Below are 57671 nucleotides of genomic sequence, written 5' to 3' on the forward strand. Positions count from 1 at the left end.
GCTTCCAGAAAATTGATGTAAATGAGCCAAGTGTTGATGATACTTATCAAATTCTGAAAGGCATCATTGGTGCATTTGAAGAGCATCATAAGGTTAAGTACGAAGAGCCAGCCTTATTGGCAGCAGCCGAGCTTGCTCAGCGCTATGTGACAGATCGTCATATGCCTGATAAAGCGATTGATGTTGTGGATGAAGCTGGTGCTTATCAGCGGCTACAGCCAGAAGACAAGCGTAAAGGGGTTATCACGGTTGCTGATATTGAAGATATCGTCTCTAAGATCGCCAGAGTGCCTGTGAGAGCAGTTAACTCTGATGATAGACAAGTCTTGTCTAACCTTGAACGCAACCTGAAAATGGTGGTCTTCGGGCAAGACAACGCCATTGATTCTTTATCCGCTGCGATTAAGTTATCTCGTGCAGGTTTGAAGGCTGAACAAAAGCCTATTGGTTCTTTCTTGATGGCTGGTCCGACGGGCGTCGGTAAAACAGAAGTTACCAAACAGCTAGCCAAACAATTAGGGCTTGAGCTCATTCGTTTCGATATGTCGGAATACATGGAACGCCATGCGGTATCTCGTTTGATTGGTGCCCCGCCGGGCTATGTTGGTTTTGATCAAGGCGGCTTGCTAACAGAAGCAGTGACGAAGAATCCACACAGTGTCGTGCTATTGGATGAGATTGAGAAGGCTCACCCAGAGGTCTTTAACTTGCTTCTGCAAGTAATGGATCACGGTACCTTGACGGATAACAACGGACGCAAGGCGGATTTCCGTAATGTCATTTTAGTGATGACTTCGAATGCGGGGGCTGAAGAGTTGGCTCGTCGTTCGATTGGTTTCTCTAGTCAAGACAACTCAACTGACGGCATGGAGGTGATTAATCGCACTTTCACGCCAGAATTTAGAAACCGTCTTGATGCTGTTATTCAGTTTCAGCAGCTTGATGAGCGTATCATCTTTAATGTGGTTGATAAGTTCTTGGTGGAGTTGCAGGCTCAGCTGGATCCGAAAGGTGTCTTGTTGGAGGTCTCAGACACTGCCAGAGGCTGGTTGGCGAATAAAGGCTACGATCGTCAGATGGGTGCGCGCCCAATGGCGAGGGTGATTCAGGAGCATCTGAAGAAGCCTCTGGCTGATCATATCCTCTTTGGGGATTTGCACGATGGTGGTCATGTCAAAGTTGCTTTGAATGAAAAAAGCGATGAGCTTCAGTTTGAAGTGATAAAAGAGGCGGTTGTTCATTAAACTGTTACAAAACGAACTCCGTCGATCTTGTAGGTCGTGCTTTAGCGCGTCAAGGTTTTTGGTTCAGTGTTATCGGGTTTTTGACGGCCTAGAGGCCGACCTACAGGTATTAGCGACATAAAAAAACCGGACAATGTCCGGTTTTTTTATGTCGTTTATTTCAAGGTGCTTTTTGAGGGCAGCTTAAATTAACGTGCGCGGTATACGATACGGCCTTTAGATAGGTCGTAAGGAGTTAATTCCACTTTTACTTTGTCACCAGTCAAAATACGAATGTAGTTTTTGCGCATTTTACCAGAGATATGTGCGATTACGATGTGTCCGTTTTCTAATTCAACACGGAACATGGTATTAGGCAACGTATCAATGATAGTGCCCTCCATTTCTAAGCCTTCTTCTTTTGCCACAATATGTGTCCTATAGTGTTAACTTACTATTTGTTTAGTAGACGCCGACCTTGTGACCCGCCAAGGTCTGCAGACGAAGAAAAAAGATGTTTCTCTTGGTCGGTTGAGCGCTAAATATCTAAATCATGATTGCGTATTTAGCGACGTCTGAATTTTGATCGAGCGTATTTTGCCTAAAAATGCAGCGTAAGGCAAACCTAGTTGCATTCGGATAGCGTCTATTTTTGTATTACAGAGAGCATTTCTTCGAATTTTTTCCGATGTTAATGAGTTTTGAATTCTTTTCTATCTTGGGTATGAGTTTAGTAAGTACTGCGCAAAAATCGTTGCGAGGTAATTGTTTCGCCCCTAGCGAAAGTAAATGCGCTGATTCAACTTGGCAATCTATGAGTTCAATTTGGCAATCTTTAGCGACATCACAAAATGATTTTAATGCGACTTTTGATGCATTGGGGTGCAGAGAAAACATGGATTCGCCAAAAAATATCTTGCCCATAGCCACGCCATAAAACCCACCAACCAACTTATCATCAAGCCAAATTTCAATTGAATGTGCGTAGCCTAGTTTATGCAGTTCTGTGTAGGCTGCTTTGATGTCATTGGATATCCAAGTGCCTTCTTTGTCCGCCCGTAAGGCTGAGCAGTAACCAATAACTGATGCAAAATCTTGATTGACCGAGTACATCCAGTTTTCTTTTCTAGAGGCCTTTATGAGGGATTTTGATGTATGGAAATGCTCGGGGACTAATACGCATCTCTGTTCTGGATGCCACCACAAGATAGGGTCGGGGTCGCTAAACCATGGAAAGAATCCTTTGCTGTACAGATGAAGTAAGCGCGTCGTGGTTAAGTCTCCACCAATTGCAGAGAGGCCTTCAGGGTCTTGTAATGCCTTATTTGGGTTTGGGGTGTCGTATGGAGACTCTGAAAGTAATATAAGTTCGTGTTTATCATTATGGTTATGTGACGCTGACATTAGTCTCTCATTGTCCTAGTGTTGATGGCATGTTTAGCTGATTCTAGGCTATTCTTGAATATTTTGATTAAAAAAGCTAAAGAAAAGAAAGTAGGTACCGATATTTTCGAAGTAAGGAAGAAAGGGTGTGTTTTTTGCTTTTTTCTGACACAAAGAAGTGTTTTTTTTTGTAAAATGTGTATTAATAGATCATTGATTTTGCTTTATATGTCTCTTTTTGCGTGTTTTTTTGCACAGAGAGAGGGTGAAAAAGCAAAAAAAAAGAAAAAAAGTGCAAGGAGTGCTTGACCTGAAAGGGAAAACTTAGTTTTAATCAATGCAGTGCTAAACAGTAATTCGAAATCATAATCGGATGCGGTATTAGGGACTAAAAGGATATTTCGTTTTTTTGGCTGATGTCACAAAAGTGAAACTGATAGGTTTTAGAATGCTTGAATCGTTGATTTGACAACGTTTTTGGTTTGAAAAGAAAATCGATCGATAGGTCTGCAAGACCATATTATATAATATAAAGGGGAATCTTGAATGAAAGCGATTAAACTTGCTTCTGTGTTTGCGGTATCTGCTGTAGCGGCTGCTGTTTCTACTACTACTTTTGCTGCTGAGCCAGTTTTTAAGGGTACAGCTGGTCTTGAGTATAAATCTCAAGAATCAGGTAAAGACGGCACCACTGCTAACCGTGGTGAAGTGAATATCATCGGTGATACAGGCCTTGTTTACTTTGATCTAGACATGGAAGCTGATGACGGTAATGGCGGATTCAACTTAGATGAAATCTATGTTAAGCAAGGCGCTGTTCAGTTTGGTGACTTTGATGGCACCATTCTAGACTCTGTTGCTTACAGTGCTGGCGTAGAAGAAGATAATGACAATGCCAAAGAAGATTTTGGTGATGTTCTGGCTATCCGTTATATGTTGGCTGAAGGTCTAACAGTAGCGCTTGAAGGTGGAACAAACGACAATGTTGGCTCACTAGCTGTTGCTTACTCAACAGATCTTAGCGGTTTGACTTTGGGTGTATCTGCGGGCTACAAAATGTCTGACGACGTTGATAACCAACTTTTAACTGTTGGTGTTAAAGTGCCTCTTGGTATGGCAACATTGTCTTCATTCGTTCGCGTAGGTTCAATCGATGATGCAGATGTAATGAACACTGGTGTTGGTATTGAGTTACCAGTTAGTGAACAGCTGACTCTTGCTGCTCAATATTTCACACGTGGTGGCGAAGCAAATTCTACAAACTCTGATGATACTGATGCTGGTTTGACTGTTGGTTCTGATTTAGAAGATCAAGGTCGTACTGAATTTACAGCTTACTATACTCCAGGTGACGTAACATTCTACGCTTCTTACCTATCTTATGAAGCTGATGATTCTGATTACTCTGTAGTTGGTGCTAAAGTTTCTTTCTAAGCGTTTCCCCTAAAGGTCTTCTCTGAAAAATGAGAACACCTTTACGAGTTAAAGCGAAAGCCAACCCTTTGGGTTGGCTTTTTTTATGGTAAGCTTAGCGAACTTGTTGCTCCTTTGAATGGAGCTTATTTTGTTTTGGTTAGCATGAAATAGGAAGGCGCGTTTTGTCAGAAAAAATGAGTGAGTCGGTACGATCACCAATTTGGGAATTGTTTGCCAAGCAGTCAGCGTTTATTGCTGCTTTATTATGTTTGTTCTTTTTTGGTTTGGCGACTTATACCTATAACCCAGACGATGCTGGTTGGTTTTATTCCGGCAGTGGGGTCGCTATCCAGAACTCTATGGGACCTATTGGTGCCATTATTGCCGATTTGGCGTCAGGCTTTTTCGGTTCTTTATTCTACTCTTTACCGCCTTTGTTCTTTTGGGTAGCTATCATTTTATGGCGTAACCCGCACTCCTTATTACCTCTTAATAACACTTTGCTTTGCACCATTGGGAGTATCTTGTATTTGTGTTTTGGCTCCGTGCTGTGCTTTTTGCATTCGGTCGGAGAACCTTCCCTGCAATATGGTACGGGTGGCATTTTAGGGCGCGGCCTTGGCATTTTGATGTATGGCTTCATTGGTTATGATGGTTCGACTTTAGTTAGTCTTGCTTTAGTGATTTTGTCATTTACTCTGCTTTCTCAAGTACATTGGTTGAGTTTGATGGACCGCTTAGGTGAAAAAGCCTACAACTTTGCCATGTTTATTCGTCAGAAGTGGATTAGTAATCGAGAGCAGAAAGCCAATAAGAAAAATGAGCTTATTGACCTAGACAGCGTTTCTGATGAGGTTGAAGAGCCTGCAATAGTTAGAAAAAGAAGAAAGGCGCAGAAAGAACAGAATGAGCGACCTACAGCAGATATTTTGTTCGAAGATTCTGTATCGGTAGATGAAGAGTCACATTCGGCTGATACCAAAAAATCTAAATTTAGCTTATCAGCTTTGTTTTCAAAAGCTCGATCTTCGTCTTCAAAAGAGAAAAATGAGGGGCCTGATAAAGAGCCCTCTATTCATACGGAGCCAGAGTTCGGTGGCTTTGATGATTTAGCGTCGGATGGATTATCTTTTGATGATAAAGACGTTAACTTTGGTGACACCCTTTATATAGAAGAGTCCTGGTCAGCAAATAGTGATGACGCTGCAAAAGATGCGAACATGCAACAATATAAGCAGCCAGTGAAAGAGCAATCAGTTCAAGCCGAGCCAGAGCTTGTCTCATCGGGTATTTCCAAAGAACAAGCTGATGCGATGCTGTTTAATCCAGACAAATCTGCTCCTGCAGACATTTCGCCAGCCCATAAACCCGCTTTTCGTACTTTGTCTGAGGCTAAGCAGTTAGATTCTCTAGGCGGTCCTTATTCTGATGAGGCGGATAGCAATAAAAAAATAGAGGCTTATTCATTACCTGATCGTTCCGTGCTGACCAAGCCAAAACCTAAGCAGGGTGGTTACTCTGAAGATGAGTTGTTAGCTTTGTCTGAATTGTTAGAGCAGCGCCTGCAGGATTTCGGTGTAAAAGCGGAAGTGGTTGAAGTGAACCCAGGGCCTGTTATTACACGCTTCGAGATTCAGCCAGCACCAGGAGTGAAGGTTTCTCGAATTACCAATTTAGCAAAAGACCTCGCGCGTTCTTTGAGTGTTATGAGTGTTCGCGTGGTCGAAGTTATTGCTGGCAAGTCGACGATCGGGATTGAGATTCCTAACCAGGTTCGCGATACCGTTTACTTTTCTGAAGTGATCAATTGCGATGCTTATGACAGATCTTCCTCGCCACTCACCTTGTCACTAGGTCATGATATTTCTGGTGAACCCGTTGTTGTCGATCTAGCTAAAATGCCTCATGTGTTGGTGGCAGGTACGACAGGCTCAGGTAAATCTGTGGGCGTTAACGCTATGATCTTAAGTATGTTGCTGAAGTCGACTCCAGACGAAGTGCGTATGATCATGGTTGACCCGAAAATGCTTGAATTGTCGATTTATGAAGGTATTCCGCATTTATTAACCCCTGTTATTACTGACATGAAAGACGCTGCCAATGGCTTGCGTTGGTCGGTAGATGAAATGGAGCGTCGCTACAAGCTCATGTCGAAACTTGGTGTACGAAATATTGCGGGTTATAACAAAAAGGTTCGTGATGCCATTGAAGCTGGTAAGCCAATTGAAGATCCATTGTGGCAGCCAGAAATGGCGATGTTCTCGGAAGATGGTGTGGCTCGTACAGTGCCATATTTAGAGCCTTTGCCGTATATCGTTATCATAGTCGATGAGTTTGCCGACATGATGATGATCGTGGGTAAAAAAGTAGAAGAACTGATTGCTCGTATTGCTCAGAAGGCAAGGGCAGCAGGTATTCACCTAATCTTGGCGACGCAACGTCCATCGGTAGATGTCATTACTGGTTTGATCAAAGCGAATATACCGACGCGAATGGCGTTTCAGGTGTCGTCGAAAATTGACTCACGAACCATACTTGACCAAGGTGGGGCGGATCAGCTTTTGGGTATGGGGGACATGCTGTATCTTCCGGCCGGATTGCCAACGCCAATTCGTGTGCATGGTGCTTTTGTGTCAGATGAAGAAGTTCATGCGGTGGTAGAAGAGTGGAAACAGCGTGGTGAGCCTGAGTACATTGAAGATGTTGTTGTGAATCCAGAGGATTTAATGACTGATGGTGGCGGTGAAGATAAAGATGCACTTTATGATGAAGCTGTGAAAATTGTCATTGAAACGCGTAAAGCTTCGATCTCTTCTATTCAACGTCGATTGAAAATAGGTTACAACAGAGCGGCTAATTTGGTTGAATCAATGGAAGCCGCTGGTTTAGTTGGCCCAATGGGAACCAATGGACAAAGAGATATCTTAATTCCAGAGTAATAGTCGATGGCCCTAATTTCGTTTTAGGGCTTTATGTATATATGAGTGGAGATACATTTTGGTAAATAAATTAGTCACCTTCGCGCTGTTTGGCTTTTTAGCTATTTTTCAATCGACGTTAGTGCAAGCGGATGACAATGCGACAGCTTCTATAGAAAGCTTGCTGGAGATGAATCGAAACATCGAAGGTGAGTTTCGGCAAGTTACGTACGATGAAAAAGGTAAGCAGTTACAAGTAAGCGAAGGTGTTTTTCTTCTTGCGAAGCCTAATCAATTTGTTTGGGATAGTGTGACGCCTTTTGCACAACGTATTATCTCTGATGGTAAAAACATTACCGTCTGGGATGTGGATTTAGAACAAGCGACTAAGAAGCCATTGTCTGGTGCGGTTGGTAATTCTCCAGCAGCTCTTTTAGGGCAGCCTGCAGCCGATGTACTTCCTCATTATGACGTGAGTACATTGGGTGCTGAGAAATTTCGTTTAGCACCAAAAGACGACCAAGACCTCTTTCAGGCATTGACCCTGTCTTTTAGAGATAAAGTGATCAGTGCTATGAGTATTTTAGATACGCTTGGGCAAACCACGGTTATCGAATTTAAAAATGTTGAGACACATGAAGGTGTTGCAAAAGAAAACTTTGTTTTGGATTTGCCAGCTAATGTGGACGTCATTGTAGAAGGCCAGTAATGAAAGATCTTTTTTCGGATGTGCCGCCAGAGGCGTATCAGCCTTTGGCAGCTAGAATGCGACCAGCGAATCTGGATGATTATATTGGCCAGTCGCATTTGGTAGGTCCGGGAAAGCCATTACGCAGAATGGTAGAAACAGGTCATTGTCATTCTTTTATTCTTTGGGGTCCTCCCGGAGTAGGTAAAACCACATTTGCTCAGCTTTTATCCCACGCCCTTGATGCGCAGTTTATTGAAATATCGGCTGTCATGTCGGGTGTTAAAGAAATCCGAGCTGCGGTAGATCAAGCGAAACAATTACGCATGATGAACGGCACACAGACGGTCTTATTTGTCGATGAAGTACACCGGTTTAATAAATCACAGCAAGATGCCTTTTTGCCTTTTATTGAAGATGGTACCTTTTTGTTTATTGGTGCTACCACGGAAAACCCAGCCTTTGAACTTAACTCCGCCTTGCTGTCTCGTGCTCGTGTGTATCGTTTAAAAACGCCGAGCGTCGATGAAGTGGGGCTTGTACTGTCTCGTGCTTTGAAAAGTCTCGAAAATGACTTTCAGATAGATGACTATTTTTTATCGGTATTGGCTCAAGCCGCAGATGGTGACATTCGACGAGGTCTTAACTTTTTAGAAATTTTATCTGACCTTGTTGAGCCAGGCTGTAAAGTGACTCAAGAGCAGCTTGAAGATGTTCTGGGAGGAAGTCTTCGTCGCTTTGACCGTAAGGGCGATGTGTTTTACGACCAGATTTCCGCCTTTCATAAATCCGTTCGCGGATCTTCTCCTGATGGTGCCTTGTATTGGATGGCACGAATGTTGGATGGCGGTTGTGATCCTTTGTATATTGCACGTCGTTTGTTGGCTATTGCATCAGAAGACATTGGTAATGCCGACCCGCGAGCGTTGCAAATTGGTTTAAATGCTTGGGATGTATTTGAACGTGTTGGTCCAGGTGAGGGCAATCGTGCGATTGCGCAAGCTGCTGTCTATATGGCATGTGCACCCAAAAGTAATGCTGTTTATAAAGCGTTTGGGCAGGCAATGTCGGATGTTGCAGCGCAACCAAGTTATGAGGTGCCAGTGCATTTGCGTAATGCGCCAACGTCTTTGGCAAAAAGCATGGGACACGGTGATGAATACCGTTACGCGCATAATGAAGAGCATGCTTACGCTGCTGGTGAAAACTATATGCCAGAAGAGATAGCTGATATGCGTTATTATCAGCCGACGGATCGAGGCTTAGAGAAAAAGATCAATGATAAACTGGCTTGGTTGTCAGATTTAGATGATCAAAGCCCGTTACAGCGTTACAACTCTTTTTACCGAACTAAAGGCTTGTCTGAAGAGGACAATCTATGATGTATCTAATGATCGCCGTTGGTGGTGCGCTTGGCGCATTGAGTCGGTATGGTATGTCTAAGTGGGTTAATGCGCACTGGCAGTACCATTTTCCCTTTGCCACTATAGTAGTGAATGTTTTGGGTTGTGTGTTGATGGGCGTTGCATTTGTGCTGATTAGTGAGCGCATGCCGTCACTTGAACCATACCGTCCTTTGGTTATGGTCGGTTTTTTAGGAGCATTTACTACTTTTTCCACTTTTTCACTGGAAATTGTCTCCCTTATTAACATGCAGGCTTGGCTAACTGCGGTAAGCTATTTATTATTAAGCTGCATTTTAGGTATTGTTGGTTTGGCGATTGGAATGACGCTAGCGCGTTTGTTCTGATTCCTTAGACTATTTGAAAGTACCTTAATTTATTTTTATACACTGTTTGAAGGATATTGTTGCAGAGATGTTAGACATTAAAGCATTACGCGCTGACCCAGAAGCCATTGCGGCTCAACTTAAAAAGAAAGGCTATGAGTTGGATGTGGCGACTTTTTCTTCCTTAGAAGAGCGTCGTAAAGCCATTCAAGTAGAAACGGAGCAGCTGCAACAAGCCCGAAATTCAGTATCCAAAGAAATTGGTCAGGCGATGAAGTCTGGCGATAAAGACAAAGCGGCTGAGCTAAAAGCACAAACAGCAACGCTAGGTGATGACCTTGAAGCGGCAAAAACACAGCTGACACAAGTTCAAGACGAAATGGAAAACTTGTTGGAAGGCATTCCAAATCTTCCGCATGAATCAGTTCCAGAAGGTAAAACTGAAGACGATAACGTTGAAGTTCGTCGTTGGGGAACGCCTAAGCAATTCGACTTTGAGCCAAAAGATCACGTTGATCTTGGTGAAGCGATGGAAATGCTGGATTTCGAAGCGGCAGTTAAAATTACTGGCTCTCGCTTTGCCGTTATGCATTCTGACTTAGCACGCCTACATCGTGCTCTAACGCAATTCATGATCAATACTCATGCAGACTTGCATGGTTATACTGAAGTGTATGTGCCTTACTTAGTAAACTCTCATTCCTTAAAAGGAACAGGACAGCTACCTAAGTTCGAAGCGGATTTGTTTAAAGTGCCAGTGGACAAAGACAGTGGTAATAATGACCTGTATTTGATCCCAACAGCAGAAGTGCCTGTGACAAACTTGGTACGTGATGAAATTTTAAATGACGCAGATTTGCACAAGAAGTTTGTCGCTCATACGCCTTGCTTCCGCAGCGAAGCAGGCAGCTATGGTCGTGATACTCGCGGCATGATTCGTCAGCATCAGTTTGAAAAAGTTGAGTTGGTTCATGTTTGCCGTCCAGATATTTCAGAACAAGTACTGGAAGAGTTGGTAGGGCACGCAGAAGTGATCCTACAAAAACTAGAGCTTCCTTATCGTACAGTGATCCTGTGTGGTGGTGATCTTGGTTTCTCTGCGCACAAAACGTATGACATTGAAGTATGGTTGCCTGGTCAGGGTAAATACCGTGAGATCTCTTCTTGCTCTAACATGTGGGACTTCCAAGCCCGTCGTATGCAAGCACGCTGGCGCAATCCAGAAACAGGTCGTCCAGAATTGGCACATACCTTGAATGGTTCTGGTTTGGCTGTGGGTCGTACATTGGTTGCTGTCCTTGAAAACTATCAAGATGCAGAGGGTAATGTACGTGTTCCTGATGTGTTAGTGCCTTATATGGGCGGTAAGACGGTATTGAAAAAAGCGTAAGCTAAATTTTCTAATAAAAAAGCCTCAACGGAGGCTTTTTTTGTATGAGTGGATATTGGAAATTATGACGGGCAAGGTCTATTTGATTGGTGCGGGTCCAGGTGATCCAGAGTTATTGACGTTAAAAGCACATCGATTGCTAAAAATGGCGGATGTGGTTTTGTACGACCGCTTGGTTGGCAAAGAAATTATTGAGCTAATTCCTGAGTCAGCAGAGAAAATGTACGTGGGCAAAGCCAAGTCTTTGCATAGTCTTCCACAAGAAGAGATTAATAGTTTGCTTGCTGCCAAAGCAAAAGAAGGCCACATGGTGGTGCGTCTAAAAGGTGGAGATCCTTTTATCTTTGGTCGTGGTGGTGAAGAGCTTGAAGAATTAATTGAAGAAGGTGTGCCTTTTGAAGTGGTTCCAGGTGTCACGGCAGCAGCAGGCTGTGCTGCGTATGCGGGGATTCCTTTAACCCACCGTGATTATGCCCAGTCGGTTCGTTTCCTAACGGGCCATTTAAAAGACGGCACAACAGAGTTACCTTGGGAAGAATTAGTTCATCCAGCGCAAACCTTGGTTATTTATATGGGCTTAACGGGTCTAAAAGATATCACTCAATCGTTGATCCGTTTTGGTATGAGTCCATCTATGCCAGTGGCAATCGTCGAGAAAGGTACCACTCGTGAGCAGCGCGTTTTCACGTCAACTATTCAAGATGTCTATGAAGTGTCTGTGGTGAACGAGGCTAAATCGCCAGCGTTACTGATTATTGGTGAGGTTGTGACCTTGCAGAAGAAATTAGAATGGTATGGTAAGTATTAGTAGTGGTAGATGCCATTTGGTCGGTCTTCAGGCCGACAAAAAAGCACTCGATATTTAATCTGAAACCTTGTCGCGCTAAAGCACGACCTACAAAAATCAATCACCTGTAGGTCGGTCTTCAGGCCGACAAAAAAGCACTCGATATTTAATCTGAAACCTTGTCGCGCTAAAGCACGATCTACAAAAATCAGTCATCTGTAGGTCGGTCTTCAGGCCGACAAAAAAGCACTCGATATTTAATCTGAAACCTTGTCGCGCTAAAGCACGACCTACAAAAATCAATCATCTGTAGGTCGGTCTTTAGGCCGACAAAAACATTTACAAGTGACTCACAGGCAGTTCGCAGGTTTTGGAAGGCCAGCAATTTTAGCGGCTAGCTTAGGTGGGCTACCAGGAAATAGGGTCATTAAATAAATGCTACGGCCTTTGTCCGCGCCTAGTTTTTTTGATACCGCTTTTACTAGTGGGCGCATAGCGGGAGACACTTCAAATTCTTGATAAAAATCTCGCAACAAGTGAATAATTTCCCAGTGTGCCTCCGTAAGCTCGACTTCAACCTCTTGCGCCAGTTGATTGGCAAGTTCTGGTGTCCAGTCTTGCAGGTTTAGCAAATAACCTTCTTCATCTAGAACTATAGTTTTGTTTGTCATTGTAATTACCAACTAATGTTTGCTTCAGCAGCAAAGGTTAACTCTACCCATTCTTCGTCTGTAAGTGCGATTCCGAATGTTGGCGATAAACCATAGGCAGCAGCATCACTTTGCAAATAATAAAGTGTGATCTCTTTCTCTTTTGTAAGAGTTTGCATCTTCTCAGCGTACTGAATGCTTTTTAGAAAACCGTCTTCAATCAGTAGGACTTGGTCACCTGCTTGCAGGCTATTTTGCCAAGTCGTTTCTAGTGAGGCAGGGTAATCGAGTTGATTTATTTGGTGGAGTCGCATAATTAAAACCGAAAAACCTGTTGGTATTGTGAAAACATTGTCTGCCACTCGGTACTATCCAGTGGTGTGACGCCTTGCCATGAAGTGGTGCTATCCAGCCATGAATGGTTTTTTTCTATATAGACGTTTTCAATGTCATAAAACTCGAGTCCAGCGAGCAGCTTGTGTAGGTTTTTGCCATGTTCCGCTGTGGGTTGTTGAGTGTCGGATAAAAGCGCTAAAGCTGCGCCAGATAAGCATAAATCAACAGGTTGCTCGAATGTGGCCAATACGAGAGCTAGGTCTAGTCCTTCTTTACAAGCCAAGCTCGAATAGGGGCTGGTATTTAGGTGGATCAAAGTGTGTTTCATGAGGCTACCTAAACTGAATAATTTTGTTGGTTGTGTTCATTAGATCAACAAGAGTCCCCAAGCCTTCAAGCTGAAAATGTTCTGCAAGGGTATGTTGTTCTAGCTCATAGCGACGGCTTTCACCTTCATTGATAATGCCACGTCTTACCGCCGCGGCAATGCATAAATGCAGCGGAATGTTGTTTTGTTCTGCTATTTCTTGCCATGCTTGGGTGAGGTTAATTTCATCCCTAGGCGGCTGTGCCACTTGGTTGCCAATTAATACAGCATCTTCATAAAAGAAGACACCTTTGATGCTATCGGGGGATTTATTAAGTGCCGCTCGTATGAAGCGCAGTGCAGTGTGGCAGGCTTTGCTGTGATAAGGCGAACCCGTAATGAGCAGAGTGTATTGCATTAAAAATAACCTTGGCATGAGATACGGTAAATTTTACACACAAAAAAGGCCGCAGTCAGCGGCCTTTTTACAGTGCTAAGTAGGATTAATCGTCGTTAGCCATACCAAGCAACGACAATACGCTAAGGAACATGTTGTATAGAGAAACATACAAGTTCACTGTCGCCATGATGTAGTTGGTTTCACCACCGCGTACGATTTGGCTTGTCTGCAGTAAAATAACCGCTGCAGAGAACAAAGCAAAACCAGCAGAAATGAAGATTTGCAATGCCGGCATTTGAACGAAAAATCCGGCGATTACAGCAAACAGCAAGACAAAGAAACCGACAGTGATGAATCCATTAAGGAAGCTAAAGTCTTTCTTTGAAACAAGTGCGTAAGCTGACAAGCCTAGAAATGATAGGCCAGTTATACCTAATGCACTCATGATCAAGCTAGAGCCATTAGACAAGCTCATATAAGCCGTTAGAATTGGTCCAAGGGTCAAACCCATGAAACCAGTTAGAGCAAATACACACAAAATACCTGCAGAGCTATTTTTAAACTTGTGTGTTAGGAAAAGTAAGCCATAAAAGCCTACCAGAGTAATAATTAGTCCCGGATGTGGGAGATTTAATGCCATGCTCATGCCCGCAGTGAAGGCGCTGAACAAAAGGGTAAGCGACAACAGCCCGTATGTATTGCGGAGCGTTTTGTTGGCCGCTTGTGACGTATGTGTCGAAAGGGCTTCTGTGTAACGCATGAGATTACTCCTTTAAGGTTTAAGACAATCAATAGACTTAATATGCGGCTGAAAGTTCCAAACTTCAAGCTAGATTATTTATTCTGTTCCAAATACTAAAAAAGCACCGATGATATCGATGCTTTTTTAGTATTCTGCTGTGTTACTGTTTGTTTAGCAACCTATGATTAAGACGCTAATGACTTGGTTGCACAGGCTTGTTTGGTTTTATGTTTGTCTATTTGTCGGGTTAACTTATCCACCATTTCATCTATGGCGTAAAATAGTCTGTCTTCGGAAGACGCCGCGGCAAAAATTTCTTTGCCTGGTAGATGTATGCAGGCTTCTGCTTTTTGAGACTTGTTATCCTTAAGAAGTGTGACTTGAACAGAAGTAATTTGATCGGTCAGTTTTGATACCTTCTCAAGTTTTTCATTGATGTGATCTTTAATGGCTGGGGTGACGTCGATATGGTGTCCAGAAATTTTGGTAGTGTGCATACTACTTTCCTCCAGAATAACGTTCGCGAAGCAGGCAACGGATAAAAAAATCAAACGACTTGATGCATTAAGATTTGATGTTCATGTTGCTGTCATTTCAGCATAGGTGTGTTTTTTTGTGCTGTCAAAGGCGGGTGGATTTTATTAAAAGAAGTACTGTTTGCATGTAAGGTTGTCGTGCTAATGGCAAAGGCTTTTGATAGACTGTTGTGCTAATTATGCGAAGCGAGATTTATGTTGGATAACGACTATTCATTACCGATATCATTTTCAATGGCCGCCCAGATTGGTCTAGAAGAGACAGTATTGCTGACCTTTCTAAAGCAGCATACTTACCTTTCTGGCGCAAACGTATTACGAATTGAAATGAATCGACTTAGTGCACAGCTGCCTTTCTGGACTGTGCCTATGCTCATGCGTTTATTAACAAATTTGCAGATTAGTCAGCTGTTAAGTTTTCAGCGCCAAGAAGAAGTGTTAGAAATTCAATTGGCGTCATCTCAAAAAGTGGCTCAAGCGGTTAAGCCAGCTACAGAAAGAGCATCGAAAGAAGACCCATTGATGGATAAAATGGATCGATTGCATCGGGCTTCTCGGGAAAAGCCGGAAGAATTTACGCCACAGCCAAAAAGCTACCCTGCAAAACAACCTGTTCGACAATACGAAGCACCATCTCCGCCAGTGGTCAATGACCGCCGCGGTGTCACGGATTTCGACTTGTACTTAGAGCAAAAAGAACGTGCTCGACAACCGGATCAGTGGCAACCTGAAGAGGCGACGTTAGAACAAATTGGTCAGGCTGGCATCGCCCGTGATTTTGCTCTGTCTTTACAGGCTGAGTTTTTGCTGAGAATCAAAGAGCAACGGAAAAATGTCAGAACTTGGAATAGCGAATTTTTTAAATACGTAAAACGTCAGTGGCAATACAAACAATCGGATAGGTCTTCATATGAAGGAACCTCAGGCAGTACAAAATTTACTAAAACCTCTAGAGAACAAGTTAGCGACGCCCTCAACAACATCCACGACACAGACTGGTGAGTATAGTTCGGCTGGCGCGACTCGTGACTCAGGTCCGACAGAAGCGGAACAACAGACTCGTGTACTAGTAAATATGTTGTTTGCACGTTTCAAGGCTATTTATACCCATAAATTTGCGTCAGCTTACAGCACCACAGATGAAGTGAAGCTTGCTAAACGTGAATGGGCAATTGCCTTAAAAGGTTTTCAAGAGCCTCTGTTGGCCTACGCTGTAGAGCGGACTAAAGAAGTTCATGCTTGGCCTCCAACCATTGCGGATTTCTTGAAACTGATTAATACCGCCTACAAAGCTTATGGTTTGTCCGATCCTCGTTCTGCGTACCTTGAAGCTTGTGCTTGTCGTACGGATCCTTTGCGTTATAAATGGAGTCATCCAGCAGTATTTTTTGCGGGTTCCGAAGCAGGTTGGTACAAATTGAAATCTGAAGAGGAGCGTGTGAGCTGGCCTCTGTTTGAACAGAGCTATCTGAAAATCGTCGATCGTGTGATTGCAGGCGAGCGCCTAGTCATCCCAAAAGTGGTCATGATTGAAAATAAGCAAACCCTCAGTGTGAAAGACTTGGCAAATAAGATCGCCAAAGAATTATCCCTTGATGAAGAGCAAATTACGCCATTGCTTTATTACACTCAAAAAACCAATGGAACGGGTGTACGTGCAAGGTATAGAGAAATTTGTCAGCAAAAACTGAAAGAAATGGGTTATAAAGGCAATCTTCCTGAATAAATGTTTTTTCGGAAAAATTGTTATCAACATAATTGGTTATTGGCAGGATGCTATGTGTTGGTTTCTTCTTTGAAGAAGCGCTGGTATAGGACAGTTTGGTGAGGTTGTTATGCTAAAAGTATTGATTGTTGACGACCATGATGTGGTTAGCCAAGGTATTAGTCGTGTATTGCAGGATGTTAAAGGTGTTGATGTTGTTGGAGTTGTGCATTCTGGAGAAGAAGCCATTGCGCACAGTAAAGCGCTTCAACCAGATATTATCCTCATGGATATTCACATGCCTGGTATTGGTGGATTGGGTGCCACGAAAGAAATTAAGCGCATTATGCCGAGAATTAAAATTATCGGCTTGTCTGCGTTAGACGACAATCTTTATCCAGTGAAATTGCTTGAAGCTGGCGCGTCAGGGTATTTGACGAAAGGCACGAAAACCTCCGAAATATTAGAGGCGATCGAAATGGTGTCCAAGGGCGAGCATTACATATCTAAAAATGTCGCCCAAAAAATGGCACTCTCTAAGTTCTCGATCGATGACCAAGGCTCGCCTTTGGGGCAATTGTCAGATCGAGAGTTACAAGTGGCTCAGATGATCATTGATTGTAAAAAATCCAATGAAATAGCTGATCTGCTCAATGTTAGCCCCAAAACAGTAAGTACTTATCGCACTCGTATTTTTACCAAATTAAACATAGACAGCGATGTGGAACTGATACATTTGGCGATACGTTACAGTGTGCTTGGTATGGGCTAGGCGAAAAACGAGGTTTGTTTGAGCCATTCAGAATTTGATCCAAAGCATTTTGTAAGCAACTTAACCACACGTCCGGGCGTTTATCGCATGTACGATGTAAAGGGTGAGTTGCTATATGTTGGAAAAGCCAAAAATTTAAAAAATCGCGTTGCCAGCTATTTTCGTGTAACAGGACTAACGACCAAAACCATGGCCTTGGTTAGTCGTATTCACACCATTGAAATTGCTGTAACCAAAAGCGAAACAGAAGCCTTGCTTCTGGAGCAAACGCTTATCAAGCAGCATCGTCCGCCGTACAATATTTTGCTGCGAGATGATAAATCTTACCCATATATTCTGTTGTCGAATCACCATCATCCGGCGTTGTTGTTTCGTCGAGGCGATAAAACCGACAAAGGTACCTTATTCGGCCCGTTTCCAAGTGGTAGCGCCGTAAAAGAAAGCCTGAACACCATGCAAAAGGTCTTTAAAGTGCGTCAGTGTGAAGACAGCACCTATTCGAATAGATCTCGGCCTTGTTTGCAGTATCAAATCAAACGCTGTTCAGGGCCATGTGTGAACCTGATAAGTGACGAAGAATACGAAAACGATGTGCGTCACGCGCGCATGTTTTTACAAGGCAAAGACCAAGAACTGACAGCTGAAATCACCACGCAAATGAGCGCTGCTGCTGCGGATATGGAGTTTGAACGAGCTGCCGAGTTACGCGATCAAATCATTCAGCTCAAACACATCCAAGAACAGCAGCATGTTTATGGGCAAACAGGCGATGCTGACGTTATTGCGGCTATTATTCAGCCGGGTGGTTTGTGTGTTCACGTGATGATGGTTCGCAAAGGCAAAGTCGTCGGTAGCAAAAGCTACTACCCAAAAATGCCGATCGAAATCACAGAAGGCGAATTATTATCGTCTTTTATCGCTCAATTTTATCTCGGTGGTATTCAAGAGTTACCTAAGACGCTTATCATTAGTCATAAGCTTGAAGATGCTGACGCTCTGGTAGAAGGGATTTTTGAAACCACACAGAAGAAGATCGAAGTGCTGGACAGTGTGAGAGGTCAGCGTGCACGTTGGTTAGAGCTAGCAAAACTTAATGCAGAGCAAGGCTTACAAGCACGACTTTCAGATAAACGTAATCATTTTAGTCGCATAACAGCGCTGCAAAAGCTATTAGGCTTTTCTGAAGCGCCGATGCACATGGAATGTTTTGATATCAGTCATTCCAGTGGTGAAGCCACAGTGGCGTCTTGTGTGGTGTTTGGACCAGATGGACCTGATAAAAAGCGCTATCGATCTTTTAACATCGAAGGCGTTGAGCCAGGCGATGATTATGGTGCCATGAAACAAGCTTTAACTCGTCGTTATAAGCGAGTGAAAAGCGGCGAATTAGACGCGCCAGATGTTTTGCTGATTGACGGTGGTAAAGGGCAATTAACTCAGGCTGAAGCTGTGTTAAAAGAACTGGGTCTGGTCAACATCTTTCTATTGGGCGTAGCAAAAGGCGATACGCGCAAACCGGGTCTTGAAACCTTGTATATTGGCTCCAAAGAAGATGAAGTTGTACTGCCGCCAGATTCGGCTGCCTTACACCTGATTCAGCATATACGAGATGAAGCACATAGGTTTGCGGTTAAAAGTCATCGTCGTAGACGTGACAAGAAGCGACGTCACTCGGTCTTGGAAGATATTCCAGGTATTGGGCCAAATCGTCGTAAAGAGCTACTGACGGCCTTTGGTGGCTATCAAGAATTACTGTCAGCGAGTCAGGAAAATATCGCAAAGGTGAAAGGGATTAGCGCCAAAAAAGCAGAAGAAATTTATCTCTACCTCCATAAGAGTTAAGCTTGGCTAAGTGTTGGTGCATTTAGCGTAATAAATAGGAATGCTTTAAAGACTGGGAATAACATGAACATACCGAATATTTTAACTTCCGTGCGGATCTTTATGATTCCGGTTTTGGTAGTGATCTACTATTTGCCATGGGAAGGGCGTTATTACACTTGTGCGATTATATTTGCCTTGGCCGCTTTTACTGATTGGCTAGATGGATACTTGGCCAGAAAGCTAGACCAATCTACCGCCTTTGGTGCCTTCTTCGACCCTGTGGCTGATAAGCTAATGGTATCAATCGCTTTGGTGCTTTTGGTGGCGAGCTACTCAAATCCATTACTTACTTTAGCCAGTGCCGTTATTGTTGGGCGAGAGATCGTTATCTCGGCACTGCGTGAATGGATGGCAGAAATGGGCAAACGCGCCAGCGTCGCCGTGTCTTACATTGGCAAGTTAAAAACCACCATGCAGATGTTGGCGATTTTCATTTTGTTGGGCAGCCGACCAGACACGTTTGCCGCGCATGTCGGAGAAGCCGTTTTGATCGCAGCGGCCTTGTTAACGCTTTGGTCTATGTATATTTATCTAAAAGCAGCATGGCCTGCGCTAATGCCTAAAGAGTCGAACAAAAACTAAACAGATTTAAAAAAAGTGCCTAAGTTAGTTATTTATTTGGATTTTTTCCTTGACGTGAAAGCTCAAATACATAGAATAGGCACCGTCTTTTGAGACGCGGGAATAGCTCAGTGGTAGAGCACAACCTTGCCAAGGTTGGGGTCGCGAGTTCGAGCCTCGTTTCCCGCTCCAATCAAAAGATAATCTGATAGAAGGCCGGATGGCAGAGTGGTCATGCAGCGGACTGCAACTCCGTGAACGCCGGTTCGATTCCGACTCCGGCCTCCAAAATCAGATATGCCCGGGTGGTGAAATTGGTAGACACACAAGACTTAAAATCTTGCGCTTTAACGAGCGTACCGGTTCGATTCCGGTCCCGGGCACCATTTATGGTGCCTTTTTTTATGCCTGAAATTTATCAAAGCCCCTAATCCTTTTCTGAAATGCCTTTCCAGTTCAAACTCTCTTAATCATTCTCTTTTTAGTTTTTTAGCACCTCTAACCTCATCCAATCATTTTCGTGTTTTCTATGACTCGCGGCTGGTAGCTCTGCTCGTTTTTGCTAGCGAAAATGAGCGAAACGCTTTATCGTGAAGAAGTTGTAGAATTGCACCAGCTAAAGTTAATGGAAATAAACTAACTCTCCAGATTAGAAGTACCAGCTTTGGCCGCAAGATACAAAAGGCGATTGAAATAGGGTAAAGGGCAGGGCTAGAAGTTAATTTTACTCTGACCCCATTTGTTTCAATTACGGGACGTTTTTCTACTATAAGAATAAATTGCTTAATATTTCATGAAATACAATTGATAGATAAGCGCATGTTGCTAGGAGTATAGGAGCTAGTATATCTAGGTTCTCTCTATGGTAAATATAAGCTGAAAATCGATAAGAAAATTCAATATTTAAGACTTTAAGAAATTTTCTCTTTCCAAGATGGCTAAGTAATGGGAAATAAGTGCCACTTTCTTTCTGATTTTGTACTACTGCCCATGTTTCCGCATAAACTCGATTCAAGGGGTTGATGTGAGTTATATAATTGCTAGAGGCTTCGGTTGTTTTTCCTTGTCTCTCCTCATCTTGAAGATGATGATCCCTAGATGTACTTATTATGCTTCCAAATAGACCTCCTACCTCACCAGATTCGTGATCATAGTATTTTATGCGGTAGTCATCTAGAAATCGTTCTTTCCAGAATTGTGATAAAGATTTTAAGTATTTCTGTGCATAGTTCAGATAGCGAATTATGCAAAAGGCCAATGTAATTGATAAAAGTAGTATTATTCCTTTGGGGTTCGAAAAGTCTATTTTAAAGAGAAACGTATTTGCCTCTTTTATAATTGCACCTGAGAAATTGACAGCCAAAATGACAAAAGATATATAAGTAATGAGGTTTCTTTGGGTTTTGAAGCCTTTGTCTTCATCAATAGCTTTGTGGAATTCTTCTAATCGTTTCTGTTTGTTCATCAAGAATGTCCTTATCGCGAGTAAATAGTTTATGAGTTTGTAGTCGTAGGGCAGGTGGAGGGTGGAAGAAAAAGGAGGCTGATTCCTCCTTTGCAATAGCCTAAAAACTCAATGTTAAGCTGATGTCACTAATGGTGATTTGGCTTCCTGCAGGGGAGGCCAACACCATCAAGAAGACACACAAGAAAGTAAACTTACTAATCTTCATGCTAAATTTCTCTTAGGGAAATGTGTAAATTACACAAGAACTCTTGAAGATTTGAAAGTTAATATCTATCCTAGTGACACCACATCGCAGTTTAGATATTGATTTTTCAGTCTTCTATTCTTGCACCAGAAGGCTTCCTCGGAAGCCTTTTTTATGATCAAAGGTTTCCTTGTAAGCACGTTTTGAACGATAATGCTCATTCAAATTAAAATCAAGGTGCTAAAAGGACACTAAATTGATAAAGGGATAAAGGCGAAGTGGTCACTTACTTCACTTGCCTGAAAAAGCGTAAAGTTAGCAATTGGCAAGGCCATAAAATCTATTTTTATCTATTTTTTGATGAAAAAAACTCACCTAACGGCAAATATATAAAGCCTAAGTAGTCACTTACTAATATTGCTATACAGCGCGTAAACTCTAGGATTAGCAATGCCTTAAAGACTCTTTTTATCTGTTTTATTAAATTAAAAAACTAGCCTGTTAAATTGAATCTAAATCATCCAGACCAGAATCACTAGCCTGCACAGCGCTAAGTTCTGGTCATGATAATCTCATTAAAAAAGGCCTAACATATGGGTCATCTAGTCATCTAGTCATCTATAAGCGCGGAATCCTTTAATTCCTTCCAATCAATACGTCTCATTTTCTGAGTGAACCGACACCGAGGTTGAGCCATCAAAGGCAGTGTCGATGTTAAAGGTTATCGGGCGGCAGCAGACTTGGCAGTCTTCTATGTATTCTTGGCTTTCATCCAGCACTTCTATCACGACTTCGATGCTTTCGCCGCAGTAGGGGCAGGAGATGTCTTGTTCGATTAATTCGCTCATAAGTGCCTCTTTATTTCATTGCTACATTGTGAGTGTGGCGTTCTGCTGATATTTTTATCATAGATAAGAATGTGTTTTTTGGCTTGCTGGTGATTGGTTTTTCCTATCTTTTGCACGAGAATTCACACTTTTATCGATCTGCTTTCGTAGTCTTTGTGTAACACTGTTAGGATCTGATATTCAAAATGAGGTGCGATGATGAGTGCTATTAAATATCTATCTGTTGTAGCGTTACCTGCTTTGCTGTTTGGTTGTTCTTCTGGGTCTCACGTTGTGACTGGACAACAGTTGCCAGAGATCGAAGTGGAAGAGGTGACTGTGTTTCAAGAGGCGCCAGCATTTGACTATACCGTTATTGGTACAGTAAAGGCGTCCAGTGATAGTGGTTTTACAGAAGATTCTAGAAAAGCAAAAGCCACGGAAGAGCTAAAAGAGCAAGCCGCTAAAATAGGTGCTAATGGGGTGATTTTAGATGAAGTTACTCAGTTGTCTTTTAGACGTCTGGGTACGGGTATTGGCTTGAGTGGCAGTAGTAATGGTGGAATAGGAACGTCTATTGGTTCGAGTTTTTCCTTCCCAACGACAGAAGCAAAAGGTACGGCCATTTCTTATGATGTTCTGATGACTGAATAGTCTTGCGTTGTGGTGGGGCTTGGTGAGTATTTTTGACTGCCTGTGATATTATTTTGCTGCTGGATTCCACAGCAAATTTTTTGAGAGAGTGTTATGTCAGGGTTAGAAGAAAAGGCAAAAGGTCGTCTTACGACTAGGACGGTCGCAATGCCAGGGGATACTAACCCTGCGGGCGATATTTTTGGTGGTTGGGTGGTTTCGCAAATGGACATCGCGGCCGGAATATGTGCTGGGCAGCGTGCGCAATCTCGCGTGGTGACGGTTGCTCTGGATGGAATGAGTTTTATCCGTCCCGTAAAAGTCGGCGACATTTTAGGTGTTTATACTAGAGTTGAATCTGTTGGTCGTACGTCTATGAATATTCTTGTGGAGGCTTGGGTTCGTCGCGGTCGGATTGGACAGCGTGAGAAAGTAACAGAAGGTATGTTCAAGTTTGTTGCGATTGACGATACTGGCGCATCGACACCGATTCCGAAAGAAGAAGATTTGCCAGATTATGTAATGAATGGCTTTGACGATCATTAATGGTTATTTGATTGTCTGATGAGAAGTTGAGAGTAAAAAAAAGCGCTTACCGAAGTAAGCGCTTTTTTTATGTTGGTACCAGTAGGCGGACTCGAACCGCCACACCCGAAGGCAACGGATTTTGAATCCGTCGTGTCTACCAATTCCACCACACTGGCCTTGAAAAAGGTGAAACGCATTCTATATTTTTTTGTATGGGAGTCAATCGTTTAACGTAAAAAAGTGCATTTTATTTAGTTTATTGATTGCATGACCTCTTCCGACCACAACATAGCGTCTAAAAACGCTCTGTTTAGCATGGCTCTTTCTGCTGGGCTCATGGATTGTATGTTGTCCCAATGTTGCTCTTCGCAATCGAGAGTCAAAGATAGGTAGCTTCCTAGTTCACCTGTTTGGTTCATTAGCGCGGCACGGGACAGGTCATCTAATGCAATTTGCTCTAGAGCAACGGATTTTTGAACATTGAAAACGGCGTCTATGCCAGACATTAAGCCCACCATGAATGCTGAATCGGGAATGGCGGATTGTTTATTTTGCGCCAGTAGCTGGCAACAACGCCCGCGAGTCAGCAGAACTTTAAATAATGCTTTCGGTTGGGTCGATGATGAGGTTAGGGTGATGAGCAGAGCCCATTTTTTCAGCTGGACAAGCCCCAAGAAAATAACCGCTTCTTTAATCGATACCACGGTTTTGGACAGGCCACATACGGGGCTGTTGAGAATACGTAATAGCTGATATGAAAGCTTTGGGTTCTTGGTGACTAAGTCAGATACTGTTTCGATGCTAATGTCTTTGTCTTGCAGGGCGTTAACTAATTCAATTGCGGCGTGCGTTGCGGAATCGATTTTTTTGCCTTTGATGATTTCAGGTCGCTGTAGAAAGTAGCCTTGAAACAAATCAAAGCCGATCTTTTTGCAATACTCAAACATTTCCTCGTTCTCGACTTTCTCAGCCAGCAATATCAGGCCTCGAGCTTTTAGCTCATTAATTTCCTTAATGAAATTTTCTGGCGGTGTTGAAAGTATGTCTATTTTGACGATCGAAACCCAAGGCAGCAAAGCTTCATAGTCGGCATCGAATTGGTAATCGTCCAGTGCAAACCGATAGCCTGCAGCGCGCCATTTTTTCAATGCTTCAAAAAACTCTGGTGTGAGTTTTTGGCTTTCGAGTATTTCTATGTAAACCGTGTCTGGGTCGATAGGGAAAAAAGCATCAGACAGCATTAACTCTGTTGTCATATTGATGAAGAAGGGTTTTCGTAACTGAGATTCTAACTTGGTAATGCCAATGCATAAGTTTACCAATACTTGGCTAGTAGCAGATTCACCATCTGAAACATTGGCGTTTAAGGCGTCCTTTCCACGGAATAGCAGCTCATAACCAAATATGTCTTTAGACTTTTTCAATATCGGTTGCTGGGCCATCATTAGATCATCTAAGACCGTTGGAAATTCGATCATATATTTCTCTTACTCATTGCTTTGGGGGAAGTGGTTCAAATTCAGTAAAACAATGACTTATAAAAACACATATTTCTTGATTTAGGCAATCAGGATTATGTAGTAATAAGTATATTTATGGATCGATAAAGCTGGTATGAAGTAAACCAAAAAGGTTGACATGGTCTAAAAGCATCCATAAAATCCTCCGCTGTCAAAACATCTTTGATTTCTCAGGACATTCTGTCTACATACGCTTTAGCGTTTTGTGGGGCCTTAGCTCAGCTGGGAGAGCGGTTCGCTGGCAGCGAACAGGTCAGCGGTTCGATCCCGCTAGGCTCCACCACTAATCTTTTTTATTCTCACTTTATTTAAAGCATTCAGTCCTTCTTTTTTAGCGCCTCCAAGGTTAGGCTTATTAGTATTTTATTAAGTTCCTTTCTAACGCGTAGGATTCTTGCATGTTTCAACTTTACACAGGTAACCGTCTAGAAGATTTAGCCGTGTTGCTTGCGAAGATTCTGGCTGTTTCTCCACCAGAAAATCCGTTTGATGATGAATCCATTTTGGTGCAAAACCCCGGTATGGCGCAATGGCTGAAGATGTTCTTAGCCGAGTCGCATTCTATCGCTGCGGGTTTGGTGTTTCCTTTGCCTTCTACTTTTGTTTGGCAAACTTTTTCGCAAACCTTAGACGATATTCCCGCGCAGAGTGAATTTAATAAACCTTTCTTAGTGTGGCGCTTGATGCGCTTGCTGGATACTCGCCTTAACGAACCAGAATTTCAGGCGCTAAGTTGGTACCTCGAAGAAGACGACACACAAATTCGCCGCTTTCAGTTATGCAGCAGCATTGCCGATATTTACGATCAATATTTGGTTTACCGTCCGGATTGGATTAAATCTTGGGAAGGTGGCGAAGCACAAGACCCCAGGCTGAAAGCCATCTTTGAGCAGCAACCTTGGCAGGCTATTTTGTGGCGCGATCTGGTTGCCGATGTGAGCCAGCAAGGAACCTCGCTTTATCACCGCGGTAATCTGATTGAAGCTTTGCATGACGCCACACAATCCTTTTCCCGACCTGTTGGCGTGCCAGAGCGAATCTTTATTTTTGGTGTGTCTTCTTTGTCGCCGAATACATTGGAATCCCTTCGCGTGCTGGCTGCTTCAGGTTGGATCGATGTGCATTTGTTTTTACAGAACCCTTGCCGTTTTTACTGGGGCGATGTGGTTGATAAACATTACTTAGGTCGAGAAATAAAACGCCAAACCCTCAAGCCTGGGTTGAGTACCGATACTTTGCATTTGGACGCCAATCCTTTGTTAGCCAGTTGGGGGCGCTTGGGCCGAGACTACATTGCGCAGCTACAAGAAATGGCTGATAGCGAACTAGAAGTATTCGAAGATTATCGTACTGAGCAATCGACAGGGTTACTACAGTGGCTTCAGCAAGATGTGCTGACCCTAGAAAACCACGGCTCGCAACAAGAGCGAGACGCTAGCATTACCAATGCCGAGTATCGCCATTCGATTACTGCTGATGATCAAAGCATCCGTGTGCATCTTTGTCACAGTCCGTTACGGGAAGTGGAAGTCTTGCATGATCAGCTGTTGCAAATGTTTGAGAGTGATCCGAGCCTGACGCCAAAAGACGTCATCGTTATGTTGCCCGACGTCAACACTTACAGCCCCTTTGTAAAAGCCGTCTTTGGTGGTGTAAAAGGTAGCGCGCAAGTTAGGAAACACATTCCCTTTGCCTTGATAGATCAATCTGGCGGTATGGAAAACCCGATTGTTGACGCCTATTTGTATTTGCTTGGTTTGGGCGAAAGTCGTTTCACCTTGTCCGAATTGATCAGCGTATTAGAAGTGCCTGCGGTGTTGGCGCGTTTTGAATTGACCGCTGATGAGTTAGAGCGCATTCGTCAATGGTCGACGGAGGTGGGTATTCGCTGGGGATTGGATGGCAAAACCGCGCAGCAACATGATCTGCCAATACAAGAATCTCATACTTGGCTTAATGGCGTGCGTCGCATGTTGTTGGGTTACGCCATGGGTCACGACCATATTTGGGAGGGCACCTTAAGTTACGGCGATGTGGAAGGTTTAGAAGCGTCGGTGGCGGGTAAACTGGCGGAGTTCTTGGTCGCCATTAATGATGCTCAAGCGAAATTGATGGAATCTCTCGCGCCGAAAGAATGGATTTCGACTCTGTATTATTTGGCAGAGCGTTTCTTTTTATTGGAAGAAGACGATGCTTTTCAGGTCCTACTGACTAAGCAGCTTGATGCCTTGACCCTGCAATGGCAGCAAGCGCATTTTGATTCCCCATTAGATCAGCAAGTGATACGCCAGCTGTTATCTCCTTTGTTACAAGAATCTCAAGGCGGTCAGCGCTTCTTAGCAGGTCGAGTGAACTTTTGTACCTTGATGCCCATGCGTTCTGTGCCCTTTAAGGTTATCTGTGTTTTGGGTTTAAACGAAGGGGATTATCCTCGTAGTGTTGCGCCGATGGGATTTGACCTGATGGTTGGGCAATATCGCAGTGGCGACCGAAGCCGACGGGAAGACGATAAATACTTGTTCCTTGAAGCACTGATGTCAGCACGAGATTGTTTCTATATCAGTTATGTGGGGCGCAGTATTCAAGACAACAGTGAGAAAAATCCGTCTATCTTGGTGAGTGAGCTGTTGGAATACATAGGTCAAAGCTGTGTGTTTGAAGGCGATCAGGCATTAGCGCCAGACGAGTCGCAGAAAACTTTGTTAGAAAAACTGATTCTCGAACATCCGCTGCAGCCATTTAATGCCGCCTACTATGCGACTCAGTCGTCTGTAGAAGTCAATTCGCAGTCATCTGATAAGCGCTTATACAGCTATGACGAACAATGGTTGCCAGCTCTGCTTAGCGTTCCTATGGATGATGAATATTCCGAGTTTGCACCGCTGGGTGGTTTAGAGCAACCAAGGTTAGAGCTTGCTCTTGATGAATTGTCGCGTTTTATTGGCCATCCGACGCGTTACTTTACCCAGCGTCGATTAAAAGCTTATTTGAGTCTGCAAGAAGAGGAAGAGAAAGAAGACGAGCCGTTCGCACTGGATGGCTTGGCGGGTTATCAGCTGCGCGAAGGTTTGTTGCAAGCAATGCTAAAAGGCGATGAAGATCAGTTTATTGAACGTTTGTCTCTTATGGGCGCTTTGCCTTATGGCGCGCTGGGTCGATTGTCTTTGGAGCAGAGTCGTGGTCAATGTCAGCAGCTTTTCTCTGTTTTGCAAGGTTATGCATTGGAAGAGTGCGAACCGATTGAAGTGAACTTGGCCCTTGGCAGTATTGTTCTGCAAGCTTGGTTGGATTTGCCAACGGCGACCACGCGTTTGTCTTATCGCATTGGTGACTTATCTGCCCATCAAAAAATGCAGGCGTGGATCGAGCATTTAGCTTTGTGTGCGCAAGGTACGCCAAAGCAGCATCATCTTATTAATCTGAGCAAAACCGGCAAGTTACTACAGCATAGTTTTATCCTTATCCCGCCGAAGGATGCTCAAGAATATCTAAACACTATGTTGGCGTTATTGCAGCAAGGCTTGTGTCAGCCGATTGCCTTACCGGCCAAAAGTGCGGATGCATGGTGTAAGAGCTATTGTTCGAGCAAAGCGCAAGAAGACTTGGATACAGCTTGGGAGCAAGCATTGAAGCTTTACCAAGACAACAGCAGCGCCTTTACTCGTAGTGAGGTGGACGATGCTTATTGGCAGCGTTATTTCCCCGATTTAAATCGCCAAAAAGAACAGTTTGTCGCCTTGTGTGAGCAAATCTGGTTGCCCATGCATCGTCATTTGGAGGTGATGGAATGAGTTTTTCTAACGAGCCCGTTTCTGTTGATCAGCTTGCCGTTAATGCAGAAGCCTTGAATATGATTCCTGAGCCGCTCAACGCCTTAACCTTCCCTTTGTTTGGCAAACGCTTAATTGAAGCCAGCGCGGGTACTGGGAAAACCTACACCATTGCCAACTTGTATTTGCGCTTGCTGGTGCCAACAGGGCCGTCTTTATCTGAGGATGGCGGAGATTTAGATAAACCGCTGACAGTTGACCAAATCTTGGTGGTGACTTTTACCGAAGCCGCCACCGCCGAGCTAAAAGCCCGTATTCGTGGACGCATACGAGCGGCGCGAAAAGCCTTATTACAAGGCGAAAGCAGCGATGTCTTTCTGGCGGATTGGATGGCGCAAATGTCAGCCGAGCAACGTGCTGGCGCCATCGAAAAATTGCTGTATGCCGAAAAGCAAATGGACGAAGCGGCGGTGTTCACTATCCATGGCTTTTGTCAGCGCATGCTGAGCCAGAATGCGTTTGAAAGCCGCATGTTGTTCCAACAAACCATTGAGACCGATGAGCTGGCGCCATTGTCTATGGCAGTGAAAGACGTTTGGCGTAGTGTGTTTTATCCGATGGACGACACCAAAGCGGCTTTGATTCAGCCAATTTGGTCGAATCCAGACGCCTTGTTGAAAGACTTATATTTACTGAATAATCAGCCTGACGCCAAAATCGCTGTACCAGATTACGACTGGGAAAGTGCGTTAAGCCAGGCACAAGAAACCATGGCGGCGGTGCGCGCCATGTGGTTGAGTCAGTCGCAAGATATTATTGATGCCCTTGAGCGTAGCGGTATTAAGCGCACTTTTTGGCGCAAAGACCCCTCGAAAGATATTGAGGCTATGACGCAATGGGCGCGTTCCTCGCGTTTTGAATTAGACAAAAGCCTCGAAAAATTTGATACCAATGAGCACGCTAGCCGATTGAGCAAAGGCGGCGATTTGCCTGCGCACGAATTTTTTGGCTTGGTGCAGTCTTTGCGGGAAAGCTTTCCTGATGCGGGGCGATTAAAAGCGGTATTGCTAACTCAACTTTGGCAACAAACTCAAGAGCGCATGAAACGCTGGAAGCGCAGCACACAATCGCTGACGTTCACAGACTTGCTTACCTCTCTCGATGTGGCGCTCACGCAAGATGAAGCGGGGAAGTTAGCGGAGCGAATTCGACATCTGTATCCGATTGCTCTGATCGATGAATTCCAAGACACGGATGCGGTGCAATATCGGATATTCTCGACGATTTATGCGCCAGCGCAAGTGGATCAAAATACGCTTGGCTTGATCATGATCGGCGATCCTAAACAGGCAATTTATGCCTTTCGTGGCGCGGATATTTATACCTATCTGGCAGCAAAAAAACGTGTCGACGCTGTGTACTCTTTGGCAACCAATTATCGTTCTTCCGCGGCCATGATTCAGTCAGTGAACGGACTTTTTACCACGCAAGCGGAACCCTTTCGTGTCACTGGGATTCCTTTCGTTGAAGTGCAAGATCGTGGCGTTGCCAGTGGTTTTTCTCGACAAGGCCAAACCCAAGCCGCGCTGCAGTTTTTGTATCAACGCAACGATGAGCCTGTTTCCGCCAAAGAGTATCGTCAAACCATGGCGGAATCTTGCGCAGCGCATCTTCATGAACTTTTACTGGAAGGTCAGCAAGGACTATCTTTGCTTGATGGCAAAGGCGTGCGACCAAAAGACATCGCCTTGTTGGTAACCAACTTTAGTCAAGCCAATGCACTAAAAGACGCATTGCGTCAGCGTGGCATTGCCAGTGTGTATTTGAGCGACAAAGGTTCGGTATTCGAAACCGTCGAATCGCGAGAGCTATTGATCGTGCTGACGGCGATTTTATCCAATGGGCAGGAAAGCAAGCTGCGCTCCGCCTTGGCAACCAGTTTGGTCGATTGGTCGTTGGAAGACTTGGATACGCTGAATCACGACGACGTGGTGTACGAAAAGTGGGGACAAGCTTTCCGTGATTATCTAGAAATCTGGGACAAGCAAGGCTTGTTGCCAATGTTGCGTGAGTTTATGCAGGACGTGGCGTTGTCTGCGAACATGCTAAGCCATACCGGTGGCGAACGTCGTTTAACCGACTTTTTGCATTTAACCGAAAAGTTACAGCAAAAATCCCTTGAGTTAGATTCTAAAGAAGGCGTTTTACGCTATCTCAGATTGGCGATTCAAAATCCGAATGGCAACAGTGACGAGCAAAAGATCCGCCTTGAAACGGATGCGGAATTGGTACGAATTGTCACCATTCACAAAAGTAAGGGCTTGGAATACCCAATCGTGTATTTGCCATTTGCTTTTACGCCGTATCGAGATCAAGAAAAATCGGCTTTGTATCACGATGCGCAACAGCAATTATGGATTGCTATTGATCCCGATGAAACGCAAACCGAGCTTCATAAAGAAGAATTGTACGCCGCAGAAATTCGTTTGGCTTATGTGGCGTTAACTCGTTCCAAAGAGGCGTGTTTTATTGGCTCGATGGAAGTGGGCAAAAGCTCAAATAAGTCTCGTGGCGCAGTGTCAGATGTTCACCTTAGCGGTGTTGGGGCCTTGATCGGCGAAGGCGAGGCGCTTGAGGCAGGGGATTTGTACCCAAGTATCGAACGTCTTTGTGAGCGTTATCAAGATGGGCAAATGGGCTTGCTGGAATTACCCGAGGAGCCACCGCGTTTGCCGCGATTCAAAATGGATCAGGCGCAATTGACCGAGCCTCATGCAAGAACCTTTACTGGGCGTGTGGAACGAGATTGGTGGGTAGGAAGTTATTCCTCGCTGGTGGTGGAAGACAAAGAGCAACACGACGAAAGTGTGCCTGGCTTGGATGAAACCACACGCTTGCTTGATCCTTTAGTGGAAGATATTGATGTAAAAGACAGTCAAGAAGTGCCAGAGCAAAATCGCTTCACTTTCCCCAAAGGCGCCAAGCCTGGGACTTTTCTGCATGACACATTAGAAGGCAAAGCGCTACATGATGTGTCGAGCAATCCGAGCTTTAACGATTTATTAAAAACCAGTCACCATAAGTTAATGGCTGATTTTTACGAACGTCAGGGGTTTGATGAATGGCAAGGTGTATTGAGCGAATGGCTGCCAGACATAGTGAACACAGAGCTAATGGCGGGAATGAGTTTAGGAAGTTTGGCACCATCAGCTTGTCGTAAGGAAATGGAGTTTTTTATTCCGGTGACGGGCATGAATGCTTTGCAATTGGATCGTATTTCTCGCGAACACGATGAGGTGTCTCGTGTTGCGCCCATGATTCAGGATCGTCCGTTAAAAGGCATGCTAAAAGGCTTTATCGATTTGTTGTTTGAGTACCAAGGTCGCTATTACGTGTTGGATTATAAGTCGAACTATTTGGGCGACGACTTTGCTGATTATGAGCCAGAAAAATTGGTTCATGCCATTGCTGAGCACAGGTACGATTTGCAATATCAGCTTTATACCTTGGCGTTGCATCGTCTGTTAAAGCAGCGCTTGCCAAATTACGATTACGAAAAACATGTTGGTGGTGTGGTGTATTTGTTTCTCCGTGGTATGCAGCCAGAACAACAAACCGGTGTATTCCATAGCCGCTTAACCTTTGAACATGTTACCGCTTTAGACAAATTGTTTAGCGGCGAAAGTGATAAGCCAGAAAATCACGAGGCGGTACAATATGGACTTTTCTAATCAGCTAGGTTTGCTTGACTCTCTTAATGAAACAAGGCTCGAGGAAAACTCCCCTGTATCCACGCCATTCAGTTTGTCTACTTGGCAAGCCAAGGGCGTGTTAAGAGCGATTGATTGCCAGTGGGTTGAGCAGCTGGCGCAACATGCCAAAGAGGGCAGGCCAGATGAAAAAAATAGCGCGGTTCATATCGCTGGCGCTTTGTGCAGTGCGTATCTTGGCGCAGGGCATATTTGTATCGATCTAGCGACCATTTGGCAAAGTCCGCCAGAAGGTGTGGAGTTAGACGAGTTACGAACGGCATTACATCATAGCGGCGTAAACAGTGTTTCTGCTTGGTGCGAATCTCTGCAAGCAAGTCGTCTGGTGTCTTCTGCGACAAATTTATCTGAACGGCCAATGGTGTTGGCAGGCACGCGTTTGTATTTGTATCGTTATTTTCAATATGAACAACAGGTGCTGAATTATCTTAAAGGTCAATTTTCTGTTGCGCCTTTTGCTGTCGACGCCGGTTTGTTAGCACAACTTTTCCCCAACCAATCCGATACGGTGGATTGGCAAAAAGTCGCGGTCGCCAATGCGGCAAGCTTGCCTTTCTCCGTAATCAGCGGTGGCCCCGGAACAGGCAAGACAACCACTGTGACTCGCTTGTTGGCTTTGCTGGTGGCTCAGTCACTCGCTGAAGGAAAGTTGTTACGTATCGAGCTGGCCGCACCAACCGGTAAAGCGGCGGCGCGATTGACAGAGTCCATTTCAAAAGCCAAGACGGATTTGCCATTAAGCGATGACATTAAACTTGCTATTCCAGAACAAGCCAGCACTTTGCATCGCTTATTAGGCAGTGACTTTGGGCGCAGTCGATTTAAGCACAATAAAGAAAATCCTTTGCATTTGGATGTGTTGCTGGTGGACGAAGTGTCCATGGTGGATTTGCCCATGATGGCAAAGTTGATTGATGCCATGCCACCACACGCTCGACTCATTTTATTAGGCGATAAAGATCAACTCGCTTCGGTGGAAGCGGGTAGTGTGTTAGGGGATTTATCTTATGGTATCGAAGAGGTGTACTTTCAACCAGAATGGGCAGGTCGCCTCGCTCATCTAACCGGAGAAAATCTGGCGCCGTATGGTAATCCGTCGGCACCGCCAATGAGTCGCGCGTTAACCTTATTGCGTACCAGTTATCGCTTTGATGCGAATAGCGGCATCGGACACTTAGCAAAAGCCATGAACGCTGGTGACAGCTCTGCCGTGTTGCGTTGCCTTGAGTCTAATTACACCGATGTAGAGTGGCGAGTACCGGAAGATGGACAGAGCAAAGCCGATATTGCGACCTTGGCAAAAGGCTATGATGACTACTGGGACGCAGTACGTCAGAATTTAGACATCGCTAAGCTGTATGAGATGTTTTCGCGCTACCAAATTTTGACCGCGGTTCGTCAAGGCGAGTTTGGTGTCGAGAAAGTGAACGCTCAACTCGAACAGTATTTCTACCAACGAGGACGAGTGAAAGACCCCCATGTTTGGTATCCGGGAAAAGCGGTGATGCTGACGAGAAATGATGCGGCATTAGGCTTGTTTAACGGCGATATTGGTCTTTGTATGCCTGATGAGTTTCAGCGTCTTCGTGTCTGGTTCATGCAACCTGATGGCACATTCACGGGGCTGCTGCCGAGTCGTTTGAGTGAATTTGAAGTGGTGTTTGCCATGACGGTACATAAATCCCAAGGCTCTGAGTTCGATCAAGTCGCTTTGTTGTTGCCTTTAAAACCTTCTCCAGTTTTGACCAAAGAGCTGCTTTATACAGGGATTACTCGGGCGAAAAAGTCTTTTAGTTTATGGGGCTCAAGTGGATTAATTCGGGCGGCAAGCAGTGCGCGTATTCAGCGGGATTCTGGTCTTATCGGAGAGCTTTGGCATTGATATTTCATTATTCGCATCCATTATGGATAAGATATTGAATATAGGAATAAATAATCTTGTTGTGCGATTCTTGATGTGATTTTTTTATGTTAGGGTAAGCGGCATTTCAACACTATAAAATTTCAAATTTCGACATTATGTAAAGTAGGAAAGAGTAGCAGCAATGGCAAAAGAAATTGTTTTAACCGGTGTTACCACCACAGGCACTCCACACCTAGGAAACTATGTGGGGGCAATTCGTCCTGCGATCGAAGCAAGCCGTCAAGAAAATACGGAATCTTACTTCTTTCTTGCGGACTATCATGCGTTGATCAAGTGTCAGGATCCAGAGCGTGTGAAACAGTCTCGTTTAGAAATTGCGGCGACTTGGCTAGCGTGTGGTTTAGATACCGACAAAGCAACTTTTTACCGTCAGTCTGATATTCCTGAAATTGCCGAACTAAATTGGCTACTGACTTGCGTAACCGCAAAAGGTTTGATGAACCGTGCTCACGCTTATAAAGGCGCAGTGGATGAAAACCTTGCCAATGAGCAAGACCCAGACTTTGGTATTACCATGGGCTTGTTTTGCTATCCAGTATTAATGGCGGCTGATATTTTGGCGTTTAATGCGCATAAAGTACCAGTCGGCCGTGACCAAATTCAGCATATCGAAATGGCCCGTGATATTGCGGGTCGTTTTAACCATTTATTTGGTGAGCACTTCGTATTACCTGAAGCGGTTGTTGGCGAAGAGGGCTCTATTTTGAAAGGCTTAGACGGCCGTAAGATGAGTAAGAGTTACAATAATACGATTCCATTATTTGATACCGAGAAAAAACTGCAAAAAGGTATTAATAAGATCAAAACAAACTTGTTAGAACCAGGTGAAGCGAAAGACCCTGAGGATTCGACTGTGTTTGATATTTATAAAGCGTTCGCTACTCCAGAGCAAACAGCGCAAATGCGTCAGAATTTTGTAGATGGCATTGCGTGGGGAGAGGCAAAGAAGGAACTTTTTGCTTTGGTTAATGGTCAACTATCTGAACCACGTGAAAAGTACTTGGAGTTAATTGCTAATCCAACTCATGTAGAAGAAATTTTACAGGCCGGGGCGGAGAAGGCACGAGCTCGTGCACGTGGACTGATTTCAGACCTACGCAATGCCGTTGGTTTGGTCAATTTTAAATAAAGGAGAGTTTTGTGAAAACAACAGTATTTGCCATGTTAATGGCGTTTGTTTTGGCAATCGGCGCTGGCGGTTATAGTGCAGATGTTCATGCGAAGAAGTTTGGTGGTGGTAAAAGTTTTGGTAAAAGCTTTTCTATTTCTAAACCTAAAAGCACAACAAATAGCACAGCTGGTACAACAAATGCGGCGGCTGGCGCTAAAAAACCTGGATTCTTAGGTGGAATGGGCGGCGGTTTGTTAGGCGGGTTATTGGCTGGTGGTATTTTTGCCGCCTTACTAGGAAGCGGTGCTTTTGACGGCATTTCTTTCGGTGATATTCTGCTATTTGCCTTGATTGGTTTCTTGGTTTACAAGTTCTTCATCGCGCCAAAACGTCGCGCAGCTCAAGCTGATGCTGCAGGTACTAATGGTATGTTCCGCGAGATGCCAAACTCAACTCGTGATGGCGTACAGCCTTCTCCAATGTCTGGTATTAGTGGCTTTGGTTCACAGCCAGAAATTAAGCTTCCGCCAGGTTTTAATGAGCAAGCGTTTGTTGCTGAAGCGAAAAACCATTACATCACTTTGCAAAAAGCCTGGGATGACAATAATTTTGATGAAATTCTAGATTATGTGAGCCCTGAGCTTTACAACCTTTTGGTGACTGAACGTGCTTCATACGGCAATGATAAGCCTCGTACTGAAGTGGTTTCCTTGATGGTTGAAATTGTTCGCGGTGAGTATGTAGGCTCTATCGCTTCTATTTCTTTGCAGTTTTCAGGCTGGATCAAAGAAGGTGATCAGACTTCCGAAACCAATGAAATTTGGCATTTGGAAAAGAACATGTCTGATGCAAATGGAAATTGGACAATAGTTGGGATACAACAAGACAACTAATTGTTACTTAACTTTGCTCGTAGGCTCATCACATTTTGTTTACACTAGACAAAGCTTGTGATGAGTTCTACATTACTCTTATTAAACTGAATATGGATGTGAGCCATGTCTGAATTAGCGCCTATTAAAGAAAATGGGAAAGCCTTATCTGAATCGAATAAAGGTGAGTTGTTACAGTATCTAACTTTTAAGCTGATTGACGAGACCTATGGTATTAACGTCATGCAGATTAAAGAAGTGCTACGTTATAGCGAAATCGCTCCAGTTCCAGGTGCGCCTTCTTATGTTTTAGGTATCGTTAATTTACGTGGTAATGTCGTGACTGTTGTAGACACTCGAGTTCGCTTTAGCCTGCCTGAGTGTACAATTTCTGACGATACTCGCATCATTATTATTGAGCACGATGGTGAGCAAGTTGGCTTGCTGGTTGATGCTGTTCAAGAAGTATTCTATTTGTACCAAGGCGAGATTGAGCAAAGCCCTAGCGTTGGTAATGATGAAGCATTGAAGTTCATTCAAGGTGTTTATCAGAAAGAAGAAGAGTTGGTTATTTTGCTTGAGCTTAATCGAATGTTTGAGCGTAATGAAGCACTTGGCATCGAAGCGATGAGTTAAGCGAACTGCTTCTTTACTTAGAGCAATTCTCTTTAATAAGAATATAAAAAACCATGCATTGCATGGTTTTTTTATGTCTGTAAGAAACTGAGTGTGGTGTTATCTTTCCCAATAAGCTTCTTCTAAGCTGTCTTCTCGTTCAGGTAACCCTTTGGATAAACGTGATGCATTTTGAGCAAGTATTTCGTAACTCACACGGTTTGAATATTTGCAGATTTGCGCGAAAGATGAGTAAGCTAAAAACGGTGCTAAATGCTTGCTAGAGTTTGGAATCACTTCTTTGTGAAAGTGATTGGCTGAAATGTCATGCAGCAAAGCGGATAAAGCGCCATCTCCAGCGCCATTGGTATTGCGAATTTTTTCAGGTCCACCCATATAAGGGTCAATGTGAGAAAAGACTTTTACAGGCTGTTTACAGGCTTCTTGTAACATTGGGCGGCTGAATTCCCAACGATTGAAATCGGCTAAGCTGCCAGATTTAATCGGGTTGGTAGTCTCGCGTTTTAGCTCATCATCAGTGTGGCCACATAAATACATGCCATCTGGGCCAGCTGTCAGCAATACAATATCGACATAATCTAGAATTGCACTGGCGGCTTGCAAAGGATCAGATAAGCCTGTTAATGCTTCGGCTTCCAGTTCGTTCATTGCTAAAACATTGACGTGTTTCTTGATGATATCAAGTAGTTCGTCTCTGTTTTCTTCTACTAGGTGCTTGGTGCCTAATGTCAGAACTGTTGGGACCTGATTATTGTGCGCGTATTCCAAAGCTTTTAGCATGGCTTTTTTGATGGGTTTGCCTTGATGACGTAATGGGTACGCACAAGTTACCAATGCTGCACCACTTGCGATGATGTGCTCTGGAATATGTTCTACATTCAGTTCGTCCATGTCTCCTGGCGCGATAGCAAAAGTACGCTCGCCATCTGGTGTGATTAGCGTAATACCGCGGCCAATGTCTCCTGGTACACCTTGCAGGTGATTCATGTCTACTTTACTGCTGGTATGGCAGATATAATGGTAAGCTGGTGACCCTAAAGTGATGTTGGCTGACATAACGCCAAGTAGAACGGATTTATCATCGGCCAACACTGAATAGTTGTGTATGGTGTTGCCAATAGTGCCACCGGCAAAATGATCTGAGATACTGTTTTGTGCCGTTAACTCGCTGTAAATAGCAGAGGCAGTCTCAGCGTCGACAAGATTTGATAAGCCTTTTTGGATATTAAACGTTTCTAGGAATTGATCAGAAACATTGGCGACCACATCGACGATGGTTTCGTCCAAGCCAACAATGTAAGTGTCTTTGTCGGGTCTAACTTCTGACGTAGGCAGAACTGGCTTTGGTTGTGAAACGGGAAAGTAATGTTTAAGTTTGCGTCTGCCTGGAAACTTCATATCGGTGCTCGTGGGTAAGATAGTAAAGCGAGTTTAGCAAAGAATTGACCAGTCGGGCAGGATGAGTAACAAGAAAGTAAGGTGAAAATGAACGAATTAGAGTTAGATCGTTATAGTCGTCAGTTATTATTGCCCAATTTTGATATTCAGGGGCAGCTTAATCTTGTCCAAGCAAAAGTGTTGGTTATTGGTTTAGGTGGGCTTGGCAATATTGCAGCGACTTATTTGGCAACGTCTGGTGTTGGTCATCTGACTTTGGCGGATGGCGATCAACTAGAAAGTAGTAATCTGCCACGCCAAGTGCTTTATGATGAGAGTCAGATTGGCCTGAATAAGGTGGAAGCTGCTGCGAAGCAAATTGCTCTCAAAAATTCGGCGGTCAAAGTAGAGGTGATCACGCATAAATTAGCGGATGCTTCTTTACTAAAAGCAGTCGAGCAAGCGGATGTGGTGTTAGATTGCACGGATAATTTTACTGCTAGGCAAGCTATCAATCGCGCGTGTTTGTCTCTTAAAAAACCATTAGTCAGTGCGGCTGCGATTCGTTGGGAAGGGCAGTTGGTAAGCTTTTTATACGATCAACAATCTACACCTTGTTACGAGTGTTTATACCCGTCATTGTCTGATCAGCAGCTAAGCTGCAACGAAAGTGGCATTGTCGCTCCTGTTGTGGGTTTGTTAGGTGTGTATCAGGCCCTTGAGGCGTTGAAATTGGCAAGTGGTTGTGGAAAGGTTAAGCATGGCGTGTTGAGGCTGTTTGATGGTTTTGAGGGAAGCTGGCGTGAAATGCGTTTAACTCAGGACCCTGAATGTTCTGCGTGTGCAATTGAAAACAGCGAGACGCTTGAAAAGTCATAGATAGTCCCTATTTTAGTAATTAATATTTTTCTCTAAGAATTTCAGCAGATTTTCGTTAGAATTCATCACAGTCTTTTTAGCCGACCATCTTTGAGTCTGGCAAGCATTCATTTACAGGAGCAATAACATGAGCGATGTGAAACACGCTAAATTAATGATTTTAGGTTCTGGACCAGCTGGCTACACAGCCGCTGTATACGCAGCTCGCGCGAACCTTAATCCTGTGATGATTACAGGTATGCAAATGGGTGGACAGCTAACTACGACAACAGATGTAGACAACTGGCCAGGTGATGACCAAGGCGTACAAGGTCCAGAACTGATGGAGCGTATGCGTAAACATGCTGAGCGCTTTGAAACAGAAATCATTTTTGACCATGTAAACAAAGTAGACCTTAAAAATCGTCCGTTCCGTTTGGAAGGCGACAGCGGCGTTTACACTTGTGATGCTTTGATTATTTCTACAGGTGCAAGTGCTCAATACTTAGGTCTAGAAAGCGAAACTAAATTCATGGGCCAGGGTGTGTCTGCCTGTGCAACCTGTGACGGTTTCTTTTACCGTAACCAAGACGTTGCGGTAATTGGTGGTGGTAATACTGCTGTAGAAGAAGCGCTTTATCTTTCTAATATTGCAAAAACGGTTACCGTGATTCATCGCCGTGACAAATTCCGTTCTGAAAAAATTCTTGCGGACAAATTGATGGAAAAAGCGAAAAACGGCAACGTAAAAATCGAATGGCATTCCGAGCTTGATGAAGTATTAGGTGATAGTGCTGGTGTGACAGGTGTCCGTATTAAAAATAGTCAAACAGGCGAGAAAAAAGAGCTGGCGGTTGCTGGTTTGTTCGTTGCTATTGGTCACAAGCCAAACACTGACATTTTCCAAGGTCAGCTAGACATGAAAGATGGCTACCTGACGGTTCAGTCTGGTACGCATGGCAATGCGACTCAAACAAGCATTGAAGGTGTTTTTGCGGCAGGTGATGTGTCTGATCACATTTATCGTCAAGCAATCACTTCTGCTGGAACGGGTTGCATGGCTGCGTTGGATGCAGAACGTTTCTTAGATTCTCAAGACTAAGGTCAAAGGTTCTAAACAAAAAAACCGATCTCAGGATCGGTTTTTTTATGCCTACAATAAAGCGTTTAGAATAAACGAATTACTGAGCGTTGTATGCTTCTACGCCTTCAACGATGGCTTTTTTCGCTTCTTCGGCGTTCGCCCAACCTTCTACTTTTACCCACTTGCCTTTTTCAAGGGTTTTGTAGTTTTCGAAGAAATGTTCGATCTGATCACGTAGCAATTGTGGAATGTCGTTCACATCTTGGATATGACCGTATTCTTTGCTTAGTTTTTCGTGAGGAACGGCAACCAATTTTGCGTCCATGCCTGCTTCGTCAGACATGTTCAATACGCCAACAGGGCGGCAACGAATAACAGAGCCAGGAACAACTGGGTAAGGTGTGATAACTAGAACGTCAACTGGGTCGCCGTCGTCAGCCAATGTGTTGTTCACATAACCGTAGTTTGCAGGGTAAAACATTGGTGCCGTCATGAAGCGATCAACAACAAGCGCGTCCATGTCATGGTCCACTTCGTATTTTACAGGGTTCGCTTGAGCTGGAATTTCAATGATTACGTTGATGTCGTTTGGAGCATCTTTGCCAGCAGGGATCTTGTTATAGCTCATTTTATTTCTTCCAATGTGGTAAATATTGGCGATATTATAAAAGCTAGGCAGCTTCTATGCTAGTTGTGGAAGCTGTCCATTCGTAATATTCTCTATTTCTTAGGAATTAAATACGTAAAAACAGCCTTAAAATACGTTAACTTATTGCTTTCTTTCTGAATTTAGCTAGTCTTACAGTGTGATCAAATTATAGTCGCGAGGACAGTAATGACAAAATCTGAGCTGATAGAGCTACTAATCGATCAGCAATCTCATTTGCCAGTGAAAGATGTTGAGCAAGCAATCAAGGCGATGCTTGAACATATGTCTGATTCTTTGGCAAATGGTGAGCGCATAGAGATAAGAGGCTTTGGTAGTTTTTCTTTACATTATCGAGCACCTAGAATTGGCAGAAACCCTAAAACGGGTGAGTCTGTTGATCTAAGTGCGAAGTATGTGCCGCATTTTAAACCGGGTAAAGAGTTGAGAGAGTTGGTCAACTTACCCGAAGGTGATGAGATAAACGAACTTAACTAATTTACATCTTATGCCTCGAAATCTTTGAGCTATCACGGCATAATATCGCCATTCTATTGTTGGTAGGTTGTTTTATGCTTAAGTGGCTGAAAAGAGTTATTTACATCGTTCTTGTTACTTTTTTTCTCGCTGTCGGCGTGTTTTTTGCCATCCGTAACCCGCAATTGATTCATCTTGACCTTGTCTTTTGGCAAGGCCCAGAGCTGAGTGTTGCTCTCTATACTATTTTGTCTTTCACTGCTGGAGCGTGTGTGGCTCTATTTGTGAGTTCAGTTGCTTATTTACGCAGTGAGCGTCAAATCAGAGTATTGACTCGTCGATACGAAAAAGCGCGTGATGAAGTAGATGCCTTACGTAAAGCTTCTATTACTAAAGAGCTTTCTGTAGGGAAGGAGTAATTGCGTTGACCGAAATAGGATTGTTTCTGGTTCTTTTTGTCGCGCTCTTTGTTGGCTGGGCAATGGGGCGAAAAAGTCCGACTAAAAAAAATAAGCAAGCTAAAAAGAATATTCCAACAGACTACTTTCGCGGTCTGAATCACCTGCTTAATGATCAACATTCCGAAGCCATTGACGCCTTTGTTGATTCCTTAGAAGTCAATTCTGATACTTTTGATATTCACCTTACATTAGGGAATTTGTTCCGTAAAAAGGGGGAAATACAAAAGGCGATTAATATTCATCAAAGCTTATTGGCGCGCCCTGAAATATCTCAACGCGAAATGCGTATGGTGCAGCTAGAGCTAGCAAGCGATTTTATGTCTGCAGGGTTGCTCGATAGGGCGGGTCGTTTACTGTTGAATATGGCATCCACGTCACGAAAAAGTGAATTTCAGCCAAAGATACTGGCCCTGTTGGTTGATCTGTACGAATTCGAACAGAGCTGGGACAAAGCGATCCAGATTGGACTTGAGCTAATAAAAGAAAGCCCTAATAAAAAAGAAATTAAGCGCTTGGCACATTTCCACTGTGAAATGGCGCAAGAGCTACAGAAGAAAGAGCAATGGAAACCCGCTTTTCAACATTACAAGAAAGCGCTAGATGTAGATTCTAGCTGTATCCGAGCCAGTATAGGGGCGGCTGACGTATTGAATAGCCAAGGCCGTTATCGCGATGCGATCAAGGAGCTAAAGCACGCAGCGGATCAGGACCCTGAATTTATTTCGATTATTATTCCTAAGTTAAAAGAGTGCTACCAGAAGGTCTGGGGAAGCGGCGGTTACATTAAGTTTTTGCAAGAGCAAAACCAGAAAAAGCCGTCTACTGCATTGATTATGGCGCTTGTGCAGCATTACATGGAAACAGATAAAGATTATGCTGAAATGTTTTTGGTCGAGCAGCTTAGACTGCACCCAACTATTAAAGGCTTTAAGGAATTAATTAGCCTGCAACTCGCCGATTCTCATGGCTATAACCAGCAACACCTAGTTGTACTATTTGAGCTTATTGACCAGCTAGTACAAGTAAAACCTAAATACCAATGCCGCCAGTGCGGCTTCCCAGGGCACCAATTACATTGGCAATGTCCAAGTTGTAAAAACTGGGGTGTGGTTAAACCAATTCATGGTTTAGAAGGCGAGTAGAGCGCAGCATTTGTATTTAGGCGCGACTGACATAGATAACACTGAAATATTGATAAACTGAAAAAAGAGGACACTGAATGAGCTGCCAATCCCCTATTGTGGTTGCCCTAGATTACCCAACCATGGCGCAATCAATCGAGATGGCGAAACGACTAGATCCAAAGCAATGTCGAGTAAAAGTCGGCAAAGAGCTGTTCACAACATCAGGTCCTGTTATTTTAGATGAGTTACACAAACTGGGCTTTGACATATTTTTAGATCTGAAATTTCATGATATTCCCAATACAGTAGCGAATGCGGTTAGTGTGGCGGCGAGAGCAGGAGTGTGGATGGTGAATGTACACGCCTCTGGCGGTCGACGAATGATGGAGGCTTCTGCTAATGCGTTGCAGCAATTGCCAGATAATAAAACCTTGTTAATTGCCGTGACAGTGCTGACTAGCATGGATCAATCTGACCTTGTAGAGATTGGTGTAGATGCCACGCCAGAACAACATGTTAAACGCCTTGCCGCATTGGCTCAGTCTTCCGGCATGGACGGTGTTGTTTGCTCTGCACAAGAGTCTAGTATGTTATCTGCTGACCTAGGCAAAGACTTTGTGCTAGTTACGCCAGGCATTCGACCTAATGGTTCTGATCAAGGCGATCAGAAACGTATCATGACACCAGCAGAAGCAATGGCAGCTGGGAGCCATTACCTTGTAATGGGGCGTCCTATTACTCAGGCGAGTGACCCTATTGCTGTGTTGACCCAAGCTAATACAGATTTAGGTGTGATAGTTTAAATTGATGTGTTAACAGTTGAAGTCTAATTAAAAAGCTTTTACTCTAAAAACCACTTACTTGTTTTGGCTTAGTCGCTGATTCGATAAGTGGTTTTTTATTGGCAAGATGCCGCTTTTTTATTAAAAGAGTTTAAAAGGAATTTAATATGACGAATCTTAATCGTACCTTCCGTATTTTTGTGTCCCGTACACTTCTGGTTATTTCATTGGTGCTTGCACCTTTCTCACTTTTTGCCGCTACGCCTTTAGATATTAATACAGCAACTGCAGCACAGCTGACCGCTGTGATGTCTGGTGTTGGCACTAAGAAAGCAGAGGCGATTGTTGCTTACAGAGAAGCAAATGGCCGCTTTGAATCTGTTGATCAGTTATCTAATGTAAAAGGGATTGGTGGTGTGCTATTGAACCGCAATCGAGAGTTACTGCAAGTCGCTACAGCTGATGGTGATTCAGATAAATAGTTCGGAGCATTATTAATACCGAAAAATAAGCGGATTGAGGTCCGCTTATTTTGTTGTTAGGGATTTTGTCGCCTGATGCTGGGTCAAAAAAACTTGTCCACTTAGGTTTTTGATTAAACTTGAGCCTGTCAGTTTATCCATGACGGGGCCTTTTATTTCAGAGAAATGCAAGGTAACTCCCGCTGATTTTAATCTATCATCTATGGCTTCTAGGCTTGCCAATGCACTAGCATCAATCATATTAACGGCATTACACATAAGAATTAAATGCTTAATGTCGTTGTGCTGAGATACAAGGGTTAAGACATAGTCTTCTAGTACTCTTGCATTCGCAAAGAATAGATTTTCATCGATACGAACGGTTATAACGCTTGGTGTTGTTTCTACATCAAAGCGCTTAACGTTACGAAAATGCTCTGTTCCCGGAAGGCGACCGACTACAGCAATATGTGGGTGGCTGGTATGCCAAAGAAAAAACAGTAGCGACAAAGAAACGCCAACGATTATTCCTGTCTCCATACTGATAAAGAGTACAACAAAGAAAGTGGCCAATAGCCCCACGGCTTCCTGTTTAGAAAAATGATATAACCGAGTAAACTCTTTAAAATCGATAAGTTGCAAAATAGAAGTGATGATACAGCTTGCTAATACGGCTGTTGGTAGGTAATAAAACAGCGGTGTTAAAAACAGCAGGGTAAAAAGCATGAGTAGCCCTGTTAATATCCCCGCCATTGGGGTTGTCGCCCCCGCACTAACGTTGACGACTGAGCGTGAAAAACCGCCTGTCACAGGAAACGAACCACTGAATGCCGCCCCTAAATTTGCTAAACCTAATCCGACAAGTTCTTGGTTTGGGTTGATATTTTGTTTGCGTTTTGCTGCAAAGGATTGGGCTACCGAAACAGAGCCGACGAAGCCTACGATGCTTATTAAAAACGCCCCAGGTAGCAGGTCAATCATATTGTCTAAGGTGAAATATTCGACAGGAATAATGGGTAAGTGGTTATTAATATCTCCGACGATTTTGATGCCTAACGAATCGAGTGAGAAGGCGCCAACGCAGCTGGTGGTTGTTATAACTACAATGACCGGACCAGACTTGCCAAGCATATTAGATGTGCTCTCTGATAGGCCAAGTTTACTTAACATAGGCGTTAGGTGGCGCTTGAATAGAAGTAAGGAAAAGATAGAGATAATGCTTAAAATCACGGTGGGGAGATTAATGTCATTAATATGCAAGATCATGCTTTTACCAAGCTCGATTAGGTTGTTGCCTTGAGCTTGAACACCTATTAAATGTTTGAACTGTCCAACAGCAATCAAGATGGCTGAGGCGCTAATGAAGCCAGAGATAACTGGGTGGCTGAGTAGGTTGGATAAAAAGCCCATTTTTAAAAGGCTCATTAATATCAAAAATACACCAGACAAAAATGCCAGCATTATTGCAATCGCCACATAATGCTGGCTTCCAGCTATGGCGAATGGTGCCAGTATCGTTGCTGTCATCATGGATGTTATGGCGACAGGGCCAACGGCGAGAGTGCGGCTAGTACCGAATAGGGAATACAAAATAGAAGGGATGATGCCTGCGTATAAACCCACTACAGCGGGCAGCCCTGCTAACAAGGCATAACCCATACTTTGCGGAATCAGCAGTATAGTGGCAATAAAACTGGCCATGGCATCGGCTTGCAGCTTATCTGTCGAATACTCTTTGATCCAAGCCATAGCAGGCAAATATTTTTCAAGCTTATTCATGAGGCGTTCTCAGGATAGATGCAGAAAAAGGCGGCATAAAAATACAAGAATCCATCTGGTGTCTATTAGGAATATGAATATTTCCTTATGTTATATATGGTGGCTTTGATGGTAAAGGCGAATCTCTGTTGTTTTCTTTTTTTATGTTCTTTTTTGTTTTAAAGGAATAAGAATAAAGGCGTAAACATCGGACGCCTTAAGCAAAATTTGTTAATCTATTGAGTCGATTGTAAAGCTAAGGGAAGATATCCGTGTCGCACGAGTTTCAGGTTGTTTCATCTTATTCACCCGCAGGCGATCAGCCTAAAGCCATTGAGAAACTTGTGAGTGGCGTAGAAGCTGGTTTAGCACATCAAACACTGCTTGGTGTTACAGGTTCAGGTAAAACCTACACCATTGCCAATGTGATTTCTCAAGTGAAGCGCCCAACCATTGTAATGGCGCATAACAAAACCTTGGCGGCACAGCTTTATGGCGAATTTAAAGAGTTCTTCCCCAATAATGCCGTAGAGTATTTTGTTTCCTACTACGATTATTACCAGCCAGAAGCCTACGTTGCTGCATCTGATACTTTTATTGAGAAAGACGCGTCGGTCAACGAGCATATAGAGCAAATGCGCCTATCGGCGACTAAAGCCTTATTAGAGCGTGAAGACGTTATTATCGTTGCCACCGTGTCGGCGATTTATGGTTTGGGTGATCCGCAATCTTATTTAAAAATGATGCTGCACCTTGATCGTGGTGATCGCATTGATCAACGCGATGTATTGCGTCGTTTGGCTGAACTGCAATACAGTCGCAACGATTTGGTACTAGAGCGTGGTAATTTCCGTGTTCGTGGCGATGTGATTGAGGTTTTTCCTGCAGACTCGGAAGATACTGCAATTCGTATCGAATTGTTTGATGATGAAATTGAAGCCTTGTCGATGATCGATCCTCTTACCAACAAAACCATTCGCAAAGTGCCTCGAGTGACGATTTACCCGAAAACTCACTACGTGACGCCAAAAGAAACCGTGCAAGCGGCGATTGAGCGTATTAAAGTGGAGTTGGATCAGCGCCTTGAACAGCTAAAATCACTGAACAAATTAGTGGAAATGCAGCGTCTTGATCAGCGTACGCGATACGATCTAGAAATGATGCAAGAGCTTGGCTACTGCAACGGCATCGAAAACTATTCGCGCTACTTATCGGGCCGAGAAGAAGGTTCACCACCCCCAACGTTATTTGATTATTTACCAGCGAATGCTCTGCTCGTTATCGATGAATCCCACGTTACCGTGTCGCAGATTGGCGCCATGTACAAAGGTGACAGATCACGTAAAGAGAACCTTGTTGAATATGGCTTCCGTTTGCCTTCAGCTCTTGATAACCGTCCTATGCGATTTGAAGAGTGGGAACAGATTAAACCGCAGACCATTTTTGTCTCAGCCACGCCTGGAAAATACGAAGAAGAGCATCAGGACTGGGTAGTCGAGCAGATTGTGCGTCCGACTGGCTTGATAGATCCAACTTTAGAAGTTCGACCAGTGGCGACTCAGGTGGACGATTTATTGTCAGAGATAAACTTACGACTACCTCTTGGTGAGCGCGTATTGGTGACAACTCTGACAAAACGTATGGCAGAAGATTTAAGCGATTACCTAAGTGACCATGGTGTTCGAGTACGTTATTTACATTCGGACATTGATACCGTTGAACGTGTTGAGATAATTCGAGATTTACGTCTTGGCGAGTTTGATGTTCTCGTCGGTATCAACTTATTACGAGAAGGTTTGGATATACCTGAAGTGAGCTTAGTGGCGATTCTTGATGCTGATAAAGAAGGCTTCTTACGCTCGGAAAAATCACTTATTCAAACCATTGGTCGTGCTGCTCGTAATGTTAACGGTAAAGCTATTTTATACGCAGACCGTATTACGGGTTCAATGGATCGGGCGATTAGTGAAACGAATCGACGTCGAGAAAAACAGCAAGCCCACAACGAAGAGCATGGTATTACACCAACAGGTATTACGAAATCTGTCGAAGATATCATGGAAGGAGCGTACAACCCTGGTGCAGGTAAACGTGGTAACAAAACGAAAAAAGTTGCTGAAACCGCCAAAGATTACCAAGTGGAAAGCATGGAAGACGTGGCTCAAGTGCGTAAAGCCATGATCCAATTGCAGAAAGAAATGATGCAGGCATCAGAAGAGCTAAAATTCGAACTGGCAGCAGGCTACCGTGACCAAATTCGTCAGTTACAGAAAAAACTAAAAGACGTTGGTGAATGATAAAAGGGAGGAGATAAGAGTGGCGATTACCTTAAGGAATTACAACATAGTTCGCGTTATCGACAACGGCGTCATCGTAAACTGCACCGTGATTGAAATGTGCTATGACTACGCGTTGGTAAGATTCAAAGACAAAAAATATAAAGTACCGTACGGATTAATCGACGAAGTCATTGGTCACGAACTGCTTGTCCCTGTTGTCGAATAATGGTTTTAAAACAAAGGCTTCAAAAAATATCAACGAAGGCTTGTCAAAAGCAAACCTCTGCGTATAATAGCCAACACTTTTTAGGACTATAGCTCAGTTGGTTAGAGCGCTACCTTGACATGGTAGAGGTCAGCAGTTCGAATCTGCTTAGTCCTACCAAAATTTATACTTACTACTCAGTAAGTTACGAAAGCCGAACCCAGTGTTCGGCTTTTTTGTATCTGATTTTGGCCCATTTCTGTCCCACTTTTGGCCCATTTTTGTCCCATGTCTCTTATAATTAGTAAAATAAATGACCTCTATCGTATTACTAATTCAGTTTACGTTTATAGTGTTTTGAGAGTAGTAAGTTAGTTTAATGCTTTATTATTTAGATGTAATTTTACGATTTTTCTAAATTCTTGATATCCCCTCAGTTTTTTCATACTCTGACCAGTGGTCTCATGTCTTGGCAAAAAATGGTCTTAAGTGAGTTGAGCTATAAATGATGAAATTTTTACCTTAAAAGAGATTGCTGGCTACCTCAAGGTGGGTGGAAGCTGGCGTTTTAAGAGTGTTGATGTTGAAAAGAGGATCGATGAACAGAAAGTTAAGAAATGATCAGAAAACTGGTCTTATTAGGTTGGTTGAATAGTGAGCATGCCGAAATACTCTTTAAGTTTTACAACTGGTGCAGCGCTGATTCATGAATCAGTTTTGGTCGCTGATTTATATGTTGAACTTCGTGATTGGTCTGATGTACGTGACAGAGTTTTAGAAAATAATATTTTTCAGACTCGAACCGCGAGTACCTCAAAAAAGCTTTATAGTGAGGTCTCGAAAAGATTAAAACTTCTTTCGGATGAACAGCTCAGTCTGCTTTCAGAGGGCACTGAAGTACAGACGAAGGCAATGGTTTGGTTAGCGATATGCCGATATTACAAATTTTTTTATGATTTCACCATCGAGGTGATCATTCCTCAATATGAGACGGCACGCTTTTTGTTAACTTATGAAGACTATAATGCATTTTTTAATGCTAAAGCAGAATGGCATGATAATTTGGATTCTGCTTCAAAACAAACCAAGGTTAAGGCTCGGCAAGTATTTTTCAAAATGATAAAAGAGTGTGGACTCATTGATCATAGCAACGAATTACAGCCTCAAAAAATTGATAAAAAGTTGATAAAAGTACTTCAAGCATCATCAGATGAACTAAGGCTCTATCCCGGTATTGGATAAGAGACATAATACTGAATTGAGATACTGGTCTGGGGAAGAAAACGCGATGAAAACGTTAAAGCACACAACGATAAACGCTAGAAACCTTCAAGAGTGCCAAGAGCATTTGATGAAGGTTATTTCTAGTCGTGCGTTTTTGGGGAATGAGGGACTAAACAATGAAGTTCCTTTTCATATTTGCCCTTACGAGACATCTATTCAGAAAGATATTACTCAGTTAACAAAACAGCTTCGGAATGACCTAGAAGGCAAACAGATAAAAGTGCTTGAAATCAACCTTTACGACTTGGTGATTGAGCTACTTAAGCATGAGGGGGACTGGGATTGGATTTTGGAAAATGAGTCGACAATGTCACGAGAAAGACTTAGAGAAGAACTCCAAGGCATTCTTGATGTTGAAACAGTCATAACCCCAGAAATCGCGCAAAGGATGGACGCTGACCAGTATGAGGTCATGCTACTAACAGGTATCGGCGAAGTGTTCCCCTATATTAGGTCTCATAATGTTTTGAACAATTTGCAAAAAAAGGCGAAAGATAAGCCTACGTTGATGTTTTTTCCGGGTGAGTATCAGCATTCACTTGAGAGTGGTGCGTCGCTGGTTCTATTTGGGAATCTACAAGATGACAAGTATTACAGAGCATTCAATATATTAGATCGAGCAGTGTAAGACACAGAGTGAATTGAAGGGATAAATATGCAATTAGAAAACCTATTCGTAAAAGCCGTAGACCGCCCCATAGAGGGCGTTATTAAGGCTGATGATGATGTGTCACTGTATATCGAGCTTGATGAGTACGTTATCACCAATGAAGTGGCCAAGCAGCTCGATCTTTTCCTTGATGCATACCTTAATTACCAAGGCGCAAATGGCGTGTGGGTATCTGGCTTCTTTGGTTCTGGTAAATCTCATTTACTAAAGATGCTTGCACTGCTTTTAGAAAACAAACTAATAGAAGATATAGCTCCGCTAGATGTGTTTCTAGAGAAACAGCCCCTCAATGAGGGAGGGATTTTTGCGAACGATTTAAAGCGTGCTGTAGCAATTCCTTCTGAAAGTATTTTGTTTAATATTGATCAAAAAGCAGATGTGATCAGCAAAACTGAGATTGATGCACTTATTGCCGTCTTTGTAAAAGTATTTGATGAACACTGCGGTTACTACGGAAAACAGGCTTACATTGCTCAGTTTGAGCGTGAATTGGATGCAGATGGTCACTTCGACGCGTTCAAAGACGCTTTCGAGAACATAAGTGGCATGGACTGGGATAAAGGTCGTGCTAGAGCCAAGCGCATGGCTGACTTTATTGACAAGGCTTATACGGAAATAACTGGGCAGTCTGTTTCCAGCATCCTAGATAAATACCGACAAGATTATCGTTTATCCATCGAAGACTTTGCAGAGCAAGTGAAAGCCTATGTAGATACAAAGGATGAGGGGTTTAGGCTCAACTTCTTTGTGGATGAGGTCGGGCAATATGTCAGTGGCAACACAAAATTAATGACTAATCTCCAGACTGTTGCTGAGAGTTTAGCAACCAAGTGTGAGGGTAAAGCCTGGATTATCGTAACAGCTCAAGAAGATATGCGCTCTGTACTGGGGGAATCAAACCTAAAGAATGAAAATGATTTTTCTAGAATCCAAGCCCGCTTCAAAAGCCGTATGAAATTGACCAGCCAAGATGTTGCCGAAGTTATACAACTAAGGCTATTAGAAAAGCGCGAAGAATATATTGCACAGCTGAGCGACCTTTATCATCAGCAAGAGAACAATTTCAAAACATTGTTTGATTTTGCTGATGGTTCGGCAACCTACCGAAATTTCAAAGATCGTGAGCACTTTATTCAGTGCTACCCTTTTGTTCCCTATCAATTCACGTTATTTCAATCAGCTATACAAAATCTATCTACGCACAGCGCTTTTGAAGGTAAGCACAGTTCAGTGGGTGAGCGATCAATGCTTGGCGTTTTCCAACAAGTGGCTATCACGATAAAAGGACATAAGCTTGGTGAGTTAGCGACATTTGATCTAATGTTCGAAGGCATTCGAACGGCATTAAAAACTGCTACCCAGCAATCGATCCTAAAAGCTGAACAGAATCTCGATAATCTATTCGCAGTTCGTTTATTAAAAGCGCTATTCCTTGTTAAATACGTCAAAGAATTCAAACCAACGGTTAGAAATCTATGCGTTCTAATGTACGACAGCTTTGAACGTAATATTCCTTCGCTAAAACTACAAGTAGAGGAAGCGTTAAACCTGCTTGAAAAGCAAACCTATATTCAAAGAAATGGCGATTACTTTGAATACCTAACGGATGAAGAGCAAGACATAGAGCAAGAGATTAAAAATACCGAGGTAGATAATACCGCCGTAGCGACCGGGCTTGAAAAGCTTATATATGATGACGTTTTAAAAACACGAAAAATACGCTGGGACGAAAATGGGCAAGACTACCCCTTTACGAAGCGCTTGGATGACAATTTGAGCGGTCGTGAATACGAACTGGCGATAAATGTAATCACCTCTTTTCATGATCATCGTGATGCGTTTGAAAAGCACAGGTCAGATACCGTATTTAATGACGAATTACGTATTGTACTGTCAGAAAGTGAAAGATTAGTACGCGATCTTATTTTGTACAAACAAACTGAAAAATATGTCTCTCATGAAACTCGCACTACTCAACAAGACAGCATAAAACGGATTTTAGCTGAAAAAGGGAATCAAAACTCTGAACGCTTAGATCAACTAAAAACATTAACGTCCAAGTTGGTCGGCACAGCGAAGTACTTCGTCGCAGGTCAGGAACTTGAATTGAGTGGTGAAGACGGCCAAGGTAAGATAATCAGAGCCTTTGGTGAACTAATCAAACACACCTATCCAAACCTGAAAATGCTCCGTAGCGCGCAATACAACGAAGCACAAATCTCTGATATTTTGACTCAAGCTGAACAAGGCTTATTCGGCGAAGAAGCCCAATTGCCAGAACCTCAGCAGGAAATGCTCTCCTTCATTCAAAGTAATAGCCGTGGCGGTATTCGAACTACGGTAAAAACGCTGTTACAAAAATTTGAAAGCAAGCCCTACGGCTGGTCTTTTGCGGCAGTACTCTGCACACTGGCACACTTGTGTGGCCGAGCGAAAGTCGAAGTAAGGGAATCCACTAACTTACTAGATGATGCAGCACTCGCCAGAGCGCTAAGGAACACAGCGTCCCACGGTAATTTAATTCTTGACCCCCAAATTGAATTCAATCAGTCACAAGTTCGTAAGGTGAAGGAATTTTACAACGATTACTTTGAGAAAGTAGCACACGCCACAGAGGTAAAAGCGTTAGCCAAAGAACTTCAAGAAGGTTTTGCTAATCAAGCGATTGAGCTAGATAAGCGTTTAGCTCAAGCATCACAGTATCCATTTATGCGAGCGCTTTCGCCTATCGTTGTGGCATTACAAGACCTTAAATCAAAACCCTACACATGGTTTATGTCTGAATTAACCATTCAAGAAGATCAGTGGTTTGACTACAAAGAGAAAACTATTGATCCGATACTGAAGTTTATGAAGGGAGTTGGTAAAGATAGCTATGATGAAGCCCACTCTCTGCTAGAGAGCCAAAAACCAAATCTGGAATATATCGAAGGTGATGAGCCTCAAAATTTGGCAGCAGCGTTAGTTGACCCCGCTATTTATAAAGGGGCAGCTATACAGCAGCTAAAAGCGGATTACGCATCACTCCAGCAAAAAATAGAGCATCAGGTTGAAGCTGAGCGAAGCTATGCGCTAGAAACCATTGAAAGGCTTAAAGCTAAGCTGGAAGGCTTTGAGGAATACCAGAGTTTAGATATTGATAAACAAGCTCACTTGTCTCAAGCCTTCGAAGAGGTTGTCGCGAAAGTTAATGGCCAGTCATTGATAGCGATGATCCGTGATGAAGTTCGACGCTTTGAGGATCAAGGCTATCCGACCTTGATTCAGCAGATGGATGCACTGAATCAGCCAGAAATAATACTAGATTCAGTGTCGGATCTAACGCCTGAAGAAGTGGAGCCTTTAGGTCAACCCGATGAGGGCGCACACAAGCTAAAGAAAGCTGGGCCTTCTTATCAAGTTAAAGAGCCAGCGCCTATTCAAATAATCAGTATTAAACAGTTAAAAATCCCTTATCAGAAGCCTTGGATTTCCAATGAAGTAGACATCGAAGAATACCTTGAGAGCCTTAAAATACAGCTGCTTCAAGAAATAGCCAGTGGTAAAAAGGTCCAAGCATAGGAGGCCAGAGGAGAATACTATGAAAATCACATTTAAAAACTTAGGTGCAATAAAACAAGCGAACCTTATCTTGGGTGATCTAACCATTGTTTGTGGTAAAAACAACACAGGTAAAACCTATGTCACCTACGCCACTTACGGTTTTCTTGATTATTGGCATAAACAATTATCGATTGAAATCCCCAGTGACGTTGTTACTCAGGTGATGGATAAGGGATCTATATCCGTTCCTATTGAATTATTTGCAAAGGATGCAAAAAAGATATTAAAAGAAGCCTCAATTCAATTTTCGAAGCATATTGATAAAGTGTTTGCTGGAAAGGAATCTCTTTTTGAAGGCGCGTCATTATCTGTCGAAGTTGATAAGTCTAATGACTACAATGCTAATGACGTGAGTTTTGAAGCCGGATCTTCCAGTAGAACATTTTTAAAAGTGACCAGCGAAAAAGATGATGAAAACTTAACTATATCTTTGTTGGTAGATAAAAGCTCCGAGGATTTACCTCCACGCTCTTTTATTGAAAACATGATTTGTGCAGCTGTCAGAGAACTGGTTTTTAAGAATAAGGTTCCTAGGCCATTTATTGCCAGTGCAGAACGCACGGGGGCGGCAATCTTTCAAAAAGAACTGGATTTCACGCGTAGTCGTCTGCTTGATATGTTGGGCGATAAGGACTCTCATCTTAGCTTTTCTAAATTACTAGGTGGGTTTAAAGCGGAATACCCAATTCCTGTTAAGAAGAATATCGATTTTATTCGTGGCCTATCTAGCATCACCAATAAAGAAAGCATGTTTTCAAAACAACACCCAGAAGTACTTGAGCATTTTAAAGACATTATTGGCGGTGAGTACAAGGTAAATAAAGAAGGTGAAATACAATACATTCCCAATAAAAACCAAAGAGTTAAGCTTTCTTTGGTCGAAAGTTCTAGTGCTGTTAGATCTTTACTGGATATAGGTTTTTACTTAAGGCATGAAGCGCAAATAGGGGATGTTATTATGGTCGATGAACCAGAACTAAACCTTCATCCAGAAAATCAGCGTAAAGTGGCTCGTCTTTTTGCAATGTTAGTGAATCATGGGATTAAAGTGTTTATCACTACCCATAGTGATTTCATTATTAAAGAACTTAACACACTAATTTTACTCAATCAGAAAAGTGATCATTTGTTGGAATTGGCCAAGCGTGAAGGTTACAGCGAAGGCGAGTTTTTAAGTCATGAGCGCTTGAAGGTTTACATGGCGAAAGAAGACTCAATTCTACTTGAAGGCCGGAAAAAAAAATCGACTTGTAATACTTTGGTGCCCGCAGAAATAACCGCTGAAACAGGAATTTCACTTCAGTCATTTGATTCTACCATTGAAGAAATGAACCGAATCCAAGATGAAATTGTCTGGGGGGAATAGTTGTGCCTGATACTTCAGTCTTGAACCGATTATTTAATGACAGGGCCAAAATCCCTATTGATGATTATTATGGTAAGAAAAAAGTAGTTTTGAAAGAACCGCAAGTCGAAGACTCGATGATCGAAATTCGCGGTATTCCTGATGATGCTATTGTAATTGACCTTGATCGTGCTTTCTCAAATGAAAAACTATTTGCTGGAAGCCAAGGTGAATGTAAAAGGGCTGATTATATTATTTTCTCTGAGCAAAGAAAAAAAGTGTTATTTATTGAGATGAAAAAAACAGGTGCAAAGCTGAATGATATTGTGAAGCAACTCAAAGGCTCTTTATGTGCGTTTGAATATTGCCAATCAATTGCTAGAGAGTTTTTCAACGAAAACAATTTTCTTTCAGCTTATGAATGCCGATTTATCACTATTAATCATACAGGTATGAGCAATAGAACAACGACGATTGAAAAAATTGCTGGTACCAATAATCGCCCCGATGCGCCGCTTAAGTTGTCTTGGACACAGACTATTCAATTTAACCAAATAGCCAAATAGCCAAATAGCCAAAAAAATACTGGGAATTCATGGAAATTGCAAAATTTAAAAAATTCGCACAGTTTGCGCGTAGAAGCCTTATTGAACAGGTAAGTAGCAAGCTCAATTTGGTACTTAAAGAAGATAGTTCTGCGCGTCGAGAGCTACCTCAAGTCGTTGCTAAATTAGAAGCAGAGCTTGATAAGACTAAAGAGCAGCTTGTCGAGCAAGTTGCTTATATCTGGTTTAACCGCTTTTGTGCGTTGCGGTTTATGGATGTGAATGTCTATAACCGTATCGGAGTGCTTTCCCCTGCGGAAGGTCAATTTCAGCCAGAGATTTTGGCGGAGGCCAAAGCAGGTCATATTGATGAAAGTGTTGTGAACGAAGCGGCAAGAGTCAAGATATTTGGTTTGCTAGACGGCTCCATCAAAAGTCGTGACAGTCAATCAGAGGCGTATCGCTTACTCATTGTGGCGGTGTGTAACGATTACCATCGTATCATGCCCTACTTGTTCGAACGCATTGAAGACTATACCGAATTGCTAATGCCCGATGACTTATTGTCAGGCAACTCTATTCTAGCCTACACCCGCGAAGCGATGACGCCAGAAGCTTGTGAGTCCGTTGAGTGTATTGGCTGGTTGTATCAGTTCTATATCTCCGAGAAAAAAGATAAGGTTTTTGAGGGTTTAAAAAACAACAAAAAAATCACTCCCGAGAATATTCCTGCGGCTACCCAGTTATTCACGCCACACTGGATTGTCCGCTATCTAGTCGAAAACTCTCTGGGTCGATTGTGGATGTTGAATAATCCTAACTCAAAAGTTATCGAGCAGATGGATTATTATATAGCGCCTGCGGCCAAAGAAGGTGAAGAGCAGCCTGTCGATGTTGAGACTGACTTTCTCCATATATCTAGTCCAGAAGAGATCAAAGTCTGTGATCCAGCTTGCGGCTCAGGCCATATGCTGACTTATTCCTATGATTTGCTCTATGCCATCTATCTAGACGCAGGTTACGACTCAGTCGATATTCCAGAACTGATTTTGACCAAAAATCTCTATGGTATCGAAATTGATGAGCGTGCCGCAGAACTAGCTGCCTTTGCCTTATCGATGAAGGCGCTAAAAGGTAACCCGCTAGATGATAGCAATAATCGCCGCCGCTTCTTTCGTAATCCCATCAAACCCAATATTTGTCGGTTAGAAAACGTTACGTTCAAAGAGGACGAGCTAGACGAGTATATTGAGTTTGTTGGTAGAGACCTGTTCACACAAGACTTGCGAGCCACGCTCAAAGAATTTGAAGAGGCCGATAACTTTGGTTCGCTAATTCAGCCGAGCTTAAAGAATGCTGAAGACGTAAAGGCTACCTTGGAGGCTAAGGATGTTTCAGGGCAATTGTTTTTAACCGAAACGCACAAGCGCGTTTTACGGGTTGCAGATCAGGCTGATTACCTTTTTCAGAAATATCATGTGGTTGTAGCAAACCCTCCATATATGGGAAGTAAGGGGTTCAATACTAGTTTATTAAACTGGTCAAAGGTGCGGTTTCCTAATTGTTGGGATCGCGGAGTGTCAGATCTATATGCACTGTTCATTGAAAGAGCATCTCGCTTGGTATGCGGGGGCGGTTCTCTTTCAATGATTACTATGCAAGGATGGATGTTTTCGTCATCTTTCGCAAATCTTCGAGAGAGTCTTTTTCAACGAATGACTCTAAGCTCTATGGCTCATTTAGGGGCGCGAGCTTTTGACAGTATTCCTGGGCAAGTTGTTACGACATCTGCGTATGTTTTCATAAATAGCACTAGTTCAAAATTTCAGGGCAAGTTCATTAATTTAACTAAAGGCGAAAGTGAATCTGAAAAAAAGATGCTTTTTAACGAGGGAGTACGCTCCGGTAAAAACATTTATACCGCTAGCTCGGAGATATTTCAAAAGATTCCGGGCGCTCCGGTAGCTTACTGGGCAACAAAAGCGGAAATCGACGTTTTTTCGGAAAATATTTTAATATCCGAAATAGCGAGCTTTAAAGCA

At 43.2% G+C, this 57671-nt stretch carries 50 protein-coding genes and 6 tRNA genes (2 of these 56 cut by a window edge); 41 read left to right on the forward strand and 15 right to left on the reverse strand.

All coding sequences use genetic code 11. From position 1 onward, the window contains the following. Positions 1-1244 carry the 3' portion of an ATP-dependent Clp protease ATP-binding subunit ClpA gene (gene clpA, locus JSY38_RS14875; protein ID WP_205113879.1) on the forward strand. Its footprint begins 1012 nt before the window's first position, so the window shows 1244 of its 2256 coding nt (coding positions 1013-2256); its start codon lies beyond the left edge, outside the window; its stop codon occupies positions 1242-1244. A gap of 188 nt (positions 1245-1432) precedes the next feature. Here the strand turns inward: clpA and infA are convergent, their stop codons facing one another. Both infA and aat read right to left on the reverse strand, forming a co-directional pair. Beyond that, positions 1433-1651 carry a translation initiation factor IF-1 gene (gene infA, locus JSY38_RS14880; protein WP_110571526.1) on the reverse strand — a complete coding sequence of 73 codons (219 nt, stop codon included), beginning with the start codon at positions 1649-1651 and terminating at the stop codon, positions 1433-1435. Between the two features lie 229 nt (positions 1652-1880). After that, positions 1881-2627: a leucyl/phenylalanyl-tRNA--protein transferase gene (gene aat, locus JSY38_RS14885; protein ID WP_205113881.1), complete on the reverse strand. Its 747-nt coding sequence runs from the start codon at positions 2625-2627 to the stop codon at positions 1881-1883. A 525-nt stretch (positions 2628-3152) separates the two neighbouring features. On the opposite strand from aat, the gene JSY38_RS14890 reads away from it, so the two are divergent. The 7 genes from JSY38_RS14890 to cobA all read left to right on the forward strand — a co-directional run bounded on the left by JSY38_RS14890 (position 3153) and on the right by cobA (position 11555). Then, positions 3153-4040: a hypothetical protein gene (locus JSY38_RS14890; protein ID WP_205113883.1), complete on the forward strand. Its 888-nt coding sequence runs from the start codon at positions 3153-3155 to the stop codon at positions 4038-4040. 164 nt (positions 4041-4204) lie between these two features. Then, positions 4205-6961 (forward strand): DNA translocase FtsK, encoded by a 2757-nt coding sequence (locus JSY38_RS14895; RefSeq protein WP_420844525.1) that lies wholly within the window; start codon positions 4205-4207, stop codon positions 6959-6961. Between the two features lie 58 nt (positions 6962-7019). Then, a complete protein-coding gene (gene lolA, locus JSY38_RS14900) occupies positions 7020-7649 on the forward strand; it encodes an outer membrane lipoprotein periplasmic chaperone LolA (RefSeq protein ID WP_239543989.1) in 630 nt (209 codons plus the stop codon). Further along, positions 7649-9010 carry a replication-associated recombination protein A gene (locus JSY38_RS14905; protein ID WP_205113885.1) on the forward strand — a complete coding sequence of 454 codons (1362 nt, stop codon included), beginning with the start codon at positions 7649-7651 and terminating at the stop codon, positions 9008-9010. Before lolA ends, JSY38_RS14905 begins: the two co-directional genes overlap by 1 nt. Beyond that, positions 9007-9378: a fluoride efflux transporter CrcB gene (gene crcB, locus JSY38_RS14910; RefSeq protein ID WP_205113887.1), complete on the forward strand. Its 372-nt coding sequence runs from the start codon at positions 9007-9009 to the stop codon at positions 9376-9378. Before JSY38_RS14905 ends, crcB begins: the two co-directional genes overlap by 4 nt. Before the next feature lie 67 nt (positions 9379-9445). Next, positions 9446-10747, forward strand: coding sequence for a serine--tRNA ligase (serS, locus tag JSY38_RS14915; protein ID WP_114410257.1), 1302 nt, complete (start codon positions 9446-9448; stop codon positions 10745-10747). A gap of 64 nt (positions 10748-10811) precedes the next feature. After that, positions 10812-11555, forward strand: a complete 744-nt coding sequence (gene cobA / locus JSY38_RS14920) for a uroporphyrinogen-III C-methyltransferase (RefSeq protein ID WP_114410256.1) — start codon at positions 10812-10814, stop codon at positions 11553-11555. Positions 11556-11884: 329 nt separating this feature from the next. Here cobA and JSY38_RS14925 read toward each other — a convergent pair whose 3' ends face one another. The 6 genes from JSY38_RS14925 to hpf all read right to left on the reverse strand — a co-directional run bounded on the left by JSY38_RS14925 (position 11885) and on the right by hpf (position 14466). Continuing rightward, on the reverse strand, positions 11885-12205 hold the full coding sequence (locus JSY38_RS14925; RefSeq protein WP_205113889.1) for a TusE/DsrC/DsvC family sulfur relay protein: 321 nt from the start codon (positions 12203-12205) through the stop codon (positions 11885-11887). 5 nt (positions 12206-12210) lie between these two features. Next, positions 12211-12498: a DsrH/TusB family sulfur metabolism protein gene (locus JSY38_RS14930; RefSeq protein ID WP_205113891.1), complete on the reverse strand. Its 288-nt coding sequence runs from the start codon at positions 12496-12498 to the stop codon at positions 12211-12213. A 2-nt stretch (positions 12499-12500) separates the two neighbouring features. After that, positions 12501-12848: a DsrE family protein gene (locus JSY38_RS14935; protein ID WP_114410253.1), complete on the reverse strand. Its 348-nt coding sequence runs from the start codon at positions 12846-12848 to the stop codon at positions 12501-12503. A 4-nt stretch (positions 12849-12852) separates the two neighbouring features. Further along, positions 12853-13245: a sulfurtransferase complex subunit TusD gene (gene tusD / locus JSY38_RS14940; protein WP_205113893.1), complete on the reverse strand. Its 393-nt coding sequence runs from the start codon at positions 13243-13245 to the stop codon at positions 12853-12855. 85 nt (positions 13246-13330) lie between these two features. Further along, entirely contained in the window at positions 13331-13987 is a 657-nt protein-coding gene (locus tag JSY38_RS14945; protein WP_114410251.1) for a Bax inhibitor-1/YccA family protein, read from the reverse strand. Positions 13988-14154: 167 nt separating this feature from the next. Then, positions 14155-14466 (reverse strand): ribosome hibernation-promoting factor, HPF/YfiA family, encoded by a 312-nt coding sequence (hpf, locus tag JSY38_RS14950; RefSeq protein ID WP_205113895.1) that lies wholly within the window; start codon positions 14464-14466, stop codon positions 14155-14157. A 234-nt stretch (positions 14467-14700) separates the two neighbouring features. Between hpf and JSY38_RS14955 the strand changes: the two genes are divergently transcribed. The 8 genes from JSY38_RS14955 (at position 14701) to JSY38_RS14990 (ending at position 19813) form a co-directional block, all read left to right on the forward strand. Then, complete coding sequence (locus JSY38_RS14955) at positions 14701-15507, forward strand: DnaT-like ssDNA-binding domain-containing protein (protein ID WP_205113897.1); 807 nt, start codon at positions 14701-14703, stop codon at positions 15505-15507. Further along, the gene (locus JSY38_RS14960; RefSeq protein ID WP_239543990.1) at positions 15416-16231 is read left to right on the forward strand and encodes a replication protein P; all 816 of its coding nucleotides are present in this window, start codon (positions 15416-15418) and stop codon (positions 16229-16231) included. The genes JSY38_RS14955 and JSY38_RS14960 overlap by 92 nt, the downstream gene beginning before the upstream one ends. 109 nt (positions 16232-16340) lie before the next feature. After that, entirely contained in the window at positions 16341-16982 is a 642-nt protein-coding gene (locus JSY38_RS14965) for a response regulator (protein ID WP_205113899.1), read from the forward strand. An 18-nt stretch (positions 16983-17000) separates the two neighbouring features. After that, positions 17001-18824 carry an excinuclease ABC subunit UvrC gene (uvrC, locus tag JSY38_RS14970; RefSeq protein WP_114413759.1) on the forward strand — a complete coding sequence of 608 codons (1824 nt, stop codon included), beginning with the start codon at positions 17001-17003 and terminating at the stop codon, positions 18822-18824. Between the two features lie 63 nt (positions 18825-18887). Continuing rightward, a complete protein-coding gene (gene pgsA, locus JSY38_RS14975; protein ID WP_114413758.1) occupies positions 18888-19448 on the forward strand; it encodes a CDP-diacylglycerol--glycerol-3-phosphate 3-phosphatidyltransferase in 561 nt (186 codons plus the stop codon). A 96-nt stretch (positions 19449-19544) separates the two neighbouring features. Continuing rightward, positions 19545-19619 (forward strand) — tRNA-Gly (locus JSY38_RS14980). A 22-nt stretch (positions 19620-19641) separates the two neighbouring features. After that, a tRNA-Cys gene (locus JSY38_RS14985) sits at positions 19642-19715 on the forward strand. An 11-nt stretch (positions 19716-19726) separates the two neighbouring features. Then, positions 19727-19813 (forward strand) — tRNA-Leu (locus JSY38_RS14990). A 380-nt stretch (positions 19814-20193) separates the two neighbouring features. Here JSY38_RS14990 and JSY38_RS14995 read toward each other — a convergent pair. Next, positions 20194-20892 carry a hypothetical protein gene (locus JSY38_RS14995; protein ID WP_205113901.1) on the reverse strand — a complete coding sequence of 233 codons (699 nt, stop codon included), beginning with the start codon at positions 20890-20892 and terminating at the stop codon, positions 20194-20196. An 837-nt stretch (positions 20893-21729) separates the two neighbouring features. Then, positions 21730-21927 carry a CPXCG motif-containing cysteine-rich protein gene (locus tag JSY38_RS15000; protein WP_114413757.1) on the reverse strand — a complete coding sequence of 66 codons (198 nt, stop codon included), beginning with the start codon at positions 21925-21927 and terminating at the stop codon, positions 21730-21732. Between the two features lie 198 nt (positions 21928-22125). On the opposite strand from JSY38_RS15000, the gene JSY38_RS15005 reads away from it, so the two are divergent. Together JSY38_RS15005 and JSY38_RS15010 are read left to right on the forward strand one after the other, a co-directional pair. Further along, positions 22126-22560, forward strand: coding sequence for a hypothetical protein (locus JSY38_RS15005; protein ID WP_147270576.1), 435 nt, complete (start codon positions 22126-22128; stop codon positions 22558-22560). Positions 22561-22653: 93 nt separating this feature from the next. Next, positions 22654-23085 (forward strand): acyl-CoA thioesterase, encoded by a 432-nt coding sequence (locus tag JSY38_RS15010; protein ID WP_114413755.1) that lies wholly within the window; start codon positions 22654-22656, stop codon positions 23083-23085. 73 nt (positions 23086-23158) lie between these two features. Here JSY38_RS15010 and JSY38_RS15015 read toward each other — a convergent pair. Beyond that, positions 23159-23243, reverse strand: a tRNA-Leu gene (locus JSY38_RS15015). Positions 23244-23318: 75 nt separating this feature from the next. After that, entirely contained in the window at positions 23319-24545 is a 1227-nt protein-coding gene (locus tag JSY38_RS15020) for an EAL and HDOD domain-containing protein (RefSeq protein ID WP_205113903.1), read from the reverse strand. A gap of 249 nt (positions 24546-24794) precedes the next feature. Between JSY38_RS15020 and JSY38_RS15025 the strand changes: the two genes are divergently transcribed. The 7 genes from JSY38_RS15025 to JSY38_RS15055 all read left to right on the forward strand — a co-directional run bounded on the left by JSY38_RS15025 (position 24795) and on the right by JSY38_RS15055 (position 36670). Then, positions 24795-24870: transfer RNA gene (locus tag JSY38_RS15025), tRNA-Ala, on the forward strand. Between the two features lie 115 nt (positions 24871-24985). Further along, entirely contained in the window at positions 24986-28378 is a 3393-nt protein-coding gene (recC, locus tag JSY38_RS15030; RefSeq protein WP_205113905.1) for an exodeoxyribonuclease V subunit gamma, read from the forward strand. Next, positions 28375-32088 (forward strand): exodeoxyribonuclease V subunit beta, encoded by a 3714-nt coding sequence (gene recB, locus JSY38_RS15035; RefSeq protein WP_239543991.1) that lies wholly within the window; start codon positions 28375-28377, stop codon positions 32086-32088. The genes recC and recB overlap by 4 nt, the downstream gene beginning before the upstream one ends. After that, positions 32075-34009: an exodeoxyribonuclease V subunit alpha gene (gene recD / locus JSY38_RS15040; protein ID WP_205113907.1), complete on the forward strand. Its 1935-nt coding sequence runs from the start codon at positions 32075-32077 to the stop codon at positions 34007-34009. The genes recB and recD overlap by 14 nt, the downstream gene beginning before the upstream one ends. A gap of 163 nt (positions 34010-34172) precedes the next feature. Continuing rightward, entirely contained in the window at positions 34173-35180 is a 1008-nt protein-coding gene (locus JSY38_RS15045) for a tryptophan--tRNA ligase (protein WP_114412771.1), read from the forward strand. Between the two features lie 11 nt (positions 35181-35191). Further along, complete coding sequence (locus JSY38_RS15050; protein ID WP_205113909.1) at positions 35192-36055, forward strand: Tim44 domain-containing protein; 864 nt, start codon at positions 35192-35194, stop codon at positions 36053-36055. 105 nt (positions 36056-36160) lie between these two features. Continuing rightward, positions 36161-36670: a chemotaxis protein CheW gene (locus JSY38_RS15055; protein ID WP_181858560.1), complete on the forward strand. Its 510-nt coding sequence runs from the start codon at positions 36161-36163 to the stop codon at positions 36668-36670. 99 nt (positions 36671-36769) lie between these two features. Here JSY38_RS15055 and JSY38_RS15060 read toward each other — a convergent pair whose 3' ends face one another. Then, on the reverse strand, positions 36770-38068 hold the full coding sequence (locus JSY38_RS15060; protein WP_205113911.1) for an inosine/guanosine kinase: 1299 nt from the start codon (positions 38066-38068) through the stop codon (positions 36770-36772). Between the two features lie 87 nt (positions 38069-38155). On the opposite strand from JSY38_RS15060, the gene JSY38_RS15065 reads away from it, so the two are divergent. Further along, positions 38156-38926, forward strand: coding sequence for a HesA/MoeB/ThiF family protein (locus tag JSY38_RS15065; protein WP_205116877.1), 771 nt, complete (start codon positions 38156-38158; stop codon positions 38924-38926). 127 nt (positions 38927-39053) lie between these two features. Further along, on the forward strand, positions 39054-40007 hold the full coding sequence (gene trxB, locus JSY38_RS15070; RefSeq protein ID WP_205113913.1) for a thioredoxin-disulfide reductase: 954 nt from the start codon (positions 39054-39056) through the stop codon (positions 40005-40007). A 79-nt stretch (positions 40008-40086) separates the two neighbouring features. Here trxB and ppa read toward each other — a convergent pair whose 3' ends face one another. After that, the gene (gene ppa, locus JSY38_RS15075; protein WP_114412766.1) at positions 40087-40617 is read right to left on the reverse strand and encodes an inorganic diphosphatase; all 531 of its coding nucleotides are present in this window, start codon (positions 40615-40617) and stop codon (positions 40087-40089) included. A gap of 207 nt (positions 40618-40824) precedes the next feature. On the opposite strand from ppa, the gene ihfB reads away from it, so the two are divergent. The 5 genes from ihfB to JSY38_RS15100 all read left to right on the forward strand — a co-directional run bounded on the left by ihfB (position 40825) and on the right by JSY38_RS15100 (position 43961). Then, positions 40825-41133, forward strand: a complete 309-nt coding sequence (gene ihfB / locus JSY38_RS15080; RefSeq protein WP_205113915.1) for an integration host factor subunit beta — start codon at positions 40825-40827, stop codon at positions 41131-41133. Positions 41134-41207: 74 nt separating this feature from the next. Beyond that, entirely contained in the window at positions 41208-41531 is a 324-nt protein-coding gene (locus JSY38_RS15085; RefSeq protein ID WP_114412764.1) for a lipopolysaccharide assembly protein LapA domain-containing protein, read from the forward strand. A gap of 5 nt (positions 41532-41536) precedes the next feature. After that, positions 41537-42715: a lipopolysaccharide assembly protein LapB gene (gene lapB / locus JSY38_RS15090; protein ID WP_114412763.1), complete on the forward strand. Its 1179-nt coding sequence runs from the start codon at positions 41537-41539 to the stop codon at positions 42713-42715. A 77-nt stretch (positions 42716-42792) separates the two neighbouring features. Continuing rightward, complete coding sequence (pyrF, locus tag JSY38_RS15095) at positions 42793-43500, forward strand: orotidine-5'-phosphate decarboxylase (protein WP_114412762.1); 708 nt, start codon at positions 42793-42795, stop codon at positions 43498-43500. A 146-nt stretch (positions 43501-43646) separates the two neighbouring features. Next, entirely contained in the window at positions 43647-43961 is a 315-nt protein-coding gene (locus JSY38_RS15100; RefSeq protein ID WP_114412761.1) for a ComEA family DNA-binding protein, read from the forward strand. Positions 43962-44006: 45 nt separating this feature from the next. Here JSY38_RS15100 and JSY38_RS15105 read toward each other — a convergent pair whose 3' ends face one another. Next, on the reverse strand, positions 44007-45719 hold the full coding sequence (locus JSY38_RS15105; protein WP_205113917.1) for a SulP family inorganic anion transporter: 1713 nt from the start codon (positions 45717-45719) through the stop codon (positions 44007-44009). 251 nt (positions 45720-45970) lie between these two features. On the opposite strand from JSY38_RS15105, the gene uvrB reads away from it, so the two are divergent. From uvrB to pglX, 9 genes are all read left to right on the forward strand, one after another. Beyond that, positions 45971-47995, forward strand: a complete 2025-nt coding sequence (gene uvrB / locus JSY38_RS15110) for an excinuclease ABC subunit UvrB (protein ID WP_205113919.1) — start codon at positions 45971-45973, stop codon at positions 47993-47995. 19 nt (positions 47996-48014) lie between these two features. Further along, entirely contained in the window at positions 48015-48203 is a 189-nt protein-coding gene (locus JSY38_RS15115; protein WP_114412775.1) for a hypothetical protein, read from the forward strand. A gap of 82 nt (positions 48204-48285) precedes the next feature. Then, positions 48286-48362: transfer RNA gene (locus JSY38_RS15120), tRNA-Val, on the forward strand. Positions 48363-48842: 480 nt separating this feature from the next. Beyond that, positions 48843-49424, forward strand: a complete 582-nt coding sequence (locus JSY38_RS15125; protein ID WP_205113921.1) for a DUF1819 family protein — start codon at positions 48843-48845, stop codon at positions 49422-49424. A 46-nt stretch (positions 49425-49470) separates the two neighbouring features. Beyond that, positions 49471-50094 (forward strand): DUF1788 domain-containing protein, encoded by a 624-nt coding sequence (locus JSY38_RS15130; RefSeq protein WP_205113924.1) that lies wholly within the window; start codon positions 49471-49473, stop codon positions 50092-50094. A 27-nt stretch (positions 50095-50121) separates the two neighbouring features. After that, on the forward strand, positions 50122-53697 hold the full coding sequence (gene brxC / locus JSY38_RS15135) for a BREX system P-loop protein BrxC (protein ID WP_205113926.1): 3576 nt from the start codon (positions 50122-50124) through the stop codon (positions 53695-53697). A gap of 19 nt (positions 53698-53716) precedes the next feature. After that, complete coding sequence (locus JSY38_RS15140; protein WP_205113928.1) at positions 53717-55105, forward strand: AAA family ATPase; 1389 nt, start codon at positions 53717-53719, stop codon at positions 55103-55105. Between the two features lie 2 nt (positions 55106-55107). Continuing rightward, complete coding sequence (locus tag JSY38_RS15145; protein WP_205113930.1) at positions 55108-55650, forward strand: PDDEXK family nuclease; 543 nt, start codon at positions 55108-55110, stop codon at positions 55648-55650. 29 nt (positions 55651-55679) lie between these two features. After that, a protein-coding gene (gene pglX / locus JSY38_RS15150) for a BREX-1 system adenine-specific DNA-methyltransferase PglX (protein ID WP_205113932.1) crosses the window boundary here: on the forward strand, positions 55680-57671 show its 5' portion. 1548 nt of this gene lie beyond the right edge of the window; the window shows 1992 of its 3540 coding nt (coding positions 1-1992); the start codon lies at positions 55680-55682; the stop codon falls past the right edge of the window.

This window comes from Marinomonas foliarum, from assembly GCF_016906065.1.
In the GTDB taxonomy this organism is placed as follows: Bacteria; Pseudomonadota; Gammaproteobacteria; order Pseudomonadales; family Marinomonadaceae; genus Marinomonas; species Marinomonas foliarum.

Bases quoted from the DNA above. Each gene is read 5' to 3' on its own strand.
- JSY38_RS15100 (WP_114412761.1), top strand. From the start codon at position 43,647: ATGACGAATCTTAATCGTACCTTCCGTATTTTTGTGTCCCGTACACTT.
- serS (WP_114410257.1), top strand. From the start codon at position 9,446: ATGTTAGACATTAAAGCATTACGCGCTGACCCAGAAGCCATTGCGGCT.
- JSY38_RS15020 (WP_205113903.1), bottom strand. From the start codon at position 24,545: ATGATCGAATTTCCAACGGTCTTAGATGATCTAATGATGGCCCAGCAA.
- JSY38_RS14955 (WP_205113897.1), top strand. From the start codon at position 14,701: ATGTTGGATAACGACTATTCATTACCGATATCATTTTCAATGGCCGCC.
- recB (WP_239543991.1), top strand. From the start codon at position 28,375: ATGAGTTTTTCTAACGAGCCCGTTTCTGTTGATCAGCTTGCCGTTAAT.
- JSY38_RS14935 (WP_114410253.1), bottom strand. From the start codon at position 12,848: ATGAAACACACTTTGATCCACCTAAATACCAGCCCCTATTCGAGCTTG.
- JSY38_RS15065 (WP_205116877.1), top strand. From the start codon at position 38,156: ATGAACGAATTAGAGTTAGATCGTTATAGTCGTCAGTTATTATTGCCC.
- JSY38_RS15125 (WP_205113921.1), top strand. From the start codon at position 48,843: ATGCCGAAATACTCTTTAAGTTTTACAACTGGTGCAGCGCTGATTCAT.
- JSY38_RS14925 (WP_205113889.1), bottom strand. From the start codon at position 12,205: ATGACAAACAAAACTATAGTTCTAGATGAAGAAGGTTATTTGCTAAAC.
- JSY38_RS14965 (WP_205113899.1), top strand. From the start codon at position 16,341: ATGCTAAAAGTATTGATTGTTGACGACCATGATGTGGTTAGCCAAGGT.
- JSY38_RS14945 (WP_114410251.1), bottom strand. From the start codon at position 13,987: ATGCGTTACACAGAAGCCCTTTCGACACATACGTCACAAGCGGCCAAC.
- JSY38_RS14960 (WP_239543990.1), top strand. From the start codon at position 15,416: ATGAAGGAACCTCAGGCAGTACAAAATTTACTAAAACCTCTAGAGAAC.
- aat (WP_205113881.1), bottom strand. From the start codon at position 2,627: ATGTCAGCGTCACATAACCATAATGATAAACACGAACTTATATTACTT.
- JSY38_RS15130 (WP_205113924.1), top strand. From the start codon at position 49,471: ATGAAAACGTTAAAGCACACAACGATAAACGCTAGAAACCTTCAAGAG.
- JSY38_RS15000 (WP_114413757.1), bottom strand. From the start codon at position 21,927: ATGAGCGAATTAATCGAACAAGACATCTCCTGCCCCTACTGCGGCGAA.
- pyrF (WP_114412762.1), top strand. From the start codon at position 42,793: ATGAGCTGCCAATCCCCTATTGTGGTTGCCCTAGATTACCCAACCATG.
- JSY38_RS14890 (WP_205113883.1), top strand. From the start codon at position 3,153: ATGAAAGCGATTAAACTTGCTTCTGTGTTTGCGGTATCTGCTGTAGCG.
- JSY38_RS15005 (WP_147270576.1), top strand. From the start codon at position 22,126: ATGAGTGCTATTAAATATCTATCTGTTGTAGCGTTACCTGCTTTGCTG.
- JSY38_RS15010 (WP_114413755.1), top strand. From the start codon at position 22,654: ATGTCAGGGTTAGAAGAAAAGGCAAAAGGTCGTCTTACGACTAGGACG.
- JSY38_RS15105 (WP_205113917.1), bottom strand. From the start codon at position 45,719: ATGAATAAGCTTGAAAAATATTTGCCTGCTATGGCTTGGATCAAAGAG.
- JSY38_RS14995 (WP_205113901.1), bottom strand. From the start codon at position 20,892: ATGAACAAACAGAAACGATTAGAAGAATTCCACAAAGCTATTGATGAA.
- brxC (WP_205113926.1), top strand. From the start codon at position 50,122: ATGCAATTAGAAAACCTATTCGTAAAAGCCGTAGACCGCCCCATAGAG.
- recD (WP_205113907.1), top strand. From the start codon at position 32,075: ATGGACTTTTCTAATCAGCTAGGTTTGCTTGACTCTCTTAATGAAACA.
- cobA (WP_114410256.1), top strand. From the start codon at position 10,812: ATGACGGGCAAGGTCTATTTGATTGGTGCGGGTCCAGGTGATCCAGAG.
- crcB (WP_205113887.1), top strand. From the start codon at position 9,007: ATGATGTATCTAATGATCGCCGTTGGTGGTGCGCTTGGCGCATTGAGT.
- JSY38_RS15140 (WP_205113928.1), top strand. From the start codon at position 53,717: ATGAAAATCACATTTAAAAACTTAGGTGCAATAAAACAAGCGAACCTT.
- hpf (WP_205113895.1), bottom strand. From the start codon at position 14,466: ATGCACACTACCAAAATTTCTGGACACCATATCGACGTCACCCCAGCC.
- tusD (WP_205113893.1), bottom strand. From the start codon at position 13,245: ATGCAATACACTCTGCTCATTACGGGTTCGCCTTATCACAGCAAAGCC.
- JSY38_RS15060 (WP_205113911.1), bottom strand. From the start codon at position 38,068: ATGAAGTTTCCAGGCAGACGCAAACTTAAACATTACTTTCCCGTTTCA.
- JSY38_RS15045 (WP_114412771.1), top strand. From the start codon at position 34,173: ATGGCAAAAGAAATTGTTTTAACCGGTGTTACCACCACAGGCACTCCA.
- JSY38_RS14930 (WP_205113891.1), bottom strand. From the start codon at position 12,498: ATGCGACTCCACCAAATAAATCAACTCGATTACCCTGCCTCACTAGAA.
- recC (WP_205113905.1), top strand. From the start codon at position 24,986: ATGTTTCAACTTTACACAGGTAACCGTCTAGAAGATTTAGCCGTGTTG.
- pgsA (WP_114413758.1), top strand. From the start codon at position 18,888: ATGAACATACCGAATATTTTAACTTCCGTGCGGATCTTTATGATTCCG.
- ppa (WP_114412766.1), bottom strand. From the start codon at position 40,617: ATGAGCTATAACAAGATCCCTGCTGGCAAAGATGCTCCAAACGACATC.
- JSY38_RS15055 (WP_181858560.1), top strand. From the start codon at position 36,161: ATGTCTGAATTAGCGCCTATTAAAGAAAATGGGAAAGCCTTATCTGAA.
- trxB (WP_205113913.1), top strand. From the start codon at position 39,054: ATGAGCGATGTGAAACACGCTAAATTAATGATTTTAGGTTCTGGACCA.
- JSY38_RS14905 (WP_205113885.1), top strand. From the start codon at position 7,649: ATGAAAGATCTTTTTTCGGATGTGCCGCCAGAGGCGTATCAGCCTTTG.
- ihfB (WP_205113915.1), top strand. From the start codon at position 40,825: ATGACAAAATCTGAGCTGATAGAGCTACTAATCGATCAGCAATCTCAT.
- JSY38_RS15085 (WP_114412764.1), top strand. From the start codon at position 41,208: ATGCTTAAGTGGCTGAAAAGAGTTATTTACATCGTTCTTGTTACTTTT.